At 57.8% G+C, this 45,176-nt stretch carries 35 protein-coding genes and 1 riboswitch (1 of these 36 only partly in view); of the genes, 11 read left to right on the top strand and 24 right to left on the bottom strand.

Annotation, left to right across the window (positions count from 1 at the left end):
* Positions 1-206 precede the first annotated feature (206 nt).
* Together HK22_RS13320 and HK22_RS13315 are read left to right on the top strand one after the other, a co-directional pair.
* Positions 207-689, top strand: coding sequence for a MarR family winged helix-turn-helix transcriptional regulator (locus tag HK22_RS13320; RefSeq protein ID WP_086649607.1), 483 nt, complete (start codon positions 207-209; stop codon positions 687-689).
* A 14-nt stretch (positions 690-703) separates the two neighbouring features.
* Complete coding sequence (locus HK22_RS13315; protein WP_086649606.1) at positions 704-2,875, top strand: FUSC family protein; 2,172 nt, start codon at positions 704-706, stop codon at positions 2,873-2,875.
* Between the two features lie 3 nt (positions 2,876-2,878).
* Here the strand turns inward: HK22_RS13315 and HK22_RS13310 are convergent, their stop codons facing one another.
* The 12 genes from HK22_RS13310 to HK22_RS13255 form a co-directional block, all read right to left on the bottom strand.
* Positions 2,879-3,571, bottom strand: coding sequence for a GntR family transcriptional regulator (locus HK22_RS13310; protein ID WP_086649605.1), 693 nt, complete (start codon positions 3,569-3,571; stop codon positions 2,879-2,881).
* An 84-nt stretch (positions 3,572-3,655) separates the two neighbouring features.
* Positions 3,656-7,264 carry a bifunctional proline dehydrogenase/L-glutamate gamma-semialdehyde dehydrogenase PutA gene (putA, locus tag HK22_RS13305; RefSeq protein ID WP_233142657.1) on the bottom strand — a complete coding sequence of 1,203 codons (3,609 nt, stop codon included), beginning with the start codon at positions 7,262-7,264 and terminating at the stop codon, positions 3,656-3,658.
* 89 nt (positions 7,265-7,353) lie between these two features.
* Complete coding sequence (locus tag HK22_RS13300) at positions 7,354-8,382, bottom strand: P1 family peptidase (protein ID WP_086649603.1); 1,029 nt, start codon at positions 8,380-8,382, stop codon at positions 7,354-7,356.
* Positions 8,383-8,395: 13 nt separating this feature from the next.
* Positions 8,396-9,127 carry an ATP-binding cassette domain-containing protein gene (locus tag HK22_RS13295; RefSeq protein WP_086649602.1) on the bottom strand — a complete coding sequence of 244 codons (732 nt, stop codon included), beginning with the start codon at positions 9,125-9,127 and terminating at the stop codon, positions 8,396-8,398.
* Positions 9,124-9,942, bottom strand: coding sequence for an ABC transporter ATP-binding protein (locus HK22_RS13290; RefSeq protein WP_086649601.1), 819 nt, complete (start codon positions 9,940-9,942; stop codon positions 9,124-9,126). The genes HK22_RS13295 and HK22_RS13290 overlap by 4 nt, the downstream gene beginning before the upstream one ends.
* On the bottom strand, positions 9,939-10,754 hold the full coding sequence (locus HK22_RS13285; RefSeq protein ID WP_086649600.1) for an ABC transporter permease: 816 nt from the start codon (positions 10,752-10,754) through the stop codon (positions 9,939-9,941). Before HK22_RS13285 ends, HK22_RS13290 begins: the two co-directional genes overlap by 4 nt.
* On the bottom strand, positions 10,751-11,704 hold the full coding sequence (locus tag HK22_RS13280) for an ABC transporter permease (RefSeq protein WP_086649599.1): 954 nt from the start codon (positions 11,702-11,704) through the stop codon (positions 10,751-10,753). Before HK22_RS13280 ends, HK22_RS13285 begins: the two co-directional genes overlap by 4 nt.
* Positions 11,701-13,197: an ABC transporter substrate-binding protein gene (locus tag HK22_RS13275; RefSeq protein WP_233142656.1), complete on the bottom strand. Its 1,497-nt coding sequence runs from the start codon at positions 13,195-13,197 to the stop codon at positions 11,701-11,703. The genes HK22_RS13280 and HK22_RS13275 overlap by 4 nt, the downstream gene beginning before the upstream one ends.
* An 82-nt stretch (positions 13,198-13,279) precedes the next feature.
* Positions 13,280-13,870, bottom strand: coding sequence for a membrane integrity-associated transporter subunit PqiC (locus HK22_RS13270; RefSeq protein ID WP_233142655.1), 591 nt, complete (start codon positions 13,868-13,870; stop codon positions 13,280-13,282).
* Positions 13,871-13,904: 34 nt separating this feature from the next.
* Positions 13,905-14,864: an MlaD family protein gene (locus HK22_RS13265; RefSeq protein ID WP_077802595.1), complete on the bottom strand. Its 960-nt coding sequence runs from the start codon at positions 14,862-14,864 to the stop codon at positions 13,905-13,907.
* Positions 14,864-15,634, bottom strand: coding sequence for an ABC transporter ATP-binding protein (locus HK22_RS13260; RefSeq protein ID WP_062027634.1), 771 nt, complete (start codon positions 15,632-15,634; stop codon positions 14,864-14,866). Before HK22_RS13260 ends, HK22_RS13265 begins: the two co-directional genes overlap by 1 nt.
* Before the next feature lie 5 nt (positions 15,635-15,639).
* A complete protein-coding gene (locus HK22_RS13255) occupies positions 15,640-16,800 on the bottom strand; it encodes an ABC transporter permease (RefSeq protein ID WP_086649597.1) in 1,161 nt (386 codons plus the stop codon).
* Between the two features lie 265 nt (positions 16,801-17,065).
* On the opposite strand from HK22_RS13255, the gene HK22_RS13250 reads away from it, so the two are divergent.
* Positions 17,066-17,992 carry a glycosyltransferase family 2 protein gene (locus tag HK22_RS13250; protein WP_062107671.1) on the top strand — a complete coding sequence of 309 codons (927 nt, stop codon included), beginning with the start codon at positions 17,066-17,068 and terminating at the stop codon, positions 17,990-17,992.
* A 41-nt stretch (positions 17,993-18,033) separates the two neighbouring features.
* On the opposite strand, the gene HK22_RS13245 is transcribed toward HK22_RS13250, so the two are convergent.
* Positions 18,034-20,091, bottom strand: coding sequence for a DUF6311 domain-containing protein (locus HK22_RS13245; protein ID WP_143412426.1), 2,058 nt, complete (start codon positions 20,089-20,091; stop codon positions 18,034-18,036).
* A 198-nt stretch (positions 20,092-20,289) separates the two neighbouring features.
* Here HK22_RS13245 and HK22_RS13240 point away from each other — a divergent pair, with 198 nt between their 5' ends.
* Positions 20,290-21,474, top strand: coding sequence for a serine hydrolase (locus HK22_RS13240; protein WP_086649595.1), 1,185 nt, complete (start codon positions 20,290-20,292; stop codon positions 21,472-21,474).
* 26 nt (positions 21,475-21,500) lie between these two features.
* Here the strand turns inward: HK22_RS13240 and HK22_RS13235 are convergent, their stop codons facing one another.
* The 3 genes from HK22_RS13235 to HK22_RS13225 all read right to left on the bottom strand — a co-directional run bounded on the left by HK22_RS13235 (position 21,501) and on the right by HK22_RS13225 (position 23,251).
* Positions 21,501-22,250 carry a hypothetical protein gene (locus HK22_RS13235; protein ID WP_086649594.1) on the bottom strand — a complete coding sequence of 250 codons (750 nt, stop codon included), beginning with the start codon at positions 22,248-22,250 and terminating at the stop codon, positions 21,501-21,503.
* Between the two features lie 84 nt (positions 22,251-22,334).
* Positions 22,335-22,838 carry a hypothetical protein gene (locus HK22_RS13230; RefSeq protein ID WP_086649593.1) on the bottom strand — a complete coding sequence of 168 codons (504 nt, stop codon included), beginning with the start codon at positions 22,836-22,838 and terminating at the stop codon, positions 22,335-22,337.
* A 77-nt stretch (positions 22,839-22,915) separates the two neighbouring features.
* Positions 22,916-23,251, bottom strand: a complete 336-nt coding sequence (locus HK22_RS13225) for a hypothetical protein (RefSeq protein WP_086649592.1) — start codon at positions 23,249-23,251, stop codon at positions 22,916-22,918.
* Positions 23,252-23,465: 214 nt separating this feature from the next.
* On the opposite strand from HK22_RS13225, the gene HK22_RS13220 reads away from it, so the two are divergent.
* The 3 genes from HK22_RS13220 (at position 23,466) to HK22_RS13210 (ending at position 28,924) form a co-directional block, all read left to right on the top strand.
* Positions 23,466-25,592, top strand: coding sequence for a M3 family metallopeptidase (locus tag HK22_RS13220; RefSeq protein WP_086649614.1), 2,127 nt, complete (start codon positions 23,466-23,468; stop codon positions 25,590-25,592).
* Positions 25,593-25,679: 87 nt separating this feature from the next.
* Positions 25,680-27,221: a hypothetical protein gene (locus HK22_RS15360; RefSeq protein WP_233142654.1), complete on the top strand. Its 1,542-nt coding sequence runs from the start codon at positions 25,680-25,682 to the stop codon at positions 27,219-27,221.
* Between the two features lie 14 nt (positions 27,222-27,235).
* The gene (locus HK22_RS13210) at positions 27,236-28,924 is read left to right on the top strand and encodes a M28 family metallopeptidase (protein ID WP_086649612.1); all 1,689 of its coding nucleotides are present in this window, start codon (positions 27,236-27,238) and stop codon (positions 28,922-28,924) included.
* Positions 28,925-28,943: 19 nt separating this feature from the next.
* Here HK22_RS13210 and HK22_RS13205 read toward each other — a convergent pair whose 3' ends face one another.
* A complete protein-coding gene (locus tag HK22_RS13205) occupies positions 28,944-29,855 on the bottom strand; it encodes a LysR family transcriptional regulator (RefSeq protein WP_062028882.1) in 912 nt (303 codons plus the stop codon).
* Between the two features lie 106 nt (positions 29,856-29,961).
* Between HK22_RS13205 and HK22_RS13200 the strand changes: the two genes are divergently transcribed.
* Both HK22_RS13200 and HK22_RS13195 read left to right on the top strand, forming a co-directional pair.
* Complete coding sequence (locus HK22_RS13200) at positions 29,962-30,774, top strand: class III extradiol ring-cleavage dioxygenase (protein ID WP_086649591.1); 813 nt, start codon at positions 29,962-29,964, stop codon at positions 30,772-30,774.
* Positions 30,775-30,811: 37 nt separating this feature from the next.
* A complete protein-coding gene (locus HK22_RS13195; RefSeq protein WP_086649590.1) occupies positions 30,812-31,423 on the top strand; it encodes a YceI family protein in 612 nt (203 codons plus the stop codon).
* 64 nt (positions 31,424-31,487) lie between these two features.
* Here HK22_RS13195 and HK22_RS13190 read toward each other — a convergent pair whose 3' ends face one another.
* From HK22_RS13190 to HK22_RS13165, 6 genes are all read right to left on the bottom strand, one after another.
* The gene (locus HK22_RS13190) at positions 31,488-32,780 is read right to left on the bottom strand and encodes an MFS transporter (RefSeq protein WP_086649611.1); all 1,293 of its coding nucleotides are present in this window, start codon (positions 32,778-32,780) and stop codon (positions 31,488-31,490) included.
* A 120-nt stretch (positions 32,781-32,900) separates the two neighbouring features.
* On the bottom strand, positions 32,901-34,646 hold the full coding sequence (locus HK22_RS13185) for a hypothetical protein (protein ID WP_233142653.1): 1,746 nt from the start codon (positions 34,644-34,646) through the stop codon (positions 32,901-32,903).
* 491 nt (positions 34,647-35,137) lie between these two features.
* Positions 35,138-36,271: a cupin domain-containing protein gene (locus HK22_RS13180; RefSeq protein ID WP_086649588.1), complete on the bottom strand. Its 1,134-nt coding sequence runs from the start codon at positions 36,269-36,271 to the stop codon at positions 35,138-35,140.
* 51 nt (positions 36,272-36,322) lie between these two features.
* A complete protein-coding gene (locus HK22_RS13175; protein ID WP_086649587.1) occupies positions 36,323-37,063 on the bottom strand; it encodes a YoaK family protein in 741 nt (246 codons plus the stop codon).
* A 330-nt stretch (positions 37,064-37,393) separates the two neighbouring features.
* On the bottom strand, positions 37,394-39,034 hold the full coding sequence (locus HK22_RS13170; RefSeq protein WP_062028892.1) for an ABC-F family ATP-binding cassette domain-containing protein: 1,641 nt from the start codon (positions 39,032-39,034) through the stop codon (positions 37,394-37,396).
* Between the two features lie 105 nt (positions 39,035-39,139).
* Entirely contained in the window at positions 39,140-41,776 is a 2,637-nt protein-coding gene (locus HK22_RS13165; RefSeq protein ID WP_233142651.1) for a M1 family metallopeptidase, read from the bottom strand.
* Between the two features lie 173 nt (positions 41,777-41,949).
* A riboswitch (Fluoride riboswitch) is annotated at positions 41,950-42,028 on the top strand.
* A 35-nt stretch (positions 42,029-42,063) separates the two neighbouring features.
* Here HK22_RS13165 and HK22_RS13160 point away from each other — a divergent pair.
* Positions 42,064-43,362 (top strand): voltage-gated chloride channel family protein, encoded by a 1,299-nt coding sequence (locus HK22_RS13160; protein WP_086649585.1) that lies wholly within the window; start codon positions 42,064-42,066, stop codon positions 43,360-43,362.
* Between the two features lie 15 nt (positions 43,363-43,377).
* Here HK22_RS13160 and HK22_RS13155 read toward each other — a convergent pair whose 3' ends face one another.
* A complete protein-coding gene (locus tag HK22_RS13155) occupies positions 43,378-44,718 on the bottom strand; it encodes a superinfection immunity protein (RefSeq protein WP_086649584.1) in 1,341 nt (446 codons plus the stop codon).
* Between the two features lie 389 nt (positions 44,719-45,107).
* Here HK22_RS13155 and HK22_RS13150 point away from each other — a divergent pair, with 389 nt between their 5' ends.
* Positions 45,108-45,176 carry the beginning of a GH36-type glycosyl hydrolase domain-containing protein gene (locus tag HK22_RS13150; protein WP_233142648.1) on the top strand. The gene runs 8,367 nt beyond the window's last position, so 69 of the gene's 8,436 nt are visible here — the first part of the coding sequence; the start codon lies at positions 45,108-45,110; its stop codon lies beyond the right edge, outside the window.

Raw genomic sequence — 45,176 nt, 5'->3', positions numbered from 1 at the left:
AGACTGCCAAACGCCAGACTGTAAGACAACTCGCCCACAACGCTCCTCACTCAGACACAACGACTCCTCCATTACACGGAGGACAGTCGGCGGGTGATATGGATCAAAAACTGAACCTCCTGACGAAAATGTCAACAGAATCTGTTTTCTAGTTTTATGTTGTCATATAATCTATTGATATGTCAACGGTTGAGGTATCATCAAAAATGGCTGTTCAGTATGGTACGTCCCTTCTTCGGGAGAGCAGTTTTCATGACATGGAGCTGACCTTTCATGTCATGCGGCTGTCGAGCCTGTGGCGGGCCCAGCTTGACCGTCTTCTGCGCCCTGAAGGCATGACGCTCGCGACCATGCGGCCCATGGCCTATCTGATGGTGATGGGAAACGGCCTGAAACAGAGCGATCTGGCCTCCGTCATGGGCGTGGACAGTTCGGCACTCGTCCGGGTTCTCGATCAGCTGGGACGAGAGGGGCTGATTTCGCGCGAGCCTGATCCTTATGACCGGCGCTCCAATCTTGTGGCACTGACGAAAGCCGGGATGGCACGGTGTCGGAGGTTCCAGCAGATTGCGGCCGAACTTGAAGCCCGGCTGACTGAAGGGCTTGCCGAAGATGCCGCGGAGATGCTCCGGGATCAGCTTGGCATGATGGAGAGCAGATTTTCCCTGTCCGGTGTGTCGTCTTGCTGAAACTGCGGCTCCTTATGAAAAATCTTTTTCGTCAGACGTTCTCTTTGGACCGCAGCAGCCTGCGCTGGCAGAATTTTCTCGCGACAGCCGCTTTCACGGCGCGTGTTTTCCTGTCCATCGGGATTGCGCTTTTCCTGGCGTTCATGATCCAGCTTGAATCGCCGATGAGTACGGTTACGACCGTTCTGATCGTTGCCAATCCGACCGTAGGCGCGCTGGTGTCCAAAAGTGTGTGGCGTATGACCGGGACGGTGATTGGAGCAGCGCTGAGTACGGCTGTCATGGCGATGTTCGTGCAGTCTGCCGTCCTGTATTTCATGGCGCTTTCGGTCTTCGTCGGGCTGGCCTGCATGACGGCGACATGTCTGCGGTATTTCAGGGCTTATGCGGCTGTTCTGGCCGGATATACGATCATCATCGTGGCCGTTCCGGCTTTCTCGCATCCCGAGAACATTTTCCTGTCGGCGATGATGCGGGTGTCGGACGTGGCGCTCGGGATCGTGGTGACGGCGGCTGTTTTCATGGTGACGTCGCCCCGGCGGCGTCAGGGGACGATGGACGCGCTGTCGGGTGCGTTCCGCGAGACCCTTCGCCATGCTCTGGTCTTCCATGAAGGACTGGTTCGTCCTGCCGGAACGCAGGATATTCAGAACGTGGAACCTGCCATCGCGGACGGGGCCTTCCGGACACTGCCCCAGACCCTGTATGACGGCAGACAGCGCCTCATGGGGCAGCTTGCGCGTCTGGGACCGGCGATCGAATACGCGGCGACCGACAATCCGGACATTCATGCAGGCGTGCGGGGTTACAGGCTGGCGGTTAGTCGCATGACGGGGCTGGTTGCGTCCTATCATCCGTACTGGCGCAATCTGGGGATCGCAAATTCGCTCTCAGCGTCCGTTCATCGGGAAATCCGCGATACGCTGACCTGGATCCTTGTCCTGACGGAGAGTGCGGGATGGATCGAACAACCGCAGAGCGTGCTTGCATGTCTGGAAGATTCCCAGCAGCGGCTGGAGGATCTGGAGCGTTCCGCAACATCGCCCGCTGCTCAGGCGTCTGTCGATAATACCCGTGATATTCTGTTTCAGCTTCGGGAAATCGTACTGGATCTGTCGAGCCCGCGTGGCGCGCATGTCCGGGTTCGGGTAGGGCTGTATGTGGAATGGATGTCTGCGATCTATAACGGACTGCGCGGAATGCTGATCGCCTTTCTGGCCTGCATGATCTGGTACATCACGTATTTTCCGACCGGTCCAATGATGATCATGTATGTGGTGGCAGCATCGAGCCTGTTGTCGACCGTGCCCTCAGCTGCCCGTGCGAGCCTGCCGATGGCGATCGGAACGGCGCTTTCGGTCCCAGCCTGCTGGCTGTGCCATATCGTGGCGCTCCCCCGTGTGGATGGCTATCCGATGCTCTGGCTGTCGATTTGCGCCTGCATGTTGCCGGGTGTGTGGCTCCAGTTTCACCCGCGCTACGGGATCGGCGCTTTTGGCTACACGGTCTTTCTGGCCATGCAGTTGATGGTGACGAACAGCATGGTTGTGGATGACATCACGCTCATCAATACGTGGCTGGCCATCCTGATGGGATGTGTGCTGCTTGTTCTGGTGTTCCGGGTGATCATGCCTGCCGACCAGCGGCTGTATGCATCGCGGCTTGTGTTGTCTCTGGGGCGCAGTCTGCAGAGTCTTTCGAGTCAGCCGGGTACGAAAGTCCCGTCCTGGATGGTGTGGGAAGGGGCGCAGATCCAGAAAGTCTCGAGTTTGCTGATGCGTCTGTCTCTGGTCACGTCCCCGATTGACCGGCAGGGTTATGTCGATGGTGCGTTTGCTGCGTTGTCCCTCGGCCGTCTGCTGATCCGCCTCAGGCGGGCAGCGGAGAAGGCTGGACTGACTGCAGCCCAGACGGACGCCCTGAACACGGCTCTTGTATCTTTCAGAATGCTGCGTCGGGATCCGGGGGGTACGGCGGCATCCCTGAGAGACGCTGCGCGGCTGATCGGCTCCGACACCGACGCGACCACAGGGTGTGTGTTGCACGTCCGTCTTGTGGCGTGTCTGGAGCAGAGCGCGCATATCATCGACAGCATACCGGGGTTTTTCCATGCGGACGGCCCGTTGAACTGCTGGTTTGATGAACGGGGGGCCGCGACGCTGGTGAGCGCTCACCCGGCGCGCTGAAGGTCAGGAGGATTTCCGGCTACGGATGACGTCGAGAGACAGGGACGCGGCTTCCTGGATATGCTGCTTCGTCAGCCTTGCAAGTTCTTCGCCGTTACGCTCGCGGCAGGCCAGCAGGATCCGGAAGTGTTCGGCATCCGTTGCGGCCTTGCGGCCCGGCAGTTCCAGATGGGCGCGGATATAGCGGTACAGGCGGGAGTGGAGGTCATGAATCATGCCGTAAAGCCGGGGGCGGCGGGCGGCGGCATAAATGGCACCATGAAATTCCCAGTTCAGTCGCCCAGACTGCGCCATGTCATGTCCATCGCCGGTTCCGCTGACAAACGATTCATAGGCGTCCTCGATGCGCGCCAGATCCACACGGGTGAGGGTCGTCATGGCCAACCCCGCGGCCATGCTTTCCAGGGAGGCGCGGATGTCTGAATATTCCAGAATGTCTGCTTCGCTCATCCCCGTCACCACGGCGCCACGATGGGGCAGAAAGGCGATCAGGCCTTCCGCCTCAAGCTGTTTGAGTGCTTCGCGGACCGGAATGGTGGAGACGCCGAAATTGCGGGCCAGTTCGGACTGACGCAGCGGTTGGGCGTCGGTCAATGCGCCGTCCGTGATGGCACGGCGCAGGGCCTCTGCGATTTCGAGCGAGGCCGAGCCGCTTTTCGTATCAACAGGCGTGAAAATCGGTGAGGCGTCGCTCATGAGGTCGGTTATCCGTCAGTGGGGCGGCCCTCATAGCATGATCGCAACAAACGATCATGCCCGTGGGATATTCCCGGCGTGATATTATCCGATGGTCATCAGGCTCGCATTGCCACCTGCGGCCGTCGTGTTGGTGCTGACGACTTTTTCCTGAAGCACCCATTCGGGCCGGATCGGGCTTTTTGCGTCGAGCATGTAAAGCTGCACGACCATGCCCGAGCGCGACAGGGCCGTACGGGCCTGCTCGGCCATCTGTCGTTCTCCGAAAGACGCGAGGATCGTCCGGCATCCTGCAACGCGCCCGCCCTGTGTCCGGCGGATATGCAAAGCGAGGGCATGCGGCAGATCGGAGACCCAGTCCGAGGCCACGTTGGGGCCCTGAACGAAAGCCGTGTTTCCGCCACTCAGGGCGAGCCCTACGGCACGAAGCATGGTTTCCCGGTCACTGGCGACGCACAGGACGGCACCGCGCGGCAGAAGCTCGTAGAGGTTGGTCTCGCCAACGGGGCCGGGCAGTTCGCGCGTGGCGCCGCACAGGCCGTGCTGCATGCCTTCCACGATTTTCTGATAAAGCGGAAAACTGCTCTGCATCAGCCAGGACAGGAACTGGCGGGCAGGCTCGGGAAGTTCCTGTCTGTCCCAGTCGGCGTGGGCCGGTGTCGTGCTCATCAGGCGACGCAGGATCAGGGGACCACCGGCTTTCGGTCCTGTTCCTGACAGTTTTTCGCCTCCGAAAGGCTGGCTGCCCACAACCGCGCCGACCATGTTGCGATTGACATAGAGGTTTCCGGCCTCAATGCGGGACGTAACATGCGCCATGCGGCTTTCGATCCGGGTGTGGAGGCCGAATGTCAGACCATAGCCGGACTGGTTGATGGCGTTGAGCAGGGCTTCGAAGCCGTCGGATTCAAAGCGCAGGACGTGTAGCAGCGGCCCGAAAACCTCACCCTTAAGGTCTGCCAGACTGTCGATCTCGATGATCGTCGGAGCGATGAAGGTACCCTTTTCCATGCTTTCCGGCAGCGGAAGAGACCAGACGGGGCGGCCCAGCGCGCGGGATTCGTCAATATAGGTCTGAATGCCTGAGCTGGCTTCGGCGGAGATGACGGGGCCGACATCGGTGTGCAGTTCCGCCGGGTTGCCGACACGCAGTTCCTCGACCGCACCGCGTAGCATGGTCAGGACGCGATCGGCACAGTCTTCCTGCACGCACAGGACGCGCAGGGCGGAGCAGCGCTGGCCTGCGCTGTCGAACGCTGAGACCAGAACATCTGCCACCACCTGTTCGGTCAGGGCGGAGCTGTCCACGATCATGGCGTTCTGTCCGCCCGTTTCGGCAATGAACGGAACAGGCTGCCCGTCCACTCCGGTACGGCCGGCCAGGGTCTTGGCGATCAGCCCGGCGACAGCCGTGGAGCCGGTAAACATCACGCCGGAAATCCGGGTGTCGGCCACGAGGGCCGCGCCGGTTTCGCCCGCGCCGGGAACGAGGCGGAGTGCGTTTTCCGGAACTCCCGCTTCCCGGAGAAGGGCGACGGCGCGCAGGGCGATGAAGGGGGTTTCCTCGGCCGGTTTGGCAACGACCGTATTGCCAGCCGCAAGTGCTGCGCAGACCTGTCCAAGGAAGATGGCGAGCGGGAAGTTCCACGGGCTGATACAGGCGACGACGCCGAGCGGCGCACTACTGCCTATCCGTACGATGTCCTGAGCCTGTGCGGCATAATAGCGCAGAAAATCCACGGCCTCGCGGACTTCGGAAAGCGCATTGGCGTAGGATTTTCCCGCTTCACGGACCAGAAGGGCCATCAGGTCTTTCTGGTGCTGTTCCAGCAGATCAGCCGCACGGTCAAGCTTTGCGCTTCGCTCGTCGGCGGAAAGAGCCGCCCATGCCGACATCTCGCTTTCTGCAAAGTCGATGGCCTTGCAGACATCGGCTTTGTTTCCGAAACGGACCGTGCCGATCCGGTCCGAATGGCTGGAGGGGTTTCGGATATCCTGCGCTTCGCCCGAACAGGATGTATCCTGCAAAGCCTGCTCGGCAGACGCACAGACGGCTTCTTCCAGAGCGGTGATGGTGTGCTCCTCGGTCAGGTCCAGTCCGCGCGAGTTGGTCCGCTCGGGTTTGAACAGGTCTTTCGGAAGGGCAATGGCCGGATGGGAGGCACCCGGCGGCTGGACGGCTTTGGCCAGTGCGACCGGGTCTTCGATCAGGCTTTCAATCGGTAGGCTCTCATCGCCGATCTGGTTGACGAAGGAGGAGTTTGCGCCGTTTTCCAGCAGACGACGCACCAGATAAGCCAGAAGCGTTTCATGCGAGCCGACCGGAGCATAAACGCGACACGGGCGGTTGAGCTTCTGCGGCCCGACGACTTCATTATAAAGCGTCTCGCCCATGCCGTGCAGGCACTGGAACTCGTAGTCGCCAATCTGGAAGTTCAGTCCTGCCAGCGTATAGATCGTGGCCAGCGTGCGGGCGTTGTGGGTCGCAAACTGCGGGAAGACGACATCGCGGGCGGCGAGAAGTTTTTTGGCGCAGGCGATATAGCTGACATCAGTGTAGCATTTGCGCGTGTAGACCGGGAAATCCGTCTGGCCTTCGACCTGCGCCTTCTTGATTTCGCTATCCCAGTACGCGCCTTTCACCAGCCGGATCATGAGGCGGTGTCCGCTGCGACGCCCCAGGTCGATCAGATAGTCCAGAACCTTCGGCGCGCGGCGTCCATAAGCCTGCACCACGATCCCGATCCCGTTCCAGCCGTCCAGTTCGGGGCAGTGACACAGGTTTTCGATCAGGTCGAGCGAAAGGTCCAGACGTTCGCTTTCTTCAGCGTCGATATTGATGCCGATGTCATAGCGGCGCGCCTGAACAACGAGATCCTTCAGGGTCTGGCCCAGCTCTTCAAGGACCCGCTCGCGTTGGGCGAAGGCATAGCGGGGGTGAAGAGCCGAGAGCTTGATGGAAATACCGGCTTTTTCATAGACATTCGCGCCACGGGCAGTCTGGCCGATGACGTCGATGGCGCGCTCGTAGTCGTGGCGGTAGCGCAGGGCGTCGGCTTCCGTCATCGCGGCTTCGCCAAGCATATCGTAAGAGTATTTGAAGCCGCGCTCTTCGGGTTCCGCGCTAACCTTGCGCGCGTCCTCGATGGTTTCGCCGATCACGAACTGTTCGCCCATCATCCGCATGGCGATGTCGAGCGCACGGCGAACCAGCGGCTGGCCACCCCGTCCGACGAGGCGGAACAGCGTGGCGGCAAGGCCCTCATCCGTGTCGTTTGTCAGCTTGCCGGTCAGCATCAGGCCCCATGAGGCCGCGTTTACGAAAATGGTCTTTTTTCCGCCCATGTGAGACAGCCAGTCCCCCGTGCCGATCCGGTCATGGATCAGCGCGTCGCGTGTGGCGGCATCAGGAATACGCAGGAGCGCTTCGGCCAGACACATCAGGGATACGCCTTCTGCCGACGAGAGCGAAAACTCCTGCACAAGGGCCTCAACCCCGCCCGGACGACGCTGCGTTCGCAGGGTGCGGGTCAGGTGGCGGGCGACGTCGAACGTGTTCTGCTGTTCCGTCCCGGTCAGCGTGGCCTGCTCGATCAGGGGAAGGATACAGTCCGCCTCAGGCCTGCGCATGTCTGCTGCAATGGCCTGACGGAGGGGGGAGCGGACGGGATAGGACGGAACAACAGATGACATGGACTCAGCCTCGGACATGACACTCGGTCTGAGTCCTATAATCATATACGATTCAGAATAAAATATATGAAATGGGGGTCAGGTCATTTTTATATCGTTTCCGCAACCGTCCCGTCTTTTCGTCCAAAACGCTCATGCCAGGTGGGCAGGGTTGTGGTGCCGGGCAGGGGGCCCGCCTCGTACACGCCCCGGGCAATGGCGCGCGCCGTGACCTGCGTCGCGGCATGGAGGATTTCAGTCCATTCCTGGGGTGCCGGTGCCGGTTTTTCCCGTGTGGAGACCCCGATCATGGCGTCGCCGTCCAGAGGCAGATGGGCCGGGAAGACACCCCTTGCCACGCCATCCTGAGCGAGAATGGCCAGGCGTCTGGCCTGTGTTTTGGTGAGGGTTGCGTCCGTCGCGATAAGGCCGATCGTGGTGCCGGTGACGGAGGCCCATTTGGAGCGCAGGCGCAGGTCTTCCGGCGTGAGATGCGCGGGCATACCCAGACCGCCGAATTCGCGTCCCTGCTCGAAAGGGGCGCTCCAGAAATGGGGGCCATCGCCGATCGTGGCTGTCCCGACGGCATTGACCGCGACCAGTGCGGCCACATGATGCCCTGCTGGGGTTCTGGTGCTGGCCGAACCCAGCCCTCCGCGGAGGGTGGACGTCGTGGCGCCTGTTCCTGCGCCCGCCGTGCCCAGTCTGAAACGGCCATGAGAGGCGTTTCCGGCAGCCTGATGCCCCATGTCGGCATAGGGGGAGTAGCGGCCCCAGGACGTCTGACCGCCTGCTGGCAGATCGTAAAGACTGGCCTGCACCACGATAGGGACGCGGATCGTGCCTGGGGGAAGGGGCGCATTGCCAAACTGTTCTCGCAGCCATGCCTGAACCCCCGTCGTGCCATCCAGACCGTAAGTGGAGCCGCCCGACAGCACGACCGCATGGATATGCTCCACCAGATTTTCGGGTTCCAGAAGCGCGGTTTCCCGCAGGGCCGGAGCGCCGCCGGGAAAGCTGCCGGAAGCGGTGACCGGATTGTCGAACAGAATGACCGTCACGCCCGTGCGCAGGCTCAGATCTTCACTGTGGCCGACGCGGATGCCGGGGATGTCGGTGAGAAGGTTCAGGCTGGTCATGCGGCCTCGTCGGTCAGAAGGAATTTTCAAGCAGTGCCCGCGTCTCGGGCTGGGTCGGGCTATTCAGGACAGTGAAAGCCGACCCGGATTCCACGATCCGGCCCTGTTCCAGAACGGCGATATGGTGTGACATGTGGCGGATGACAGCCAGATCGTGGCTGACGAAAACATAGGCCAGTCCGTGTTTTTGTTGCAGATCCAGCAGAAGGTTCAGGACGATGGCCTGTGTCGAAACATCCAGCGCCGAGACGGCTTCATCCGCGATGATGACGGAAGGACGCGTGATCAGGGCGCGGGCAATCGCAATGCGCTGTCTCTGGCCACCGGAAAAAATTTTCGGATAGCGGTCCGCGCTTTCGGCGGAGAGGCCGACTTCGGCAAGGGCCGTCAGAATGCGTGTTTCCCGGTCCGCTGTGGGGTCAAGAGCTTCCCCCACGATATCACGCACCTTCTGGCGTGGGTCGAGGGCGCCGTAAGGGTCCTGAAAAATCATCTGGACGGCAGGACGGATCTTTTTCCGTACGGCGCGGGAAGCTGTCGCGAAATCCTGTCCCTGATACAGGATCTGTCCATCATCGGGAGGGACGAGGCCGCTGAGGAGGCGACAGAGCGTTGATTTTCCGCTGCCGGACGCGCCAATGATTCCGAGCGTCTGGCCCGGCAGGACATCAAGGCTGATCGCGTGCAGGATTCGCCTTCCGGACTGTCCGAACGTCACATTCCGGGCCTGAAGGATCGAGGTCATGCCGGTACCGTATAAACGGGCAGGCGTGTGAAGGGGGCATGGGCCGCGCCGTGCAGGGACATGGACAGGAGGGCCTGCGTGTAGGGATGGACGGGAGTGTCGAACAGGGATGCGGTTGGCCCCTGTTCAACGCAGATTCCATCTTTCAGGACCAGAACATGGTCGGCGTGATGGCGCACCAGACCGAGATCATGGGAAATCATCAGGACGGCCATGCGGTGTGCTTCGGTGTGCTGGCGCACAAGGGCCATCATGTCTTCGCAGGTGCGGGGGTCAAGGGCCGTGGTGAATTCATCCGCGATCAGAAGGGCAGGTTTGCAGGCCAGTGCCATGGCCAGAAGCACGCGCTGTCGCTGCCCTCCCGAAAGCTGATGGGGATAGGCGCGTTCGCTCACGCCCGCTTTCAAAAGGCCGACCTGCTTCATGAGAACAAGGGTTTGATCGCGGATCTCAGAACGGGTGAGTGTTGTATGAAGCCGGAGCGTGTCGGCGATCTGTGCGCCAATTCTTCGTGTGGGGTTGAGCGCTGACATGGGCTCCTGAAAGACCATGCCGAGCGTTTTCCCACGGATCTGGCACCATTGGGATTCCGGAAGCATCAGAAGGTTCTGACCGTTCAGACGGAGCTCTCCCCGAGGCTGGAACCCGGGTGGCAGCAGCCCCATGAGGCTCAGGGCCAGTGTGGATTTTCCGGAACCTGACTCGCCGATGACGGCAAGGATCCTGCCCGGCTCAAGCGTGAAGGACAGGGCGTGAAGGATTGGCTGGGCCGGGCTGTGAACGCTTAGGTCCCTGACATGCAGGAGTGAATTCATGCGCCATGGTCCTCCAGCGGAGCGTCCAGAGCATCGCGCAGTCCATCGCCGGTCATGTTGAACCCCAGCACGAGGAGCATGATCGTCAGACCCGGCACGGCGACCAGAAGCGGATGATCGAAAACATGGATCTGGTAGGCGGCCAGCGCTCGTCCCAGATCCGGCCGGGGCGGCGGTGCGCCCAGCCCCAGATAGGACAGTCCCGCGTCTGAGAGGATGGCCAGTGCAAGCGAGGATGTGGCCTGAACCGTCAGAATCGGGAGGATATTGGGAAGGACGTGTCGTCGCAGAATGGAAATGGTGCCGCGTCCGGCCAGACGGGAGGCCGCGACATAGTCCTGAACCAGAATGGCGCGTGCGGCCTGTCGGGTGATGCGGATCTGGGCGGGAAGGCCGAACAGGGCGATGGCGAGGATTTCGCCCATGGCTGAAGCTCCGAGCGCCGTGACCAGAAGAGCGGCGATCAGAACGGGCGGAAATGCCAGCCCCAGATCTGTGAGACCCATGATGACTCTAGGGGGCCTGCCTGCCGCGATCAGTCCCAGCACGGTGCCTGCAATCGTGGAAAGGCAGACGGCCATTGCTGCAATCAGGATACTGTTGAAGGCTCCGGAGAGCACAAAAATCATGACATCCCGCCCAAAAGGATCGGTTCCAAGCGGGTGTGACAGGGAGAGGGGGGCATAGCGGTGCAGGACGTCGATGGCCGGGGCACTGGCGCCGGTGAGCAGGGCCGTAATGAGTGCCGGGAGCAGAACGATGCCGAGTAACGCGCTGCCGGTCCATAATGTCGGGTTGGCGCGCGTATTCATGGACGCTCTTCTCCAAGGCGCGGGTCCAGAAAACGCACCAGTGCCGCCAGCAGAAAACCGAGGATCATGACGGCAGTGACGATCAGCATGACGAGGTTCTGCACGACAGGCAGATCGCGCTGGCTGACGGCCTCCAAAAGGAGTTTTCCGCAGCCGGGCAGGCTGAAGACGCTTTCGACGATGATGCTCCCTGTTATGAGAACCGGAAGCTGGATTCCGGCCAGTGTCAGAACCGGGATCAGGGCGTTGGGCAGCGCAATGCGCCACAGGACGCCAGAGCGGCTGTAGCCTTGGGCGCGGGCCGTGCGGATGAAATCCTGCGACAGGGTTTCGATCAGGGAGGAGCGCATGAAGCGTGCGGTGATGGCGGCCTGCGGAACGGCAAGCGCGACAGCCGGAAGGACGAGCGCCCTCAGGCCGGTGAAAAATCCATGATTCCATCCGGGAAAACCACTGGCCGGCAGCCAGTGAAGGGTCAGGGAGAACAGGAACGTCATCATCATCGCCAGCCAGAAATCGGGAATGGACTTCAAAAGCTGAAGCATCGCCATAAGGCCCATATCGGGCATTTTCCCCCCGTTTGCGGCGGCGATCATGCCGAGGGGGATACCCGCGCCGAGAGAGAGCAGCATGGCCAGCAGGATCAGGGGCAGGCTGCTTTGCAGGCGCTCGCCGATCAGGCTGCTGACGGGCACGTCATAGATGTAGCTCCGACCCAGATTTCCTTGCACAAAGCTGCTGATCCACTGCGCATATCGTGCGGGCAGGGAGGTATCCAGCCCGAGTTGATGATGCAGGGCAGCAAGGCTTTCGGGGCTTGCGTCCAGTCCGAGCATGACGGAGGCCGGGTCGCCGGGCAGGAGGTTCATGGCTGCGAAAATGACAAGACTTGCAACGATCAGCAGCAGGAGCCGCTGAAAGGCCAGATGCAGTGCGTTCATTACCGTCATGGCTCCCAGAAGACGCCACCCAGAGGGCAGCCTGCGATGGGCTGACTGGTCCACAGGCCTTTGAGGTGGCGGTTCAGGACGGTCTCACGGGGGATCGAGAACAGGAAGACGTTCGGTTCGTCCTGTGCGACCTGTGTCTGCATCTGCGCGGAAAGTTCATGCCGCAAAGCAGGGTCTGCCGTGGCCTCGTATCGTTGAAGAAGGTCGTGAAAGACTGCGCTGTGATAGTGGAAATAGACCTGTTTGCGGTCATAGATTGCGATGTCGTGTGGCTCGGTATGGGCGATAACGGTCATGTCGAAGGTGCCCTGCCCGTAAATCTGACTGAGCCATGCGGGCCACTCCACGGGCTGGAGCGTTACGTTGAGGCCGATCTGTTCCAGATAGGCGGCGATGAGTTCGCTGCTGTCGCGTGCATAACCGATGGGTGGAAACGCCAGCGTCAGATGCAGGCCGGGCGCAATTCCTGCGTCCTTCAGAAGCGCGCGGGCATGGTCGGGGTCGTAGGGATAACGGTCGGGCAGGGCGACGTAATCGGGATCGTCCGGCGCCATGTGCGATTGCAGGAGCGTCGCGTCGCCCTCCGCCACGGCCTGAATCAGTGCCTTGCGGTCAATGGCTTGTGCGATGGCCTGTCGGACGCGCAGATCGTTGAAGGGGCGGCGGGCATTGTTGAGGGCGAGAATGGCCTTGAAGGGAAAGCTTCCCCGGACGACTTCAAGCTGCGGGTTGCTGGCAAAACGGCTCAGGATTTCGCGTGACGGAAACGACGGATACGCATCCAGTTCCCCGTCCAGAAGCGCGTTGCTGGCCGAAAGCGGGTCGGGCATGAAGCGGAAGGTGACGGAGCGCAGGGCGGGTCTGGCGCTCCAGTATTCCGGATTGCGGTTCAGCGTCAGATGATCGCCGCGTTGCCATTCGCCGAAGACGAAGGGCCCCGTGCCGACCGGGTGACTGATGTTCTGGGCCACGGATGCTGGCGAGAGGATGGCGGCGTCATTCCATGCCAGCTGGTACAGGAAGCTGCCATATGGGTGCTGGAGACGGATCCGGACGTGCAGACTGTCCGGGCAGGAAATATCGGCAATCTGGCTGAACGTGGTTCTGTCCGGATTGGTGCTGGCCGCTGCTCCGGCGCGGAGAAGGGAAAATTTTGCACTTTCGCAGGTCAGGGGCGTGCCGTCATGAAAATTCACGTTTTCATGCAGCGTGAAATCGTAGGTCAGACCGTCCGGCGCAACACTCCAGTCCCGGGCGAGAAGGGGTTTGATGGTTCCCTTTTCATCCAGATGCACCAGCCCCTCATAGATATTGCCGTATGTCACCATTCCGATGGCTTCACTTGAGCCGCGTGTGGGGTCGAGACCCGGCGGTTCGATCGCCAGACCGATCGAGAGGGTATCCCGAACTTCAGCGGCCCTGGAAAACCCCTGAAGGGAAAATCCCATAAGGCTAATGGCCAGAAACGGCAGAGTGGTCAGCAGGGTTTTCAATCAGGCGCTCCGCGAACTTGCAGCCTCAGGGCGCAGGGACACGGAAAATAGGGCGTTCGTCGCCTGAGTGAAAGGGGGCCTTTCAGGGATGGGGGATCGTACTGCCGATCCGGGAGGCAAGCTGTTCCACGAGGTCACGCGTCAGGGCGACCTTGCCCGCATCGGTCGCCACGGAGCCCTGTGCGGTGAAAGAGCCACGGTTGCGCAGAATGGCTTGATGGGTGTCCGAGGGGACTACGGCCCAGTCGGCCTGCAGGGCGCCCTGACCGTTGCTGTCGAGATCGAGCCGGTTGATGTTGACGGCAAGCCGGAGCCTCGGAGTTTCGGCCAGTGGCTGTGTGGTGACGATATAATGGGGCCAGTCCTGCCCCAGGCGGGCGGCCAGAAGATCCGTCACGCCCTGCGACAGGCGGCTTCCCCACCGCCCATTGGGGCTGCGGTCAAGCTGGTCGCCGTGGCGGGTCATGATATCCTGATTGTCCAGATAATCCGGCAGGGCGACGCGTGCGACGTTCAGGACCGGAGCCGTAGCGGGGAGGGGGGTATTGCTGTTCTGGGCTATGGCGGGTGCGCCAAGCGTATAGAACTGAACCGGTGGAGCGGCACAGCCTGACAGCAGGGCCAGCGTCAGAAGGGCGAAAGGTGCCGCAGATCGTATCATGAGCCGTGTCACGGGGCTGGTCTCCGGGAAAAACGGGTGGTGCGGCTCACTGCCGGCGTCCCGTGAGAAGAAGCTGCGGGTTATGTTCGACGTCTGTGGCGAACCCGCGCAGGGCCGAGGCCGCAGCGGCGATATCACGCAGGCTGGCTTCGAGATTGGTCCGGTCCGCCGAGCGCGGAGAGGTCATGTTTTCCAGATTGGCAAGGCTTTTCGTGGCCTGCTGAACTGCCTCATTGCTGCTCTGGAGGACTGCGTGCAGTTCACGTCCGCGCGCATCAAGCTGCGACGTTCCTGCATTGGCCAGACGGTCTACACTGAGAAGCGTACGCGTTATGGCAGGTTCGAAATCCGTTATCGCCTTGCGGGTCGCATCGACCATGTCGCGACTGTGGTCCGAGGTTTCGCGAATGCTCTGGATCAGTGCAGGCAGATCTTTGTCGAGCTTGTCCGAAAGCTGACGAACCGAGGCCAGTGTGGCGTCGGCGTTCTCGCCGATCTGTTTCAGGGGCAGGTCCTGAAGGCTCTGCGTCATGGCGGCTATGGTGGACTGTCTGGTCGGAATTTCCGTAACATGGGCGATATCAGGGTGGAAAACCGCAGGGGTCGAGGGAGAAAAATCCAGATCGATTTCGGACGTTCCCGTAACGAAGCTCTTGAGGTTCATCTCGCCGCGCAGTCCCTGCTTGATAAGTTCCTCCAGATTGGGAAGACGGTGGCTGCTGTTGGTCAGGATGATGTCGTCCGGTCGCATCGTGACATAGACCGGAATATAGGCGTCTTTGGTGACGGGATTGTATTCAATGACGACGCGGTCCACCGCGCCGACCTGAACGCCACGGAATGTGACGGGAGAGCCTACGGCCAGACCCGACGAGGCCCCATGAAACACCAGAACGGCTTTCGTCGTCCGGGCGAAAGGATGGAAATTGCCGAACAGGACAAAGGCTGCGACGAGGAGGCCTGTCCCTCCAAGGACGAAAGCACCGACAAGAGCCTGCCTGTTCATTACGTATTTCCTTCTTCGTCGTCGCGTTCGCGGTGCATGAAGGCATGCACCTGTGGGTCCGTACAGGTATCGCGCAGATCTCTGGGGGAGCCATGGGCGATGGGAATTTTCGTTTTGGCATCCAGAAAGATGCCGTCGTCGGCGATATGGAACAGGCTCGACAGTTCGTGGCTGACGATGATGATTGTTGCACCAAGGCCGTCCCGCAGGTTCAGAATCAGGTCGTCGAGGCGGGCGGACGTGATCGGATCGAGGCCTGCGGAGGGTTCGTCAAAAAACAGAATGTCCGGATCGAGGGCGAGAGCGCGCGCCAGACCGGCGCGTTTGCGCATGCCACCGCTGATTTCTGACGGATAAAGATCAATCGCCTGCAACATACCGACGAAACCCAGCTTGAGTTCCACGAGGCGACGGATGACGGGGGGCTTGAGGTCCGTAAACATCTGCAAAGGCAGCGCAATGTTCTCGCCAATGGTCATGGAACTCCATAACGCGCCGCTCTGAAACAGGACGCCGAAGCGGTGGTTCAGATCGGTGCGATGGGCGTCGCTTCCGGCCCAGTAGTCTTCGTCCCCGACACGATATTCACCGGCGGACGGTCGCAGGAGGCCGATCATACTTTTGAGCAGGGTGCTTTTGCCGCAGCCTGAGCCCCCCATGACAGCGAAGATGCTGCCTTTGCGCACATCGAGCGAGATGTTCTTCTGGATGACCTTCGGCCCGAAGGAGAGTGTGACATCGCGCAGGGACAGGACGGTCTGGTCAGGCATGGCGGTCAGATTCCCAGAACATCGGCGATGACGGCGAAGATTGCATCAATGGCGATGACACCCACAATGCCGACAACCACGGCCCGTGTGGCGGCAATGCCGACATCCGCAGCAGAGCGTCCGGCCTTCAGGCCGATCCGACAGCTTGTCAGGCCAATGAACGCGCCGAAAACGAGGCTTTTGACAAAACCGAATATGAACTGACCGATCCCGAAGGCCGTGATCGTCTGGTGAAAATAGCCAGCTGCCGTGATGTCGAGCATCGAAATGGATACGACAAAGCCGCCCAGCATCCCGATGAGGCATCCATACAGGTAAAGAAACGGCATCGTGATGATAAGGGACAGGACAGCAGGCAGGATCAGATAGGTCGAAGGCTGAATGCCGAAGACATTCAGGGCGTCGATTTCCTCGTTGCCCTGCATGGTGGAAATCCGCGCGGCATAGGCTCCGCCCGTGCGTCCGGCCATGATGATGGCGGTCATGACGGCAGCCATTTCTCGCACCATCGCAATACCGACCAGACTGGCTACATAGATGCCAGCTGCGAATTTCTGGAGTTCCACGGCTCCGACAAATGCGAGAATTGCACCGATGAGGAAATTGACGATTCCGACAATCAGCAGGGCATAGGGACCCGCATCACTGGTGTTAGCCAGAAGATCGCTCAGGCGCATCCGGCTGCGTCCCAGAACGGTCTGAACGGCCCCTTTCGCCGTCAGTGCCGCGAGCTCGGACACTACGCCGACTTCCGTCATGGAGGCGATGGAACGGTGGCCCAAGGCTTCCAGAAACGGGATGCGGGAAGGCTTGTGGTGGACGGGATCGTCCGGAGCCTCGGGCAAAAGCTCCAGAAGCTGACGCATCGGGCCAGGCAATGTCTGCATCTCGAGACTGATGCCAGCGTCATGCGCAACACGTTTGAGATCCCACAGAAAAGCGATCAGCCCCGTGTCCCACGCCTGAATGCCGGAGGTCTGAAACGACAAATGCCCTTCTGGAGTTTTTGGTAGTCCGTCTTTCGGAAAAACCGGAATTGTGCCGGCCCGAGCCTGCCATGTTCCGCTCAGCACCATGACAGTGGAATTCTCTCCACCTTCAAGACGCCATTGCGGAGCGTTTGTCGACGGGTTCAAATTCGGTCCTGTATCGGTCTTGTCTGTCATGGACTCTGCATTTCCGGTCCTGACATCCCCTGGGTCTGCAAAAAAAAATGGAAATCTGGTGGGCGAAAATATCAAGGGTAAGGCAGATGGCTGCCTTGGGTAATACCTTATCGGTTGCAGGGGAAAGATCAATGCTCCTGTTGGTCGGCGAGCATCAAGTATGTTTTTCTGGTTATTTCTGTGATTTGACTGAAATGAAACCTGCATGCTGTCAGGATATTTCTGATAGAATCAGACATTCACGATTTGGAATCCGAAGACCTGTATGGCCAGCCAGCTTTCCCTGATTGTTCCCTTCTACAATGAAGAGGCCGCTATTGGTCACTTTGCGAGGAGTATCCTGCCTGTTATCGACAGCATTGCCGAGACAGGCTGGGAGATTGTCTGTGTGGATGACGGCAGCAGTGATGCCACCCTGCGGGAACTGATCCGGCTCTCGGAAGACGACCGGAGATTCCGGGTTCTTGAACTGTCCCGCAATTTCGGCAAGGAAGCGGCACTGACAGCTGGTCTCGATGCGGCAACGGGAGATGCCGTCATTATTATTGACGCGGATCTTCAGGACCCACCTGAAGTCATCCCCGAGATGGTGCAGGCCTGGCGTGAGGGGGCGGAGGTCGTGCTGGGCAAGCGGATTGATCGGTCCAGTGACAGCATGCTGAAACGCAAAACCGCAGCGTGGTTTTACGCGCTGCACAACCGGCTCGCCCATATCCGGATCCCGGAAAATGTGGGTGATTTCCGTCTGATGGACCGGTGTGTGGTTGAAGCTCTACGCAAACTTCCGGAACGCCAGCGCTTCATGAAAGGTCTGTTCGCGTGGGTCGGGTTCCGGACAGTCACCATTGATTACGTTCGTGCACCCCGTGCTGCGGGAACGACAAAGTTCTCGGGTTATTCGCTGTGGAATTTTGCTCTTGAAGGTTTCACCAGCTTTTCCTCCGTTCCCATTCGGCTGTGGACATATCTGGGAACCATCGGCGCGGCGCTGGCCATTCTTTACGCAATTTTCATTGTTTTCCGCACGATACTCTGGGGCAATTCTGTACCAGGTTATGCGTCCCTGTTTGTGGCCATCATCTTTTTCAGCAGTGTTCAGATCATCAGCATTGGCATGTTGGGGGAATATATCGGTCGCATTTACATGGAGACGAAACAGCGTCCGATCTACGTCCTCCGGCGTAAATACTGAGACGGCAGACCGGGCACGGGCGTGCCCGGTCTCAGGAGCTTTCAATCCAGTCCGATGACTTTGAGGCTGAGGAGCGCAATTCCCAGAAGACGCGGGTCCTGTCCAATACGCACCGGGTTGCTGATCTGTAACTGCAGGCTTGCAGACTGTGTCTCGGGGGTTAGGGGGAAATCGGCTTTATAGTCCGCCTCGTCGGGCTGTACGTCCCATTCGGCGATCTGTGTGCCGTTCAGGAGAACACGGACATGCTGGGGCGTGCCGGGTGTAGAGTGCATCCGCAATACGAGATTTGCCCTGTGAACCTCTGCAGGCAGATGCAGGTAAAGGCTGGGATCAGGCGTCTCGCTCCACACGCCCCAGTTTTCGGGGGCAGACCAGCCACTTTCCAGAATTTCTTCGTTCCTAAACTGCGGGCCGGCAGTAACAATCTCCTGACCGATCGGCAGGACAGGCGCCTGCAACGCAGGCGACAGACCTGCGGGAAAGGGCACGTCTGCTGCAACGCAGAAGGTCGCTTTGTCCATGACTCCGCATTGCGCATGTTGCAGCCTCGACCAGCTCAGGGCGTGAATGCGTTGCGATGTGCCGGTCAGAATGACAAGGGTTTGTCGATCAAGGGGGTGAGGCTGTTCTGCCGACATATGACAGGCGGCTTCCGGCATCAGTCTTGCTGTATACATCGTGTTGACCGAGGCGTTTTGGAGCGCTGCCGCATACAGGAACCGCATAATATAACGCGAATCAGCGCCATCGCATTCCAGTCTGGGGTGGATTTCGATTTTGTCGAAGGGCTTCATCAGCGCCAGAGACTCACTGTCTTCTGGAGCGGGCGGAGTAAGGATCGTATTTTCAACCCATTGGACACCTTGGCGCATGCCAAGGGTATCCTGCCATTGCAGCGTTATTCCCGCGAGCAGGACCAGGGGCCAGACCTTTGGCCAGACCCGGCACAGAACGTAAATGCCGCCAATCATCATCACATACGCAACCGGCCAGAACATGCGTCCCGAAGAACGCATCTGCTCCGCGCCCGGCATAGTAAAATGTGTCAGCAGGACGGGAATATGCAGGAAATAGACGCGGTTTGAAACGGCGATGGCCGTTAGCGCCAAGCATGCCAGAAAAAGGCCGACATGCTGTTTTGTCAGTTGTATGAGAAGTGCGATGCCCTTGCGGTTCAGCAGAGCCATTCCAAGAACAAGCAACACACCAGCACCAAGATACTGATACCCTTCATATTGTCCCCCGGTCGCTTCCGCGAGCTGTATGGGAACGGAAGGAAACAGGCTGGAGTGGGCTGGCCAGAAAGGCGAGGCGAGGTTCATGGAATAGAAACCGTAACCGCCGCCGCTCATTCCTCCCCAATATCCCAGAGCCGATCCAATAATGACGATCCCCAGCCCTGATGCGGCCGTAGCCATGGCGGCAGGCACAAAGGTTTTCCAGCTTCTGTCCCGCAGCAGGAGTGTCAGGGGAACCGCTCCGAGAACCGCTCCGGTCATCACCATGAGATAGGGATGAATCAGAAGTGTCAGGGTGTTCAGAAGAGCCAGCAGCCACACCGGTCCGGGACCTGCGCCGGGTCGCGTCCCCCTGAAATAAAGACCGATTGCCAGCAGCAGGATCCACTGTCCGCAAAGGGCTGCATGTCCGATCCTGAAGAGAAAGGTCGGAAAACAGGCCGCAAAGATTGCGGCTGCAAGCGCAGGCAGAAGACGTTTTTCGCCCAAGGATCGGAGTGCAAAGACTGCACAGACTGGTTGCAGTGTCCAGCAAAGCGCAAGGTAGAGGGTAATTCCCTGAAGCATGTCCGGGAAAAATGGGTGGACGATTTTCAGGAGCAGGGTTTCAAGAGGAATACTGTCCGTAAGGGCAATATTGGTACCAGGAGACACATTCAGCCGCTGGTCGACCAGGAGAGGCCAGTGCCAGTCCTGTCGCAGAAAATAGATCTGGCCAATAATGTGCTGGATGAAATCTTCCCGGCCGGTCTGCGCATAGGTCGGCACCTGCCCGCGGATTAGCGCCATCGGAAAGCATCGCAGAGCCTGAAAAAGGCCGAACACCAGTGACAGCGTGTAAACTGCAATCCTGTTCATGGACGGCGTGAGGGTCAGGCGTTTTTCAAACAAATGACAATACTCGCAATAACGAATGATTTTCAGAACTGAGCAGCGTCATACAGGAGAAAATTTTCCCATACCATGACCGATGCTACTCTCTGTCCCATTCTGTTGCGTATTCGTAAAAAACAGCTAGTCTTCACGCTCCGGATCAGGAGCGGGGAAAGCAGGAATATGTCAGACAGGCGCGCCGAAGCGAAATATGGTTCTCTGAAACGGCGTCACGTCCTGTTGGGCGGCGCAGCTGTCTGCGTCAGCCAGGTCGTGGCCTGTGCGCGGCCGGCACCGTCTTTCGAGGCGGTGGATGTTCTGGTTCGTGATACCGTCAGACAAGGGGAAGCGCCGGGTGCTGTTGTCGTCATTGGACATGACGAAAAAATCGTGCACCGGTTCATGTATGGGAAGCGCGCCATTGTCCCAGTTCCGGAACCTCTGAGCTGGGATACGCACTTCGATATGGCGTCCCTGACCAAGCCGACCATGACAGCGCTTTCGGTGATGCAGCTTGTTGAGCAGGGCAGGGTGGGTCTGGATGAGCGGGTCAGCCGGTATTTTCCGGAATTTGCATGTAACGGCAAAGGTAACATCACCATCCGCATGCTGCTGACCCATTACTCCGGTCTACCGCCAGATGTGCCGCTGAACGATCCGTGGACTGGCAAGGCCGAAGGCGTGAGACGCGCCATGACGTCGCCTCTGATCAATCAGCCCGGCGAAAAATTCGTTTATAGCGACATCAATTATATCATGCTGGGACTGCTGGTGGAAAAGCTGAGCGGGGTGCCGCTCAATCAGTATGTGAAGGTCAATATCCTTGATCCGCTGGGAATGACGGAGTCCGGCTACCTTCCGTCCTCCAATCTGAGACCGCTCATTGCTCCGACCCAGTATGACGAACAGGGCGTCATGTTACGCGGCGTGGTTCACGATCCGACAGCGCGCAGAATGGGAGGTGTGGCAGGACATGCCGGTTTCTTCTCGGACGCGCAGGATATGTCCCTTTACGCGCAGGCGCTTCTGGATCGGCTGAAAGGACGTCCGAGCCGTTTCCCGCTGCGGCAGGAAACGCTCGTACTTATGACTACGCCGCAACAGCCGGCCGGGAAAACGGATCTGCGGGGGCTGGGCTGGGATATCGACACCCATTATTCCTCCCCTCGTGGTGACGTATTTTCCCGGCGCTCCTTTGGTCACACCGGTTTCGTCGGCACATCCCTGTGGATTGATCCGGACAGTGACAGCTATGTGCTGATCCTGACGAACCGGGTCCATCCTTCAGGCGGCCATAGCGTCGTGAAGCTGCGGCACGACGTTGCCACGGCCGCGGGAAAGGCGCTTGGTCTCTCCGCTCCCGTTTGAAAATACCCGCAAGGGCGATCCATTCCTCATACGCCCCGCACTTCTGCCAGAAGCGTGTCGAACGTCTCCCCGTTGGGAGATGTTCCGGGAATGGAGAGCCAGTTCTGGCGCGACAGCAGACCGTAGGCTTCGTCGGCGATCTTCTTGAACGTGTCCCACGGCATGAAGGTCCGCGTCCCCCATGTATTGAAGAAAAGCCCTTTAGGATCGTAGCCGACAAGCGCAATCGCGTGACCACCCACCGGGGTTCTGTTGGAAATGGCGTTCCAGTCCCACGTGGCGCCCAGGGGCAGATCCATGAACCCCTGCGGAACCTGAACGCCTGCGAGTACGCCGCCCAGATAGCAGATGCCGCGCCGGATGCCATCGCAGTCCTGAGGATCGATCGTACCATAGGCGGTCAGGTAGTCCAGTGTCTGGCCAGGGCGGTGAAGGCCCTCGCGCAGCCAGAAATTCAGCTCGTCCAGCAGGACTGTCCCGTTGTCCCGTGCACCTGTCTGTGGGTCAAAACCGGTGACGGCTGCGTAATTGTTCAGCACCATGCTTGTGGGCAGCACGACCAGTGCCTGTGCGGCATGGGTCCATGTCGCTGTCAGGGCGGCCTGGGCTGCGAAGGCGCAGCATCCGTAGCGGTCGTTTCCCCACATCTGGTAGGGCACGCCTGTGGACCAGTCTTTCTCCGCTGGAACTGCCGGAAGGCGCGAGGCCAGCATCGGGGCGAGGCGATAGGTACGTGGGTCATGTCTGGGGGTAAGCTTGCCAAGGCATCGGGACATGGGGAACTCCGGCAGGGAAACACAAACATCTGGGAGGAGCGGTTCAGGTGAACCGCTCCCGTATCGGGACTGTTGGATTGAGGCTCAGACGCCCTGATAGATCCGGGCGCGGATCAGTTCTGGCGTTTCTGCCGGAGCGGCGAAAGGAGCGGCCGTTACGCCAGCAAGGGCTTCGACCAGCGGAATCATGGCAGCAACCGTGGACATGTAGCCTGCGGTTGACGGCGAGTAGGCCTTCACGATGGGCGTTGCGATGGCCAGCAGGGTCTGAAGATCCGTTCCAAGGCTCTTGGCCCAGTCCTTGCCGGTGGCAATGGTGATCGTGCCATTCGAATTGGCTGCGACCTGTGCCGAGACGCTCTTGATCTGGGCGATCAGGTTGTCGAATTCCGCCTTGTCTTTGGCGGACAGATGGCTTTCGAGTTCGGGAATGCTTTCGATCGCCTGAACCGCGTAGGCAATGGCTGCGGCATCGTTGCTCAGGGCGCTCGTGTTGAACGAGGCCGTGTTCGCGGTCGTGGTGCAGGCGCTCATGGAAACGAGAAGAACGGTGCCAAGGCCCAGGGCAATAAGACGGTTACGAATCATTAAATGCTCCACACATAAAAAAACCGCCCCGAAGGCGGCTGCGATCAATGAAAATATCTGAAGGAAAAATTCGAAAATCAGTCGGTACGTCTGGGGACCTCACCGGCCTTGGGATGTGTCGAGGCCACGTCCAGTCCGAGTTTTGCGGAGTCATTGGCCCGCGAGGAACCGACCGGAACCATGATTGCTTTCGACCCCGGCTGATACGCGCTGGTGTTCCAGCCTTTGGCCTGCGCCACGGCGCTGACGATCTGAAAGAGCGGCAACAGCTTTGACGTGCTGGCAGGGGGTTTCCAGAAGCGAAGAGCCAGGGCGGCCGCAGCGATCAGGAAAGTTACGATTGAAACGATATCGCCAGCATATCTGGCGGGCAGATAGGGTAGGATTGTCTGGAACAGCGATGTCCAGTCCATTGTTGCCTCCGACTAAGAAAACACCGCTCCTAAGGCGGCTGTGCCAACACACTCTCCCGGTCTAGGGAGTGGCGTTCGCGCGCGCCAACGAGAAAATGACGTCAAGTGCCAACTGACTGGTTTTGCGCCTTTTCCAAAGGCAGGGGCATGCGTTTGACGATCTGTCGTGAAGGCCATACGGTTCGACACCATCACGAATGTCACAGGCGATTTCATGGCTTTCAATTTCAGGCTCGCCGCAGTTGCTGCGGTTTCGGCTTTCTCTCTTTCTGCTGAAGCCCATGCGGCTGCGACGAACCCGTTTTTTTCGGCAAGTACGCTGCCTTTTCAGGCGCCCCGCTTCGATCAGATCAAGGACAGCGACTACGCCCCGGCGTTCGAACGCGGCATGGCCGAGCATCTGCGCGAGATCAATGCGATTGCCAATAATCGCGCGGCCCCGACCTTTGACAACACCATTGAAGCGATGGAGCGGGCAGGTCAGACGCTCAACCGCGTGCAGATGACGTTCTATGGCGTCTATCAGGCCAATACAAACGATGCGCTGGACAAGGTGCAGAGTGCGGAAGCCCCGCGCCTGACGGCTCATGAAGATGAAGTCTATCTCAACGCAAAGCTCTTTGCGCGTGTGAAATCGCTTTATGACCGCCGGGAAAAGCTGACACTGACACCCGAACAGGCGCAGCTCCTCGATATTTATTATCAGCAGTTCGTACACGCCGGAGCGCAGCTTTCTGCGGCTGACAAAACGAAGCTGCGTGCGATCAATACGCGGCTGTCCAATCTCGAAACGCAGTATGAGCAGAAGCTGATTGCGAGCGCCAAAGCGGGTGCGCTGGTCGTGGATAACGAGAAAGCGCTGGCGGGTATGGACGCGAATGCGATCGCCTCCGCCGCCAAGGCTGCGCAGGAGCGCAAACTCACGGGCAAGTGGGTTATCCCGCTTCAGAACACGACGCAGCAGCCTGATCTCTCATCCCTGACCGACCGCGATACGCGAAAGGCCCTTTTTGACCAGAGCTGGACGCGGGCGGAAAAGGGAGATGAGAACGACACCCGCGCCACGATTGCTGAACTGGCGCAGCTTCGGGCACAGAAAGCCGCACTTTTCGGATATCCGAATTTTGCTGCCTATACCCTGTATGACCAGATGGCCAAGACGCCGGAAGCCGCTGAAAACTTCATGCAGCAGCTTGTCCCGGCAACGGCTGCAGAACAGAAACGCGAAGCAGCGGTTCTTCAGGAGACCATTCGCAAGGATGGCGGCAGGTTTGATCTGAAGCCCTGGGACTGGGAATATTATTCCGGTCAGGTGCGCCGTGCGAAGTACAATCTCGATCAGGATGAGATCAAACCGTATTTCGAACTCAAAACGGTCCTGACAGATGGCGTGTTCTTCGCTGCCAATCAGCTCTATGGCATTACATTTCAGCAGCGGACGGACATTCCTGTCTATCAGCCGGATGTCATGGTCTTCGAAGTTCATGACAAGGACGGTTCTCCGCTTGGTCTGATGTATTTCGATTACTTCAAGCGGGATAACAAGTCGGGCGGTGCCTGGATGTCCAACTTTGTCGGGCAGTCGAAGCTGCTGGGAACGAAGCCGGTCATCTATAACGTTGCCAACTTCACCAAGGCCGCTCCAGGTCAGCCGCAGCTCATCACCTCCGATGATGTGACGACCATGTTCCACGAATTCGGCCATGCACTGCACGGCCTGTTTGCGGACCAGACGTATCCGTCGCTTTCCGGCACCAGCGTGGCACGGGATTTCGTGGAGTTTCCGTCCCAGTTCAACGAGAACTGGGCGCTGGATCCGAAGGTCCTGTCGCATTACGCCCGCCACTACAAGACTGGGGCTCCGATGCCGGCAGCGCTGGTTGAGAAAATCCGCAAGGCTGCGCATTTCAATCAGGGCTATGCACTTGGTGAAATCGTCGCCGCTGCCGAACTGGATATGAAATGGCACGGCCTGCCGGCCTCGGCTCCGCGTCAGGATGTGGATAAATTTGAAAGCGAAGCACTGAACGGCACGGGGCTGGACGTTGCAGCCGTTCCCCCGCGGTATCGTTCCAGCGATTTCCTGCATATCTGGTCCAATGGCTATTCCGCTGGTTATTACGCCTATCTGTGGACGGAAATGCTGGATCAGGACGCGTTTGCCTGGTTTCAGGATCACGGCGGTCTGACGCGTGAGAATGGACAGCGCTTTCGCGACATGATCCTCTCAAAGGGGCATACGATGGATTACGGCCCGATGTTCAAAGCCTTCTACGGCAAGGATCCTGACATCACCCCGATGCTTGTTCATCGTGGTCTTGTGTCTGAATCGGGCAAGTAATCGCGGTCGGGAAGAAATTACAATCTTCTTCCTGACTTTTCATACAGGACTCAGGAGCAGACGATATTGATACGCAGAATGAATGTCATGTCGTCTTGCGGTCCGCTTCTGGCATTTCTGGGTGTACTGTATTTCAGCCTTAAAGCGTTCTATGGCTTCGGAGCACCATCTTTCGGAGATGAGTCCGGACATATGCTGGGTGGATTGGCCATAGCGAAAGGTGATATCCTGTATCGGGACTACATTGACGCTCATGGCCCCCTGATTTTCATTCTGTCCTGGAGTGTCGGTCTGTTTGCCGACTTCCGTCACGCGTATCTGATGCGTCTTGTTCCTATCCTCTGTACGATAGGAACTGCCGTTGCAGTATTCTATTCTCCGGTACTTCAGAAAAATTCTGCCCGGTTTCTTGCCGTTGGCATGTGGCTTGCCGCGATGGCTGCTCAGTGGACGGTTCAGGCTTTCAACATGGACAGCTACTGGACTGTTGGCGGGGATCTTCTCGGCTGTGTAACGGCGCTGGTAGCTCTCCCGCGATTGCTGGGAGAAGACATTGGAAGATGGCAGGCGCGATGCGGGGGCGCCTGCCTCGCTCTTCTGCCTCTGACAGCCTATTCCTTTGCTCCAACTGTTGTCCTGATGGGCTTGTCTGTTCTGGCTGTACGCCGTCCCGGATACGGAAAGGCTGTTCCTCACCTTCTCGCCGGGGGCGGGGTAGCGATTGGTGTCTGTCTGTTCTGGATGTTGCTTTATGGTGATCTGGGGGGGATGATCGCCTATCACTTCATTGCAAACCAGTTCTATTATGCCCCCTATATCGACGTCGGTCCGGGACCGCTGGCCCGAAGCCTCATACCGTCGCTTCAACAGGCCGCCCTTGTCCAGTCTCTGGCTACGATCTGTTTCTATTGTGGGGGTATCCTTCTGTTTGCGACATCCCGGCACCGGCTGGCCGTCCTGTTATTCTTGGGCGCTGTGCTCATGACACAGGTGCGTGGGGCGATGGGCTTTCAGGACGGCACATTCGTCATGGGCGCCCTTACGCTTTGCGTTCTCATGGTGATGCGGATTGCACAGTCGCGCGAGACCATAGGCGTTCTGATCGCGGCATTATTCTGCATCATGTTTGTCACGGGCCTGCGGCAGGCAACGTCTTCCCCCTATGCAATGAACCGTGAGCAGCAGCGGAAGGTCGGTTTTCATCCAATCCGTGAGAATACGGATGTCGGCTTTGTTAAAGTTATCCAGAAATACTCCGGTCCGAAGGAGAGGATTCTGGTTATTCCATATAATCCGGATGTTTATATTTATGCAGGTCGCCTCTCCATGAGGAAATATCATGAATATCTTCCATGGGAAGCAGACTATGCCCGCCACCCATGGTTTGGATATAAGCGCGATTTGTGTGTGGATCTCTCCGCTGATCTTCCGCCCGTTATATATTTTGATGATTACCGTGTCTGGGGACAATGGAGCGTAACGGATTACATGCCCTGCGTCCTGAAAGTTCTCGCGCATGATTATCAGCGGGATCCGGTTGAAAAGAGCGTCTATATCCGTCGTGACCGGCTGGATCGCGACATTATCAAGACCGGGAACCCGGCCTTACAGTCTCAAAATACCCAATGAAAGTAATGCCTGTCATGAAGCAGAAAACCTTTTCCCGCCGCATTCTCTTTTTTGCCACCGCGCTGACGGCCGGTCTGCTGAATCCCGTCGCGGGATACGCTGATCCTTCAGCAGATATCAGTCCGTCGCGGATGTCGGAAGCAATGAAGGTTTTGTCTTCGGACCGGTTTGAAGGCCGTGCTCCGGGAACGGAAGGGGAGAAGGTTACGGTTCCCTGGCTGATCGAACAATACAAGGCGCTGGGACTTGAGCCTGCGGGCGAAAATGGCGGATGGACGCAGGATGTCCCCATGCTTCGAACCAGAACCGGTGCGACGGGATCTGTTGCGGCCCGGACTGGCGGTAAAACGCTTTCTCTTGCTCAGATGAAGGATATCTACCTCTCAAACCTGTTGCCCGAGGATCGGCTGGCCGTCAAAAATGCGCCAATGGTTTTTGTCGGCTACGGTGTCCATGCGCCGGAGCGCCACTGGGATGATTTCAAGGGTGTGGATCTCAAGGGCAAGGTCGCGATTTTCCTCGTGAACGACCCTGATTTCGATGCCGCCCCCGGCGAGCCCGTTTCAGGACGTTTTGGCGGAAAAACCATGACGTATTACGGCCGCTGGACCTATAAATACGAGGAAGCGGCCCGCCGTGGTGCCGTTGCGGCTTTGATCGTTCATGATACGGCTGGCGCTTCCTATCCGTGGAGCACCGTGATCGCGCCGGGTGGTGAAGCCTATGATGTGGAACATGCGGCGAGCGAAAGCCGCCCCGTACCCGTTCAGGGCTGGCTTGAGGGCAAAGCCGCGAATGCACTGTTCCGGCAGGCGGGGCTGGATCTTGAAACGCTTCGCATCAAGGCACGCTCGGAGGATTTTCGGCCGGTCACTCTGAAGCACACGGCATTCTCGGCCGATCTTCCGGTTACGGTTGACCGCCTCAAGAGCCAGAACGTGCTCGCGAAGATCACGGGTGCGAAATATCCGGATGAGACGGTCATGTTCGGCGCCCACTGGGATGCTTACGGCAAGAGCACGGATGCGCAGGGCAATACGGTCATCAGACGTGGTGCGATTGACGATGGCTCCGGTATTGCAGCGCTTTTTGAAATTGCCCGGGCTTTCAAGGCAGGGCCGAAACCCGATCGGACGGTCCGTTTCGCCGCCTGGACGGGCGAGGAGCGGGGCCTGCTGGGTTCAGGATGGTATGTGGCCCATCCGTTGGCCCCGCTGGATAAGACCGCGGCCAACCTGACGATGGATGTCCTGCAGATGGCCGGCCCTGCGCATAACGCCTTCATTATCGGCGCAGGGCAGAACACCCTGCAGGACCAGTTTGCGGCTGCGGCATCGCTTCAGGGACGCACGACCCAGCCGGAAGCGATGCCAGAACGCGGGGCGTTTTACCGCGCCGATCATCTGCCGTTCGCACGCGCGGGTGTGCCGGTTCTTGCGGTGATGGACATGGCCGGGAAGTTCGATCTCGTGAAAGGTGGGACGGAAGCAGGCGGCAAATGGCTGACGGCTTACATGGCCTGCTACCATCAGGCCTGCGACGCCTGGAGCCCGGACTGGGATGTCAGGGGCGCTGCGCAGGACGTCTGGGCCGTCTGGAAAGTCGGACATGACGTGGCGTTTTCGCATGACTGGCCGCAGTGGAATGCTGGTTCGGAATTCGCTGCGATCCGTCAGAAAACCGCGCCTTCGACTGTTCACTAATCCGTCTTTGCCGGTTCCGTCAGAGTGTCCAGGGCGGGACCGGCCCATACTGTTCCAGCAGAAAATCAATCATCGCCCGGATTTTGAGCGGGACATGGGGTGTCGGGGCATACACTGCGTGCAGTTCCGGCCCTGTCATCGTGGGCACGTCCAGTGACAGGGGCACCAGCCTGCCGGATTTCAGTTCTTCCGAAACGATGAAAAGCGGCTGATAGATGATCCCCTGTCCCGCAACGGCGGCCTCTCGCAGAATATCGCCATTATTGGCGCTCATCGGCCCGCTGACCATGACAGTCCGTTCGCCTTTGGGGCCAAAACTCCAGCGGGTCGCGCCAATCTCCTGGCCCAGGGTGTAGCCCAGACACTGATGCTCCTGAAGTTCGGCGATGGTGTGAGGCGTGCCATGCCGTTTGAGATAGGATGGTGCGGCACAGACCACGAAATCTATCTGAGCCAGCGGGCGCGAGCGTAATGCGCTTGGCGGCATTCGCCCGATACGAAGGGTCAGGTCCCACCCCTCCGTGATCGGATCAATCCTGCGGTCATCAAGTCCGAGTTCAACCGTAACGAGGGGATGGCGCTGGCTGAATTGCGGCATGATCGGGCCGACATGCCGGATAGCGAACGAGACCGGCGCATTCAGTCGCAGAACGCCCCGGGGTTCCTGATTTTCGGCCGAGACTTCCTGCTCCATGTCTTCAAGATCCGTGAGGATCTTCTGGGCGCGGATCAGCAACAGACGTCCAGGTTCCGTCAGCGAGAGCCTGCGGGTGCTTCGATGAAAGAGCGAGATGCCCAGCCGGCTTTCCAGAGCCGCGATGTGTTTCGTTACCATCGTCTGCGAAAGGCCAAGCGAGCGGGCAGCTCCGGAAAAGCTTCCCTGAGCCACAACCTTTGCAAACACCTGCATGCTGGCGAAACGGTCAAGCATTTATCTCACACTCCTGGTGTCAGATCATTTTCCAAAACAGGGAATTATTCTTTCCCGGAGAGGGTGGCAACATCCGTTTTGCCGAATAAAGAGGGAGGTCGTGAAGATGTTGCAGGAAAATCAGGAGAGCCGACAGCCTGTTCTCTTTCTGCCGCATGGCGGTGGCCCATGCTTCTTCATGGAATGGGGAAGCACATGGGACCGCATGGCAGCCTATCTTCGCTCTGTCAGTGGAACGCTTCCCCGTCGGCCGGATGCGATTGTCGTCATGTCCGGGCACTGGGAAACGGACGGGATGCGTGTCGGGTCGGCGCCTCATCCGTCGCTGATCTATGACTATTACGGTTTTCCTCCTCACACCTATCAGCTTGAATATCCCGTGCCGGGTGCGCCTGATGTCGCAGCGAAGGTGCTCGGTCTTCTGAGCGCTGCGGGTGTTTCCTGCGCCGCAGACCCGGAGCGGGGGCTGGATCATGGGGTGTTCATTCCGTTCATGCTGGCATTTCCCGACGCCAGTATCCCGGTTGTGGAAATTTCTCTTCCCAGAACGATGGGCGCAGCGGATGTCCTGCAGCTTGGGCAGGTTCTGGAGCCTTTGCGGAGCGAAAACATCCTGCTGGTGGGCACAGGCATGACGTATCACAACATGCGTTATCTGATGCGGCCGGATGCTGTGTCAGATGCCCGGTCCGTCGCGTTTGATGCCTGGCTTCAGAGCGCGATTGAAGCGCCTTCCGACCTTCGCAGAAGTCGCCTTGTGGACTGGGAGCGTGCTCCTTTCGCACATGATTGCCACCCTGAGCCGGAGCATCTCCTGCCGTTGATGTTTGCCGCCGGTGCGGCGGGAACTGATGCAGGGCATCGTGATTATAGCGATGTCATCATGGGAAAAGCCCTCTCCGGTTTCCGGTTTGGCTGACGCCTTTACCCTCACACATATGAAAGATCGCAAGCCCATGAACACATATTTTTTCAAGAGCGCCGGCGCAGTCTTTGCCGCGGCACTTCTGTCTTCCAGCGCTTTCGCCGCAACGCCAGCAAGCGTGCCGTCAGGTGCCTATTCGGTCGAGACCAGCCATACGCAGATCGGGTTTTCCGTCCTGCATTTTGGTTTCACCTATTATTCCGGCCAGTTCTCTGGCGTTACGGGAACGCTCCAGCTTGATTCGGCCCATCCCGATGCCTCGCATCTGAACGTGACCATTCCGGTTTCAAGCGTCTCGACCACCAGCACGGTTCTGACGGGTGAACTCAAGAACAGCGAGTGGTTCGATGTTGCGAAATATCCGGAGGCAACGTTCGTCTCCACACAGGTTCGCCAGACCGCCGCGGATGAAGCGCTGGTCACCGGGAATCTGACGCTGCATGGCGTGACGCATCCGGAAGTTCTGCACGTCCATTTCGTGGGAGCCGGCGTCAATCCGATGGACAAAGCCTATACGGTTGGTTTTCAGGCGCAGGCCACAATCCATCGGAGCGATTTTGGGGTAAAGAAATATGTCCCCTATGTCGGCGATGATGTGACGCTGACGATTGCCGGAGCGTTTGAAAAGACTGCCGGAAAGTAACGCGCATAAAAAAACGGCCCATGAAGATGGGCCGTTTTTCGTTTTTTCAGTCTGTCTGGAACACTCAGGATGCCTTGCGCACTTTCCAGCCAGTTTCCTTGAGACAGAAGCCCAGAACGATGGCAATTCCGATCCCGATGACCAGGGGCAGGAAGGCCGTATGGAACTGCTCCATCGTTTCCGGCGCAGTCTTGCCCATCAGGGCGGACACGAGCGGGGACATGATCCCGGTCGTCCCGAAAACAAGGAAGTTCATGACGCCTGCGGCCGTTCCCTTGACCTCTGGCGGATTGACTTCCTTCATCGAAGAGAACGGGATCATGGCAGCACCCGACGCAATCCCCATGACCAGAGCTACGGAGTAGTGCGGCAACACCCCGACCGGGACATAAAGGGCACAGAGCGAGGCCGCCAGCAGAACCACCGCGCCGCCGATCAGAACAGGTTTGCGGCGACCGATCTTGTCGGAAATCCAGCCCAGAAGCGGGCAGCCAATGACCCACCCGATGGGGACCATCGAGACGTCCGTGGCCGCAAAACCCATTGTCGTATGCTCGCCCTTGCTCAGCATCAGCGCTCCCCAACCCAGTGCGCCAATCGTTGTCGGGACGAACAGCAGACCACCGGCAAGTCCTGCGATCCAGCTCTGCGGATTGGAGAAAATGATTTTGAACGGGCGCATCAGGTTGGCAACGGACATGTCGCCGTGATGATGGTCGCTGTCTCCCGTATCACGCGGCATGACGAAAAAGACGGCAACAGCAAGCAGAAGGCCGATAGCGCCGAAGCCCAGCCAGACGGATTGCCAGGGAATGTGGAACGACCCGTGCGGATCAATCAGGATGCGGGTCGGCTTGGAGCCAAATGCGGCTCCTGCCATGCCCATGCACTGGGTTAAACCCACGAAAAGCGCCAGTGTCCGGGCGGGAAGATAACGCGCGGCAACGTAAGAAGCGCCCACAAAAGCACAGATCGCGCCAATGCCCTGAATGATGTAACCACCAATCCCGGCGACCAGACTGCCCTGACCGAAAATCAGGCATCCGACGCCGGTTACGGCAATGAACATCGGCATGATTGCATGCGCGCCATACCGGTCCAGCAGCACACCTACAGCCAAAGCCATCAGCGCGTAGACAATATAATAGGATGCAATCATCAAACCGAGATGGCTGTTGCCCCAGGCCTGCGTCAGTTCATCCTGCATGATCCCGGGAGCGGAGCGGATGGCATATTGATAGAAGTAAAACAGCGCGCACAGGAACCACGACAGCACATAAAGCGGCTGAAGTTTCTGCGGTTGTGCCGGAGCCGGATTCAGAGGCCGGGGAGGGGCCTGAGATGTTGTGCCAGACATGAAATTCTCCAGGATGTCATGGATGGTCAATCAGACCGGAAACCATGACCGTGAGGGGCGCAAAGTCTTGAGCGGGAAAGCGAAATTCTGTTTCGGGGGGTAAGAGTATTTCTCCAGACATCATTGCTGGAACGGGTAATATCGGAATGTCACATACACCGTATGGCCATAGGTTGTAGGATCGACAGCATGGCCTGCACTGTCATTACCTTTGAAGGCGAACTTCCGGATATAGGTGTACTGAAGGCCGCCCATGACACTGCCGTAATGGCCGTCCAGAAAATGCCACCAGCCGCCCGTGGTCAGGGAGGTCAGCGTTTTTGTCTGGGCGGAACATGTTCCGAATTCGTATTCACAGCCGGACAGGTTCAGATCCGTCGCGCCATAACCGTGCTGAAGTCCGTCCGCGCCGAGATAGGTCCGACGGCCCGCGCTTTCCACGCCCCCATAGGTGTAGAGCAGAACGGAGCGTGCCGGATGGCCCACAAGTCCAAGCGACCCCATGATTTCCGGGATAGGGCTGGGATTTCCATTTTGATCGAATGTCGTATCGGGAATGAGGGTTGGTCCGTAACGTCCCACGCCCTGACCTGCCAGTACGTTACCGGTCAACTGTAGCATGTCCGTCCCGAGCGGTACGGTCATGCCTGCACCGACGCCGCCGCCGAACTGGGTACTTTTATGGGTATGATTCTCGCCTGCAGGCTGAATCAGCCCTCGGAACCAGCGGGCCAGACCAAAGACTTCGTAATGCCCGAAAGACGTATCGACAGCCGTCTTGAGAACGATGTCAGGCGCAGGGTTGTAGCTGTACTGCGTATTGGGATTCAGCAGTACACCGCCTGCATTGGAGTAGAAGACGCGCGGTCCGGCCACGCGACCATAGCTTGCGGGAAGGATGCCGCCTGAACTGAGGGAGTCTGAAAAAGCCACGGTTGCCTGCGGGTCTTCAATGGACAGCGCCAGCCAGTACTTCTTATCCCAGTCCTTGGCGATCCGGATCTGGGGAACACGGGTGAAGGTGATGCCCGGGATCTGGTTGTTATCCGTAACGGCCGGAAGCTGTTCCTGACGGGGAATGACACCCTTGGCGTAGTTTGTCGTCAGGCTCCATGCCTGTCCCATGAGGACGTGCAAGCCCCAGTCTTTCTGGGTGAAGGTGAAATAGCCCTGACGCAGCCTGGGTGTATAACCGTTGATCTGCACACTGTTCGTCGTACCTCCGGAACCACCGAAATCTGCTTCAACATAGGCCTGAAGGCGGACGGCTTTGGTTGGATTTGCTTCCAGGAGTGTGGAAAAACGTGTGAGCTGCGCCGAGAAACGCTCTTCGCTCAGTCCGTGATTGGGGCTGTTGGCATAAGGAAAACCGTTCCACGCCGTCGCCGGGCCGCTGGTCAGGTTTGAACTCCTCCAGATATTGGAGAAGTCAATGAAGCCGCCGAGGCGAACGGTCAGATTGCCAATCTGGAACACAGGGGGAAGATGATCCACTTCCGTCTGTGTAATCGCGAGCGGGCTTGATGACGTCAGATCGATTGACGTCCTGTGGGCTTCATTATGCTGGTTTCCCAGCCACTGGAACAGGGGAGAAGGTGTCTGATGTGTGACGGCAGGGGCAGACGCAACAGCCGGCGCAGCGGCACCTGTCACACCAGATGGAGCGAAACCTGCTGTCGAAACTGGCATGATCCCGGGTGTTGGAGCGGTACGTGCCCCCCCTACGCGGGCTTCTTCGATCCTCCCCGCTGTTGCTGTGTGGGCCGCGGGAGGTGTTTTTGTGGTGCCGGAATGTGCCGTGCGTGAAGGGGCTTTGGCGTGTCGACGCTCCTCGATAGCCTGCAACCGGCCTTCCAACATACGCATTTCGGCTTTGATGGCTGCCAGTTCCTGATCATCAGTGCTTTGGGCAATTGCCGTCGCAGGACTCCCGATAAAAATGACGGCACCCAATAGCAGTCTGCACCGTCTGGGCAGGTGTTGCCCTACGATCCTCAGGCCACCAAAAGGAGACACACTCGGTCCTTTCCTAAATTCAACCGCGCCCTAGCGTCCGCTCCTCGCAAGAGCTATCGGCGGAGACCATCGCAAAGAATACTTACGCGGTTGTGGAAGTTTAAATATTGATTTGGGTCAATATATCAATATTTTTTGGAAATTATGGACCGTTTTATGGCTTGCTCTTCAGTATGGCCTGCGGAGACCCTGGCTGGTGGGTCTGCGCGTGCCGGGACGTGAGCAGCGTGTCGACGTTGCAGATGCCGTGATTTACATCACCATGAGATGAGACATGCTACGCCGAAACGCTCAGCAGTAGTTTTCAGGAAGGATTTTGAAAAACCACAGAAAATAACAGCCTATTTTTTGACAACGGGTTGCCGTGTAGCCCTGAGGTGGCTGACAAATTGATCATCAACTTCAAGGTGCCCTTTGACCAGATGAGCAGGTGTGAGCGCCAGCCAGTTGTTGAGTGAAATATCCTTATATTGGCCCGTATGGAAAACGTTGATAACCTTGACGGGCTCATCGCCAATATTTTCAATATAATGGGCTAGAGTTCTTGGCACATAACCAACATCTCCCGGAACAAAATCAAATGTTCTTGCGTTATCGACAGCATCAAACACAGTCATTCGAGCTTTTCCGGAAATATAATATTGTAGTTCATCCGCATCAGGGTGCCAGTGAACTTCGCGCATTCCACCGGGCTCTAGATCAATAATCAAGGCAGCCAGTGTTGTTACGCTAAAATTGCGCGAATCAATAACCTGCGTGGCTCCTCCCGGATAGGAGGTAGGTGGTGTTGCGGAAGCACGGAAAACATATTTGTCTGTAAAAGTTACGGCACCCAGATCCTGACGGACCTGCTCCAGCGGCGGGGGAACGGGCTGACGAAAAATATACTTCTCGTGCGCCGGTATATTGGCAAATGCAGCTTCCGGAACACCAAAATTTTTCGCAAGAACTTCACGAGGGATATGAGCAAATAATTCGGTTACCAAGAGTGTCTGATTTTCCGAAAAGTTACCATCGTTGAAGACAAGTACAAACTCGGTACCTTCTTCCAGCCCTTGAATGGCATGTGGAAAGCCGGCTGGTGCAAACCACAGATCACCCGGCTCTAGGTCTTCGATCAGTGTCTGACGTTGATCATCCATCAGATAAAAGCGAACTTTCCCTTTGAGAACGTAAGCCCATTCTGCCTCTTTGTGCCAATGCATTTCACGCACGACCCCAGGGGGGAGGCGCATATTGACGATTGCGAGTTCTTTCAGCGCTCCCATTTCGCGACAGGTCACTTCCCTTGCCCATCCACCATCTTCAAGGCGGTTATGAGCCATCGCAAAAGGAAATTTCAGATTGGGGATCCCGCCCTTATCTGTCGTCGGGGGAAGAAAAATATCCGGGTTCTGCAGTTCAATTTCCGGATTTCGGGGGCCAACGATATCAGCTCCCTTAGAGCCCAGAATTGGCTGTTTCAAATTTTCCATCTGTAAGAACCTTGATTTGAAGGAATGTTACGAAAAAAATGATATATTTATTTAGACGAATGTGGCGCCAGTTCTTGGGTCTGTATTTAAATGTGTTTTCTTTGAAAAGATAGTAATTAACACAATAGAAGTAATGGTTATTATCAATGATGTATTATTACCTATATATTTATCACAAAAAAATCCAAGAGCGCCGCCACTGGCAAAACCAAACAGAACAAAGAAAAATATTCCTGCCCACATCAAATTGGACTCTCCATTAATTCCACCTTTTTTGAAAAAACTTTGAGCCATAAAATTAAAAGCCATTTGCACAACAAAAGTAACGGCAACATTTCCATAAAGCATTCCGTGGTCTTTGTGGAATGCGTTCCCCTGCATTCCTGCAACGAAACTGACAGCTACAGCTAAGAAAGCTAATGGGACTGTGTTTGAAAATGCAAAAACTGTAATAATAAATAGTAAAATACATTCAGACCATAAGACAATATTCGAGAAATTTCGTCCCTCTCTCATAAGCACCGTCATCAGTACGCCGCATAAGGCAGATCCCAAGCCGAATGCGATAATGGAGCTAAAGGCAAACCAGAATGCGACCCAGTCTCCCTGCACCAGGCGGTAACCAACCTGTATGACATTACCGGATTGGACGGTGGCGAAGGTTTGGGCATGAAAGAAGGTCCATGCGTTCATCAGCCCTGCACAGAATGCGAGACTGAAACCAATTTTTCTCTCCTCCATAAGAGGAAATATATTTTTCTGATCAGGAGTTTTATTATATAAATCTATCATTTTAACTCCTTTTTAAAATAAAAAGAAAATACGTCCGTTTGCAATGTTAAGTTAAAAAACTATTAATTATCATAAATATTATGCATATTCCTTATTATGATTTTTGGAAAACGTTATCAACACTGATAAGTTTCTTCTGGTGTGTCTAATATTCTGATTTGATTTATATCAGGACTTGATAAAAGGCTGGAACGATCAGGGTGAGTCCGATCCCCATGTTCAAAAATCATCAGTATGATCCACAAAGTTGATGACCTTCAGCAGGCTGCGGTCATCAACTTTGCTTTTTGGGGATTTGAAAAATATTTCTAAATTTGTGTAATAAAGTCGTTATTTGTTCTTGTTTTTCTTGTTCTTTGAGCGTTTTTCTTTGGCTGCTTTCTGAGATGGAGCAGATGTTCCACCCTTGGCGCGTTCAATGACGAACTTTGCGTAATCGTCCATATCGCCGTCGAAAGGCACGATCTGGTTGTCCGCAGCCAGCCAGAGACGGTCCGCGACCAGTTCCATGAGCGAACGGTCATGAGTGATGAGAATGACTGCCCCTTCGTAATTGTTCAGTGCATCCAGGAGGGCGCGGCGGCTGTCGATGTCCAGATGGTTGGTTGGCTCATCAAGGATCAGCAGGTGCGGTGCAGCCATGGCCACCATGTTCAGCAGCAGGCGGGCACGCTCACCACCTGAGAGGGCTTCGACCTTGGTGCCCTGTTTTTCGAAATGAATGCCGAACTGTGCAAGACGGGAGCGGTGGGACTGGTCACTGTCCACCGGACGCGCCTCACGCATGATGTCCAGTGGGGTCTGCTCCGGATCGAGTGCTTCGATCTGGTGCTGATGGAACCAGCCGACTTCAATGCGAGGGGAACGGGAGACGTCTCCTGAACGGACTTCGAGAGCGCCTGCGATCATTTTCGCGAAAGTGGATTTGCCGGCGCCGTTGACGCCCAGCAGGCCGATACGGTCGTCCACGTCCAGTCTGAGGTTCAGGTCGCGCAGAATGGCCGGATCGTCTGCGTAGCCCACTTCGACGTTTTCCAGCCGGATCAGTGGGGGAGCGAGTGGACGGGCAGGAGAAGGGAGAAGAAATGGTGAGACGGAGGCTTCAATCGTCGTTTCGATCGGGGCCAGCTTGGCAAGGCGCTTGACGCGACTCTGGGCCTGCGCGGCTTTGGCGGCGGAGGCCTTGAACCGGTCCACGAAGGACTGGAGATGCGCGCGCTCGGCTTCCTGCTTGGCGCGGGTGGCGCTTTGCAGGCGGATTTTCTCGGCGCGCTGGCGCTCGAAATCGTCATAGCCGCCGGTGTAGAGTTCCAGCTTGCCTTCCGTGACGTGCAGCGTGAAATCCACGGAATTGTTCAGCAGTTCGCGGTCATGGCTGATGATAAGAGCGGAATGGGGATAGCGTGCGAGGCGCGCTTCCAGCCACAGGGCGCCTTCGAGATCGAGATAGTTCGTCGGCTCATCGAGCAGCAGCAGGTCGGGCTCGGCAAACAGCGCGGCAGCCAGGGCCACACGCATCCGCCAGCCGCCGGAGAACTCTGCCATTGGACGGTCGAGATCTGCCGTGGAGAAGCCCAGACCATTCAGGATTTCCGCCGCGCGGGAGGGCGCGCTGTCTGCGTCGATTTCGATCAGGCGCATCCAGATATCGCCCATCCGCTCCGGATCAGCCGTTTCCAGTTCGGCCATGAGTGCTGCGCGTTCCGTATCGGCTGCGAGGATCGTATCAATCAGGCTGATGGGAGTGGCAGGGTGTTCCTGATCCACAGTCGCAACACGGGCCGCGCGGGGGATGACGATATCACCGGAATCTGGCTGGAGCTCACCCTTGATCAGTTTGAAAAGCGTGGATTTTCCGACGCCGTTTCTGCCAACCAGCGACACCTTGGAGGGATTGGGAAGGTTCGCGCTTGCACGATTGAAGAACTGTCGTCCCCAGGCGTTGAAGACAAGGTTTTCGATCTGAAGCATGGGGCAGAATGGTCCGGTGGCGGGTAAAACGGGAGAGCCACGTCTATAGCAGTTTTCCCGCCCCGGACAGGGACGAGGCAGATCTTTTCCGCCTCGTTTAGCTGGTTAGTGGGTGTGAGAGGCGAGCCAGTCGTGGATCTGGCTCTGGGCGGCCTGAACGGCTTCCTTGCGGGCGGAAACGGCGTTGACCGCATGGGCCGTCGCGATTTTCGCACCGGTTGTTATGGTGGAAGACGGGTCTTTCTGAAGTTCGGCGAGGATGTCCGGGTTGTTGGAATGAGCCGCGATGGCAGGGAGGAATCCGTCCTGTGACCAGGGTGCGAGATGCGTGCGGATTTCGGCCTCGTGCTGGCGGACGAGCTTCCAGACGAGGTCCGGATTTTCGCTGGCGGATGCGATGGACGACAACGCCATGGAGATACGACCGTTCGGGATGGCCCCGCTATAGGCCAGTTCGACGTTGCGGCGGATCAGATCAGGGGCCGTGGCGTTGGCGAGGGCCTGGAACAGGCGCAGTTTGAGCTCAGTGGCCTGCGTGTCACGGACTTTCTTGGCCATGATATCGTAGGTCGCGGCGTCGGCATGTTTCATTGCCAGTGCCGAGACCGTTCCCACCAGATCGGGGCGCAGGGAAGCCGGGTTCTTCAGCCATGCTGCGAAACGACGCTTTGCTTCTGCAAGAACGGCCGGATCGTTGAAATCTCCCAGAGCAGAAATCACGGACGGACGCAGCATAGTGTCCAGCACGCTTTCATGCGGCTTCTGATCCCAGCCCAGACGCTTCAGAACGGGAGCCAGACGGCTGCGGGCATAGGCCTGGAATGCGGCGCGGTCCGGGCTTCCGATTTCATAGGTGTCAAGCGTTTCCAGCTTGCCGATGATTTCCTCAAGTGTGGCGATATCGTGCTCATGCGCGGCTGTCAGGCGGTCCACGAGGTCAAAATAGGACGACAGGTTTCCATGGCCGGCACGGAACTGGGCGAACTGATCGCCAAGGATATTGGCGCGGTCCACGGGGGCAAATTTTGAAATCGAAGCGGCAATGGGTGCGAAAGCAATGTCGTCGTAATGCACGCGGTAATAGCCGCTCTCGCCCAGATCGAGCTTGAGGGGGGCATCGCAGCGGGGCAGCGTGAAAGTCACGGGCTCTGCGCCGAGGACGAGCTTTCTGGTTTCAAGTCCCGGACCGCCCGCAACGACGGGAATGTTCCAGGTCAGGGCTTTCGCATTCGGGTCGTGGATCGTGAAGCGGCTCTGCGTCAGGGTGTATGTCGTCTGGCCGTTCTGGCAGACCGCCGCGACATTGACCTGCGGGATGCCGGGCTGTTCGGTGAAGCTGCGTGCCACCTTGCCGACATCCTGCCCTGAGGCCTGTGACAGTGCATTCCACAGATCCTGACTGGTGGCGCTGCCAAACGCATGGGCTTTCATGTAGGCGCGCATTCCGTCACGGAAATGGTCTTCGCCCAGCCAGCCTTCCATCATGCGGATGACAAGTTCACCCTTGCCGTAGCTGATACCGTCAAACGCCGAATTGGCTTCGCTCACATTGTGAATGGTCTGCTGGATCGGATGGGTGGTGGACAGTGCATCCGTCGCCATCGTGCTTTCGCGGGTTTCATGCTGACGCGGCCAGATGTCCCACTCCGGGTTCATCTTGTCCGTCGCCTTGATTTCCATCCAGGATGCAAAGCCTTCGTTCAGCCAGATATTGTCCCACCAGCCCATGGTCACCAGATCGCCGGACCATTGGTGCGCCATTTCATGCGCGACAACTTCATAGATCAGTTCGCGGGTGCGGGGCGTGCTGTTCTTCGGATCGAACAACAGGACATTGTCGATATAGGTCAGCGCCCCCCAGTTCTCCATCGCGCCTGCCTGATAATTGCCGGGGATGGCCAGCATGTCCATTTTCGGCAGCGGGTACTTGATACCGAAATAGTCGTTGTAATAGGGCAGGATCTTTTCGGCAGCTCCCAAGGCATAGGTGCCCTGGTTCTCAAGGCCGCTCGGTGCGAAAACGCGGAGAGGGGTGCCATCTGCCTTGCCATCGACGGAGGCCATGTCGCCCGCCACCAGCGCCAGAAGATAGCTCGACATGCGCGGCGTCGGGGTGAAGGAGACGCGTTTTGTCTTCTCATCCTGCTGTGTCGTGCCGATGATCGGCATGTTGCTCACGGCTGCGTATTCAAAAGGAAGCGTCACGTTTAGCTGGTAGGTCGCCTTGAAGGCCGGCTCGTCCCAGCCTGGGAACATCCGGCGCGCATCCGCGACTTCGAACTGCGTAACCAGCATCCGCTGCGGCTTGCCTTTGGGGTCCGTGTAGTCGTCGACGTAGATGCCGTTGGGCGTTTTGAGGATCGGCCCGGAATACTTGATCGCCAGAGTGTGCATCCCTGCCGGAACGGGGGCCGGGAAATGCAGTGTGACCGTTTCCGCGGCGTCATCCTGATGGATGACGGCTTTCTGGGAGTTGTCGAGCAGGGCGCTCGCGAGCTTGAGACCCGCCTGATTGAGCGTGATATCGGCAGTCGGAGTCTGAACTTCGATCCGGATGATTTCATCACCCTGAAGGGTCAGATGTTCCATGTCGGTTGTCAGGTCGATGACGTAATCCGTTGGTACAACGGTTTTGGGAAGCTGTCCCGGTGTTGTGGCGAAGGAAAAGGTTCCTTCGGCCTGCGCCGGAAGCGCAAAGGGCAGCCCTGCAAGAAGGGTCGTGAGAACCAGAAGGCGACGCATGATATGCAGCTCCCTAAATCAGCCGGATGGAAGGACGGATCGGGGCCGTCCGTTTTTGTTACAGTCACGGTGGCATACACCTGTCATGCTGGAAAGTGGCGTCCCCTTAAAACCTTGTCATTTGCCTGGAGGCTGTATCTCTTGACAGACCGGGCGCTGAGGGGCTTTTTTGTCTGTCTGAAGGCAATGGATTCTGCCTGACCGTCTGTGGTCGAACCGCTTCATCCGGAAGCTGATGATTCCTGTTTAATGTCCTTAGGGGACAAGACAGGAGACCTGCGTCCGCCATGAACGACGTTCGAAATCAATTCCGTTTTTCCAGTGTTCTCGACTACTGCCGGATGGCCGCTGTCCTAGTGATGCTGTCAGTCTGCATCGGCAGTGTCTGCGCTCTGTTTCTGTGGCTTCTGGATGTTGTTACTGCCTGCAGGACCGCTCATCCGGGACTGCTGTTCGGCCTGCCTCTGGCGGGCGTGGCTGTCGGACTGTGGTATTTCTGGTTCGGACGTGATGTGGAGGGTGGGGCGAACCTGATCGTGGATGAAATCCACGAGCCGGGCGCCGGAGTTCAACTTCGGATGGCGCCTTTCGTGCTCATTGCTACTGTTGTGAGCCATCTTTTCGGAGCCTCTGTTGGGCGGGAAGGGACAGCCATACAGGTTGGAGGCAGTCTGGCCAGTGCGACTGCGCGACTGTTCAGGCTTCGTCCTTCAGAAACCTGTGCCCTGCTCACCTGCGGCATTGCTGCCGGCTTTGGTTCCGTATTCGGAACCCCAGTTGCAGGAGCGGTTTTCGCTCTTGAAGTTCTGACACTCGGTCGGCTTGACTACCGCTTCCTTCTGCCCGCGGCTACGGCATCCATTATTGCAGACTGGTCCTGTCGCGCCTGGGGTGTGCACCATGTTTTTTATCCCCTGATGTTTCAGGGAACAGTGATGGCCGACGGCACGCTATGGCATGTCAATCCCGTGCTGGCTGCGAAGGTTGCCGGTGCGGCAGTAGTCTTTGGTCTGCTGAGCTGGATCTTTGCCGAAAGTGTGCACCGTCTGGCAGCAGTGATGAAAACAGTCTGTCCGAGAACATGGCTGCGACCAGCCATTGGCGGGATTGCGACCATTCTTCTGGTCATGGTGGTTGGAAACAGGGATTATCTTGGGTTGGGGGTTCTTCCGGCAGAACCCGGCGGAGCGTCCATTGTCAGTTTTTTCGGACCTACATTCTATCCGTGGTCCTGGCTCTGGAAGCTGGTGTTTACGGTCGTCGTTCTGGCGAGCGGCTTCAAGGGCGGGGAGGTGACGCCGTTGTTCTTTCTGGGGGCTGCGGCGGGCAATGTTCTGGCCCATGCATTGCATGTGCCGGTGGACCTGTTCGCTGCCGTGGGCTTTGTGTCGGTCTTTGCCGGAGCTGCGAACACACCTTTGGCCTGTACCCTCATGGGCGTGGAGCTGTTTGGCGCCGCGGATATCGTCTATTTCGCGATCGGATGTTTCGTGGCCTGCGTCTGTTCGGGCAAAACCGGGATTTACCTCTCGCAGCGGGTCGGGACCATGACGCTGCGGGAGGCACGGAGCAGGATCAGAAACTGATTGTGGTCTGCGGGTCTATACTTTCCGTGAGCGCTGCGTGAGGGCCATGACAAGGGCTGCGATCCATCCGATGATCATCCAGCCCAGCAGGACCGTTATTATCGCAATTTTTCGCTGATCGACAGTATCGCGTCTGTAGGCGATCAGCATTGGAAGAAAATAAAAAACCAGACCAAGACCTGCGAGAACAGGGAGCAGCACACTGGATTTCGTGGATCTGAGCGAGGGAGAGAAAGCCGTGTCCGTTTCTGGTGGTCGAGCCAGTGCGGATGATGAAGACGTCGGGTTCCCTGTTTCGGGGACTGTGGGAGGCAACGCTTGCGCCTGAGAAGCAGTGCTCGGGTCCTGAGATTTTCTGACCGAAGCAGCCTGTTCCGGCGTTATGTAGCCGCTCTGGACAAGAAACGCCGAAAGGGCCTCTGGAAACGGAAGCAGCTCTTTTTCTTTGATCGAACAGCCATGACCGTTCTGTTTTTCTGCGGCGGGTTTAAGGTCACAAAGGGAAAGACCAAATCCAGACTCTTTCGTGGATTGTGCATGAGCCAGCATATCGCGCCAGCCTTCGGGGAATTTGCCCAGATTGGCCATGGTCGCGACCTCATAGGCCAGAAAGCCGTTAGGCTCGAAACGGCCGGAGCGGGTCCAGTTACGGCGCCTGTCTGCAAGATCTTTTGCAAGATAGTCCCGATAAACGGGATCACGCGTCACGTTCTCCAGAACACCATCGTGATAGCGCGAAATTACAACAGGCGCTTCTGAGCCGGCATGGGATGCAAAAGCATAGAGAAAGGACTGGTCGGAAGTCAGGATTTCCTGCTGTCCATTTCCCACAAGATCCACGACCTCCGGTTCGCCATCGCCGTCCATCCCCCCCAGTTCGAGATGCTGCCAGTGTCCGTTGGAACGCAGATCAAAAATGGAGGTGAGAGAGCAGCAATGCGCGCCCCCCGTATAGGCGGAGACCATGACTTGGGGAAACGGTGAAGACGCGTCGAGCTGCCGGAAGGACATCCTGAGTTGCGCCATGCCGTCATCTTCCGTCCCGTAGGGCGTCAGGGGAAAAGAAGATGCATGAGCCTGTGTGTTGCCGGGCGTGCGCAGGGTCAGGAATGCCATGCTGCAGGGAGATGTCGGGCTGGAATCCGCATCGGTCCAGACGATCGGCACAGTGCATCGTGTCGTATGTCTGACATCCAGCTCTGCGACAATTCCGTGCGTGGAAAGGGCAGCGTGAGCTCCCTTTTCCAGTTCGGCATGCGCAAGGGGAGGGAGCGCAGGTGGCGCAGCTTCCGCTCGGGGTAAAATTCCGGTTAAGGCGGCCCCCATCAGGGCGCTTGCGAACAGGCGGACGGTCATGGTGGCAGGTCGTTTCCTTGTCGTATTGTGCAATGTTTGGTTATCCCTCAGCCAGACAGTCCTGAAGTATTGCCAGTAACGTTCTCAAACAGTTGCAGTTTTTCGCAGACATTCTCTCAACAGCAAGGAAACGTGATCAGTCACAAAAGAAATAACAAGAACCTGTTGCTGAAAATAGCCTTCTGAATCCGGTTTAGGGCGTCTGGATGGTTCTCCATTCCGGAAGGGAGGCGGTAAAGATGTCGATCAGAACAGAAATACTCAGGTTGCTGGGGGCAGTCACATCAGCCTCCTCCCGTTTCCCGGGGGCGTCGGCAGTGGGAGCACATTCGCGAAGCTGCTGGGCGGATGAAAACCCCATTCGGGCAGATCTGTTTGGACTGGACCGGATGCGTGCGCATGCTTGCAGTCTGGCAGTTTCCCATGCCCGGACCATTTTTGGCACTCATGGCAGCCCG

The organism is Gluconobacter sp. DsW_056 (genome assembly GCF_002153595.1).
Lineage (GTDB): Bacteria > Pseudomonadota > Alphaproteobacteria > Acetobacterales > Acetobacteraceae > Gluconobacter > Gluconobacter albidus.
This window is presented reverse-complemented; position numbering and strand designations above follow the sequence as displayed.

Coding starts and splice junctions, on each gene's coding strand:
- HK22_RS13180 (WP_086649588.1), bottom strand. CDS start 36,271: ATGGAAAATTTGAAACAGCCAATTCTGGGCTCTAAGGGAGCTGATATC.
- HK22_RS13235 (WP_086649594.1), bottom strand. CDS start 22,250: ATGTCCCGATGCCTTGGCAAGCTTACCCCCAGACATGACCCACGTACC.
- HK22_RS13225 (WP_086649592.1), bottom strand. CDS start 23,251: ATGGACTGGACATCGCTGTTCCAGACAATCCTACCCTATCTGCCCGCC.
- HK22_RS13285 (WP_086649600.1), bottom strand. CDS start 10,754: ATGAATACGCGCGCCAACCCGACATTATGGACCGGCAGCGCGTTACTC.
- HK22_RS13265 (WP_077802595.1), bottom strand. CDS start 14,864: ATGAACAGGCAGGCTCTTGTCGGTGCTTTCGTCCTTGGAGGGACAGGC.
- HK22_RS13210 (WP_086649612.1), top strand. CDS start 27,236: ATGAAGCAGAAAACCTTTTCCCGCCGCATTCTCTTTTTTGCCACCGCG.
- HK22_RS13155 (WP_086649584.1), bottom strand. CDS start 44,718: ATGACCGTCCGCCTGTTCGCAAGCGCCCTGATGGGGGCCGCCTTAACC.
- HK22_RS13220 (WP_086649614.1), top strand. CDS start 23,466: ATGGCTTTCAATTTCAGGCTCGCCGCAGTTGCTGCGGTTTCGGCTTTC.
- HK22_RS13175 (WP_086649587.1), bottom strand. CDS start 37,063: ATGATAGATTTATATAATAAAACTCCTGATCAGAAAAATATATTTCCT.
- HK22_RS13185 (WP_233142653.1), bottom strand. CDS start 34,646: ATGCGTATGTTGGAAGGCCGGTTGCAGGCTATCGAGGAGCGTCGACAC.
- HK22_RS13170 (WP_062028892.1), bottom strand. CDS start 39,034: ATGCTTCAGATCGAAAACCTTGTCTTCAACGCCTGGGGACGACAGTTC.
- HK22_RS13255 (WP_086649597.1), bottom strand. CDS start 16,800: ATGACAGACAAGACCGATACAGGACCGAATTTGAACCCGTCGACAAAC.
- HK22_RS13165 (WP_233142651.1), bottom strand. CDS start 41,776: ATGCGTCGCCTTCTGGTTCTCACGACCCTTCTTGCAGGGCTGCCCTTT.
- HK22_RS13195 (WP_086649590.1), top strand. CDS start 30,812: ATGAACACATATTTTTTCAAGAGCGCCGGCGCAGTCTTTGCCGCGGCA.
- HK22_RS13190 (WP_086649611.1), bottom strand. CDS start 32,780: ATGTCTGGCACAACATCTCAGGCCCCTCCCCGGCCTCTGAATCCGGCT.
- HK22_RS13250 (WP_062107671.1), top strand. CDS start 17,066: ATGGCCAGCCAGCTTTCCCTGATTGTTCCCTTCTACAATGAAGAGGCC.
- putA (WP_233142657.1), bottom strand. CDS start 7,264: ATGTCATCTGTTGTTCCGTCCTATCCCGTCCGCTCCCCCCTCCGTCAG.
- HK22_RS13205 (WP_062028882.1), bottom strand. CDS start 29,855: ATGCTTGACCGTTTCGCCAGCATGCAGGTGTTTGCAAAGGTTGTGGCT.
- HK22_RS13290 (WP_086649601.1), bottom strand. CDS start 9,942: ATGAATTCACTCCTGCATGTCAGGGACCTAAGCGTTCACAGCCCGGCC.
- HK22_RS13280 (WP_086649599.1), bottom strand. CDS start 11,704: ATGACGGTAATGAACGCACTGCATCTGGCCTTTCAGCGGCTCCTGCTG.
- HK22_RS13315 (WP_086649606.1), top strand. CDS start 704: ATGAAAAATCTTTTTCGTCAGACGTTCTCTTTGGACCGCAGCAGCCTG.
- HK22_RS13310 (WP_086649605.1), bottom strand. CDS start 3,571: ATGAGCGACGCCTCACCGATTTTCACGCCTGTTGATACGAAAAGCGGC.
- HK22_RS13320 (WP_086649607.1), top strand. CDS start 207: ATGGCTGTTCAGTATGGTACGTCCCTTCTTCGGGAGAGCAGTTTTCAT.
- HK22_RS15360 (WP_233142654.1), top strand. CDS start 25,680: ATGTCGTCTTGCGGTCCGCTTCTGGCATTTCTGGGTGTACTGTATTTC.
- HK22_RS13240 (WP_086649595.1), top strand. CDS start 20,290: ATGTCAGACAGGCGCGCCGAAGCGAAATATGGTTCTCTGAAACGGCGT.
- HK22_RS13245 (WP_143412426.1), bottom strand. CDS start 20,091: ATGAACAGGATTGCAGTTTACACGCTGTCACTGGTGTTCGGCCTTTTT.
- HK22_RS13200 (WP_086649591.1), top strand. CDS start 29,962: ATGTTGCAGGAAAATCAGGAGAGCCGACAGCCTGTTCTCTTTCTGCCG.
- HK22_RS13295 (WP_086649602.1), bottom strand. CDS start 9,127: ATGACCTCGATCCTTCAGGCCCGGAATGTGACGTTCGGACAGTCCGGA.
- HK22_RS13230 (WP_086649593.1), bottom strand. CDS start 22,838: ATGATTCGTAACCGTCTTATTGCCCTGGGCCTTGGCACCGTTCTTCTC.
- HK22_RS13300 (WP_086649603.1), bottom strand. CDS start 8,382: ATGACCAGCCTGAACCTTCTCACCGACATCCCCGGCATCCGCGTCGGC.
- HK22_RS13260 (WP_062027634.1), bottom strand. CDS start 15,634: ATGCCTGACCAGACCGTCCTGTCCCTGCGCGATGTCACACTCTCCTTC.
- HK22_RS13160 (WP_086649585.1), top strand. CDS start 42,064: ATGAACGACGTTCGAAATCAATTCCGTTTTTCCAGTGTTCTCGACTAC.